This is a genomic window from Actinomadura fibrosa, assembly GCF_900659615.1.
GTDB lineage: Bacteria > Actinomycetota > Actinomycetes > Streptosporangiales > Streptosporangiaceae > Spirillospora > Spirillospora fibrosa.
The window spans coordinates 1-55848 of record NZ_CAACUY010000003.1 but is presented as its reverse complement, the minus strand read 5'-3'; the positions used below and the strand labels follow the sequence as shown (position 1 = coordinate 55848).

Below are 55848 nucleotides of genomic sequence, written 5' to 3'. Positions count from 1 at the left end.
CATGCCGTCGGACGAGCGCGACAGGATCTGGTCGGCGCCGCCGAGGATCCCGGCCCTGCGCAGGAGCGGGGCCAGCGGCGCGCCCAGCCAGCGGGCGTTGCCCGCCAGGTCGCCGCCGACCTGGTTGGACACGCATGCCAGCGTGATGTCGCGTTCGACCAGCGCCTGCCGCAGCAGGTCGTCGAACGACAGCTCGACGGGACGGGCGACCATGCCGTGGATGCGCAGCGTCCACGCGCGCGGATCGACCCGCGGCAGCACCAGCGCGGTGTCGACCCGGTAGAAGTCCTTGCTGGACGTGCGGAACGGCGTCATCCCCGGTGCCTGCACCTGCGCGCCCGCCGGCACCGGACGCGCCGGGCCGGCCGGGCGCGGCAGCCGTAGGCCGGCGCGAACGGAGGAGACGTCGCCGCGGCGCAGCAGCAGCCGCCCCGCCACACCGCCGACCGCGGCGACGCCCGCCACGCCGGCACCGGTCAGCAACACCTGGCGCCGAGCGGTCGGCAGCCCCGTCCGCTCGTCCTGGGGACGGCGTTTGGGTCCACCCGGGAGCTCCGGATCGAGCCCTTCGGCTTCGAGTTGCGGGCCGCGGACGGCCTTTCGTTCGGCGGATCGGGCGCTGCGGATCAGCAGGGTCAGGGCGGCCATGCCGACGAGCGCGCCGACCGCGGACGGTACCGCGTCGGCGAGCCGCGCCGTCGGCCTGGTCAGTGCCGCCGCGATCCCCACGGCGCCGAAGGCCGCCAGCCCGGCCAGGCTCCACGCCGGTCGCCGCCGGCTCACCAGCCCGAGCACCAGCGCGGCGATCGTGACACCGGCTGCGAGGCCGATCAGCAGGACGGTCTTGTCGTCGTCGCCGAAACGGCGGATCGCGAGATCCTTGAGCCACATCGGAGTGAGGTCGATGAAGCCCGCCCCGACCGCGAGCAGCGGTGAAGCGGTGGCGCGGCCCAGCACGCCGGCCGCCAGTTCCGCGGCGCCCAGCGCCGCCGCGGCGGCCAGCACTCCACCGGCCGCGGCGGCGACCCGCCGCAGCGCCCCGGCCCGCGCCGTTCGCCGCGGCGTGTCCCGCCGCGGCGGCCCGGTCGCTCGTTCGCCTGTCACAACCGGTGTTCGGGGCCGGACGGTCGGTGGATGGGTCCGGATTTCGTCGCGTTCGAAACCCATCCTTCAGGCCGTCCGCACCGAACAGTCGGTGTGGAGACGAACCAACGGCGCAGCAGCCCGCCGCACGGGACACGGCCGGCCGACGATGGGTCGCCCGACCTGTCCGAGCTACTGGGCCGCGTCGCGCGCGGCGACCGGGACGCCTTCGCGCAGGTGTACGAGCGGCTGTCGGGCCCGGTGTACGGGCTGGCGCTGCGGGTCGTCCGCGACCCGGCCCAGGCCGAGGAGATCGCCCAGGACGTGCTGGTCGAGATATGGCGCAAGGCCTCGCACTACCGCCCGGACCGGGGCAGCGCCATCTCGTGGGCGCTCACCGTCGCGCACCGCCGCGCCGTCGACCGCGTCCGCTCCGCCCAGGCCGACCGGGACCGCGAGCAGCGCGCCACCGCGCCCGCGCCCGACTACGACCAGGTCGCCGAGGAGGCCGGCACCCGGCTGGAGCACCAGCAGGTGCGCCGCTGCCTGCGAGGCCTGACCGAACGGCAGCGCGAATCGATCACCCTCGCCTACTACGGCGGCTACACCTACCGCGAGGTCGCCGAACTGCTCGGCATCGGCCTGACCGCCGTCAAGACCCGGATGCGCGACGGGCTCATCCGCCTGCGCGACTGCCTGGGAGTCCAGCCATGAGCCACGACCCGCACCACCTCGCCGGCGCCTACGCGCTCGACGCGCTCACCGGCACCGAGCGCCGCCGCTTCGAACGCCACCTGCCCGGCTGCCCCACCTGCGCCGACGAGACCAGCGGACTCCGCGAGACGGCGACCCGGCTGGCATTGGCCGCCGCGCGCCGCCCACCGGACGCGCTGCGCGACCGCGTCCTGGCCGAGATCACCCGCACCCGGCAGGCGCCGCCCCCGCTCCCCCGCCGCCTGCCCTCCCCCCGCGCCGCCCGCGGACTGAGCCGGCTCGCCGCCGCGGCCTGCCTGGTGCTCGCCCTCACCGGCGGCGGCATCGCCGTGCACCTCCACGACCGAGCCGGACGAGCGCAGGCCCTCGACCGGCAGGTCGGCGTCGTCCTGACCGCACCGGACGCCCACGCCTCCACCATCCACGCGCAAGGCACCGCCACCGTCACGGTCGTTTCGTCCCGCGCACTGAACAGAGCCGTCGTCACCACGGCCCGCCTGCGGCGCCTCCCGGCCGCCAAGACCTACCAGATGTGGTGGCTCGGGCCCGCGGCACCGCGCTCAGCGGGCACCCTGGACCCGCGCGGGACGTCCAAGCCGGTCATCACCACCGGACTCGGCGACGCCCGGACGTTCGGCATCACCATCGAACCGACCGGCGGCTCCCCCGCCCCCACCGGCCCGCCGGTCCTCACCATCCCTCTCGCCTAGTTCCTTATGACGAAGTGGGGCGATCAACCGGTCAGGCCGTTCTGGGGTAGCCGCAGTGTGAATGTCGCGCCTTGCCGCGGCTCGCTGCGCACCGCCGCGGATCCGCTGTGCGCTTCGGCGAGCTGCCGGACGATGGCCAGGCCCAGTCCGCTGCCACCGGTCTGCCTGCTGCGCGACTTCTCGGCCCGCCAGAACCGGTCGAAGACGTACGGCAGGTGCTCGGGCGCGATGCCCGGCCCGGTGTCGGCCACCTCGATCAGCACGTCGCCGCCGTCGGCGTACGCGCGCAGACCGACCCGCCCGCCGGACGGGGTGTAGCGGAGCGCGTTGGTGAGCAGGTTGCCGACCGCCTGCCTCAGCCGCACCGGATCGGCGTCCAGGTGCGGACGGCCGGTCACCTCGACGGTCAGCACCAGCCCGGCGGCCGCGGCCGCGGCGCGATGGACGGTCGCCGTCTGTTCGAGCAGGTCGGCCACGTCGACCGGCTCGGGGTTCAGCCGCAGCTTGCCCGCGTCGGCGAGGGCGAGCTGCTGCAGGTCGTCGACGATGTGCTGCAGCAGCACGGCCTCCTCGACCAGCGAGGCGGTGAGCGCCGGGTCCAGCTCGGCCACGCCGTCCTGGGCGGCCTCCAGCCAGCCGCGGATGTTGCTCAGCGGCGTGCGCAGCTCGTGCGAGACGTCGCTGACCATCGCCTTGCGCTGCCGCTCCATGCGGTCCAGGTGCTCGGACATCTCGTTGAACGCGGCGCCGAGCTCGCCGGCCTCGCCCTTGGCGCGCACCATGACCCGCGCGGAGCCGTCGCCCGCCCGCATCCGCCGGGCCGCCGCGGTCACCGCCCGCATCGGCCGCGTCAGCCGGGTGGCGACGAGCACGCTGAACCCGACCGCCAGGACGAGGATCACCGCGGTGACCCCCGCGATGCCGTACGGGTCGATGGTCGGCGCACGGTCCTCCGGCGAGCCGATGTAGAGCAGCGCGGCCGGTGCGACGTACGGTCTCAGCTGGGCACGGCGCGCGGTGGCCAGGCACTCGGCGGCCGAGGCCGGAGCGGCCGGCTTGCCGGTCTCGTCCAGCCATACCCCGACCCGGCTTCCGTGGCACTCGCGGACCAGGGCGGCGAGCTGGTCGAGCGCGCGCCTCTCGGTGGCGGTCGGTCCGGGCGCGTTCGGCGAGCACGGCGGTGAGCCGGGCGCCGCCGGCGGGGGCGGCGCGCCGCGTGTGCCGGTCGACCTGCTGGGGGTGCCGCGTGGTTCGCCGGACGTGCCGGGCGGCTTTCCGGGGGTGCTGCTCGTCTGCTGCGGCTCGTCCACCCGCTCGGTCGGCGAAGCGGGCTTCAACGTCGTCGCGACCGCGGCCAACCGCGTACCGGTGCGTCCGGAAAGCGCCGTTCGCGGTGCCGCAGGGCCGTGTCCGGACGGCGCACCGGCGGCCGGACGGTCCGTGCCCGGTGCCGGGGTGACCGGGACGCCCTCGCGGCGCAGGTACGGGCGGCCGCCGGGCCCGACGACGACCGTGGCGCGCTGGTGCTCGCGGCGCAGGCACGCCGCCTGCGCGCCGACCAGCTCGCGCAGCCGTATCCGCTCGGACTCCGGCAGCCGGAACGGCCCGACCACGCGCGCGTCGATCCGGTCGGTGACCGTGCCGGGCGTGAGCGAGACGTCCACAGCGAGCGGATCGACGACGGCCGAGGCGCGTGCCGGCAGCGGCGCCCGGCCGGCCGCCGAGTCCGCGATCCGGATGCCGCTCTCGGTCGCCAGCGCGACCCGCTGGCCGCTCTGCCGGGCCAGCCCGCGCACGGTCTCCCCGACGCCGTCCCAGCGCGGATGGCTCGCCGCGTAGCCGAGCAATGCGTCGTTGATGCGGGCGTCCCGGGCGAGCGTCCGGTCCTGCCGATGCCGGATCTCGCCGGACGTGCCGCGCGCCGCCAGCCACGCGGTCGCCACGATCGAGCACACCGCGATCAGCACCGAGCCGGCGGCCAGCCGCACGAGCAGGCTATGGCGCACGGTCGCCGACCAGCTTGTACCCGACGCCGTACACCGTCCGCAGCCGGACCGGCCGCCGCGGCTGCGGTTCGATCTTCTTGCGCAGGTTCTTCACGTGCACGTCGACCGTGCGCTCGGTGATGAAGCGGTCGAAACCGTGCAGGTGCTCCAGCAGCTGCGCCCGGGTGAGGACCCGCTCCGGCCGCGCGGCCAGCGCCTCCAGGATGCGGAACTCCGCGGGCGTGCACTCGACCTCGCGCCCGTCCGCGAGCACCGTGTGCCGCTCGGGGTCCACCGTGATGGCACCGACCCGGTGCACCCGCTCGCCGCCGTCCCGGCCGGTCCTCCTCAGCAGCGCGCGCACCCTGGCCATCAGCTCCCGCGGGCTGTACGGCTTGGTGACGTAGTCGTCGGCGCCGAGATCGAGGCCGAGCAGCAGGTCGTCCTCGGTCGAACGGGCGGTCAGCATCAGCACCGGCACGTCGGACTCGGCGCGCAGCACGCGGCACACATCGAGGCCGTCGACGCTCGGCATCATCACGTCGAGCAGCACGAGGTCGGGACGCCGCGCGCGGGCCTCGTCGATCGCGGCCCGCCCGTCCTGGGCGACGAGAACCGTGTGCCCCTCGCGCTGGAGGTAGCGGCGCAGCAGCTCCGCATGTTTGGCGTCATCCTCCGCGACCAGGACATTCGCGCACATGGCTGTCGAGCGTAGGCGACCGGGGACCCGCACCACGAGATCACCACAGCGGCCTCACAGGTTCTTCACTTTTCTTGGCCAGCATCTCGCGGCATGCGCCAGATCAAGGTTCACACCGGCGCCGTGCTCGCCGCCGGGCTGATCGCCGGACTGGCCGGCTGCGGCTCGTCGAGCGGGGGCGATTCCGGGAACGGCCCGCCCAAGACGGACCGTCCGACGGCCGCCGCGGCTCGGCAACGGCAGGGCGGTGCGGAGATAGCGACCGTACGCGGCAGCCGGATCGCCGTGCACAAGCAGAAGGGCGACGGCGCGGCCTGGAAGACGCTGTCCAGTCCCAACGAGATGGGCGCCACCCGGGTCTTCCTCGTCGACGTCCGAGACGGCGGCTGGCTGAAGGTGCTGCTGCCGATCCGGCCCAACGGCAGCACCGGCTGGGTCAAGGCGTCCGACGTCACCCTGTCGTCGACGACCCGCCGGGTGGAGATCGACCCGAAGGCGTTCAGCTTCACCGTCTTCGACGGCGACAAGGTGCTGCGGACCGGCAAGGTCGCCACCGGCGAGGGCGGCACCCCCACCCCGCCCGGTCGCTTCTATTTCACCGAGCTGGTCAGACCACCGGACCCCGACGGCGCCTACGGCGCGTACGCCTTCGGGCTGAGCGGCTTCTCACCGACGCTGAAGACCTTCGCGGGCGGCCCCGGGCAGCTCGCCGTGCACGGCACGAACAAGGCGTCGGCGCTGGGCGGCAAGGCCAGCCACGGCTGCGTGCGGGTCAGCAACGACGACATCACCTGGATGGCCGAGAACCTGGCGATCGGCACGCCGGTCGTCGTCACGAAATGAAACACCACCGGAAGGAACCATCATGCGCTTGAAGTCCCTGATCACGGCCGCCGCGCTGGGCGTCGGCCTGACCGGCACCGGTCTGGTCGCCGCCGAGGCCGCCGCCGCCACACCCACGCCGGTCACCACGTCGCCCGGCCACCTGCCGCCGAACCACCCCGGCGGCAAGCCGTCCGGCCCCGGCGACCCGTCGAACCCCGGTCAGCCCCCGGCCGCCGCGCCGCCCGGCAAGGCCATCCCCGGAACCCCGAACTACACCGGCTGACCCCGTCCCGAGGAAGGAGGAGCCTATGCCTGATCACGGAGGATGGAACCGGCGCTCCCTGCTGAAGGGGGCGGCCGTGGTGGCCGGTGCCGCCGCGGCCACGCCACTGCTGGGCAAGGCGACCAGGGCGCACGCCGACGGCAGTGACGCGGACGCGTTGTTCCGGGCCGGAAAGTTTGAGCAGGCCGCCCGCGCCTATGAGGAGATCCTCAGGACAGATCCCACGAATCTGCACGCGGCGCGCCAGCGCGGCTATATCGGGCTCCTTGCCAACAGGTTCCCCGATGCCGAGAAGTACCTCAACATGGCCCTCAAGCTGGCGCCCGACGACAAGGAGACCAACCAGCTGCTAGGCGACTGCTATATCCGGCAGGACAAATTCGCCCTGTCCGTACCGCGCTGGCGAGCGGGCGGCGAGGAGGGCTATGCCCAATGGTTCGCGGCGATCCGCGGCAAGCCGTACGAGATCCACGGGGACGTCGGCCGGGTGGAATGGCAGCAGCAGGATCCGCAACCGCTGGTGGAGGCCTCGCTCAACGGCGGACCGCCGAAGCGTCTCACCTTCTACACCGGCGCCCCGAACCTGAGCCTGACCGCGTCGGCGGCCAAGGAAGCCGGGCTGGACCCCGTCTACAAGGAGAAGACCGACTTCGAAGGCCTCGACATCTGGGTGTACTACGGGGTACTGGACTCCTTCAAGCTGGGCGACCTCGAACTGCGCAACGTCCCCGTGGGCTGGTCGTCGACGGAGTCGGGCGCGGACGTCAGCACCGACAGCGACGGCCTGATCGGCACCTGGGTGTTCTACCACCTGCTGACCACCTTCGACTACGCGGGCCAATCGCTGATCCTGCGCCGCCCGACCCCAGCGGCGGCCAGGAAGGTCCACGCCGACGCCGCACGGGCGGGCACCAAGCCCCTCCCAATCTGGATCTCCCGTGACCACGACATCGGCAGCATCGGCAGCATCGCCGGCTCGGGCCCGCGGATGATGGGCGTGAACTTCGGCGGAAACGGCGGCGAAAGTGCCGTGGGCACGTCCCTGGAGATGGCCGAACGGCTGGGCATCCGCACCGACACCGACCGCCCGATCGAGACCTTCGGCCACAGCCACGAGGCCGTCGTCTACCCCTGCTATCCCAAGGAGATCCGCATCGGCGACGCCGTCGCCAACGACATCTACTGCACAGCGGACAAGAACGGCCAGATCAACACACCCTGGCCCTACGGGAACGGCATCGACGCGACCGGCTACTTCGGCCACTGCTTCTGGAAGCCCTACAACATCACCCTCGACTTCACGAACATGAACCTCTACATCATCCGAGGCAAAGCCACCTGACCACAATCTGAGACCCACCTGAAGCCGCCGACGCGAACGGATCGGGGGGAGGGCGAACCAGGCGCCCTCCCCCGTCCCAGCGCCGGGGGTGAGCACGCGATCACTTCGCGAGCACTTCTATGATCACCGTTTCGAGGGCGAAGATGACGGTCATTGATCCGCCGAACGCTCTGGCGCCCTCCATCACCGCCTCCGGCAGGCTGCGGCCACATGCACGACGCCGAACGGGGAAAACGAAGAAGCCCAGCGCTGGTACGAAACCGCCACCCACTACGGCAACACCGAGGCGACGTACTACCTCGCGCGACTTCGGAAGAACTCGGAAACGTAAGAGACGCGGACGCATTGCGCTGCGGTGGCCATGCAAGGCAATTGCTCAAGCGCACGTTCGCCGCAACGGATCGACGTGTTCAAGTCGGCCCTCCTGCGGTAACAGGAGGGCCGCACGTGTGCTGGTGCCTCGTCTCACGCCGATGATGCGAGTGCCAGCCTGCAGGATCCACCTCTAGCCGATAGTTCCTACGTCTGTGAGACGCGACGGCCGAAGCGGAGGAACCATGGGTAAGACGTATCTAGCGAACCAGTAAGGCAATCTTCGGATCGTTGCGCCCGGTCGTGGGCGCTTTGTGGGGCGGTGGGACGCAGACGGATCTGATCAGGGCTGCGGACGCCTCGATGCCCGGATCGGTCGCGGAACCCGAACACGGTCGAACAACCGGGATCGATTTACGGCGTGGTGTCGACGGTGGAAAGTAAAAGCGGGAGGCGTTCACCGATCACCAGGCGGCGGTAACCGGCTGGCGGTCCGGCACCTCCACAGTCCTCGTCTCACGCCGATGGTCGACGAAAGGTGCTGGTACATGTCCATGCCGAGAAACGCGCTCGCGCGTCTGCGCTCGCGGGTCGAGCGCCGCCCGGCCGGAACTCAGCCGCCGGGATCCGCGCCGCGCCGCACTCCGCTGGGTGGAGCGATCGTCATCCTGATAGTGGTACTCGTCGCGGTCTTGTGGTTGTTGGCGCGGGGGTGGTCGACGCAGGCCGCGCTGGCAGCCGTCGCCGGCACCGCGGTGATCGCCGTCGAGCTTGTCGTGCGGCTGCGCGTCGAATGCCCGCATCAGGCCTGAGAAGCCCGCATGGCTGAGGCCGGGCGGCCAGAGCAGCCCATCGCCACGTCCGCCGGCGCACTGTACGAGCTCGCCTCAGAGCTACGGCAGTTGCGCCGGCGCCGTGGGCTGACCTATCGGGAATTGGCCCGGGCAACCGGCCTGGCGCCCTCGACCCTGTCAGGAGCGGCCGCCGGTCAGCACGTGCCGACCTGGAAAGTGGTCCGCGCGATAACCCGCGCCTGTAACGGTGACCTGCGGCATCTGCGCCGCCTGCATGACCGGGCGCTCACCGCCACCGGCCACGGCCCGGCCAAAGGCGTCGCAGCGCACACCGTCCAACCGCCCGATCCGAGTGCGGCCGAAACACCTGAGCAGTTCGTCTCGATGATGCGCCGGCTACGCGAGTGGGCGGGTAACCCATCGCTGCGCGAACTCAACAGGAGAACACCCGGCGGCCTGTTACTGCCTCCCGGAACGGTGAGCGAGACCTTGTCCAGGTCCAGCCTCCCGCGACGCATTGATTCGTCGCCGATTACGCCCGGGCCTGTGGCTTGAGCCCCCGCCAGGTGCGGGCATGGGAGCGACAGTGGCGCCACCTCAGAACTGCCGCGGCAAATCTCTCGGTTACAGAAGATTCATCGGCGAGCTCGGCGAACGGTCAGGCAACGCGACCGGTGGCGGGAACGCGCGTGCTGACCATCAGCCAGACGGTCGGTGACGATGATGATCTGGTCGGCGTCAACGACAAGGAACTGCTGGCCAAGCATGCACGAGGCCACCCGGACGCCTTCGCCGAGTTGGTCAAGCGCCACCGCAGCCGGATGTGGGCGGTCGCCAACCGCACCATGGGCGATCCCGAGGAGGCCGCCGAGGCTTTGCAGGAGGCGCTACTGCAAGTATTCCGGGCCGCTCCCAGATTCCGAGGCGACGGAGCCGTGACCACTTGGCTGCACCGTATCGTCGTCAACGCCTGCATGGACCGGCTCCGCCGCCAATCAGTACGCCCGGCAGTTCCCGTCGGCGATGACATCCTCGAAGCCATCGCCGCCCCCGACGTCGCCGACGCCCATGACGTGTCCCTCGACATCACTGAGGTGCTGGAAGTACTGCCCTTCGGACAACGGGCCGCGCTCGTCCTGGTCGACATGATGGGCTATACCGTTCATGAGGCCGCTCAGGTCCTCGACGTCCCTCCAGGAACGATCAAAAGCCGCTGCCAACGCGGCCGCAGCCGGCTTGCCATCCTGCTGAAGCACTACACCCCTCGCCAGCAGTCGGCGACTTCGGCATAGCGGCTGTTCGCCAGCGGATCTGGGCGGGAGCGCATCGCCGGGTTATCGCTCAGGTGCTTTGGGGCTCCTTAGTACGGAGGGCTCAGTTGCGGGGCCGGCACGGTGATCGGTGCGTGTGGGCAGAGTGGGTCTCCGGCGAAGGCGCACGGGTTGGTTCCGGATGGCGGCTCCTCCGTCGGCCCCGGGTCGGTCTCGTAGGGCGGCTCGTCCGTGAGGCCCGGGTCGGTCTCGTAGGGCGGGTCGGTCTCGGGCACTGTCTCCGTGCCAGGGACCGGTGTGTACGAAGTGTCCGAGGTCGTTCCCCCGGAGTTCGCGCCTGGGGCATCGGCGGAGTCGCCGTTGCACGCGGTGGCTCCGAACAGGAGCACCGATGTGGCGGCGATGCCGAACATGAGGTGTCTGGCGGCTTTCATCACGTCCCCCGTAGCTGCTCTGTTGACTCCTTTCATTGAGCGCCCGGGGACAGGGCGGCGCATCAGGGGCGGACCCTAGTCGTGAGCCAGTGCGACGCCGAGACCGGCGCGGGAGGCTATCCCGAGCTTCCGGTACACGTGACTGAGGTGGTACTCGACTGTCTTGACGCTGATGAACAACCGCTCGGCGGCCTCGCGGTTACTCGCCCCGGCCGCGACCTGGAGTGCGACCTGGACTTCCTGCGGTGTGAGCAGGTCGGCTCCCGTGACGGCCCGGGGTGACACCTTCACCCCGGTGGCCTCCAGTTCGGCGCGTGCTCGCTCGGTCCAGCAGTCGGCTTCGAGGGTGCTGAACGTCCGCCAGGCCGCTTGAAGCTGCTCGCGGGCCTGCGACCGTTTCCGGCGCCGGCGCAGGCGCTCTCCGAAGCAGAGCTGGGTGCGGGCGGTCTCGAAGGGCCGCTCCGCGCGCTCGTGCAGTTCCAGCGCGAGCCGGAAGTGCTCCTCGAAGTCGTCGCTGAGCAGGCCCCGGCAGCGCTGGGACAGGGCGAGGACGAGGGGCTTCCCGCTCCGCTCACCGGCGGCGGCGAGCAGGTCGACGATCGGCTGCGCGTCGGAGCCGCGGCCGCGGCGGGCGTACGCCTCGGCGAGTTCCGGTGCCCATTGGTAGTGGGTCAGGTTGCCGAAGCGGAAGGCCGCCGCCATCTCGCGTGCCCGCTCCAGCACCTCAGCGGCCTGCTCCGCGTGCCCGAGCCCCATTTCCAGGTGGCCGAGGACGCAGCAGGCCAGCAGGTCGAACACCCGCGCGCCCGACGAGGCCGCCTGCTCCAGCACCTGGTCGACGTAGCGACGGCATTCGGCGGCCCTCCCGCGCGAGGCGGTGATCCAGCCGAGGAGCTGGCGGTTGTTGGCGGTCTCGTTGTCCAGCCCGCAGTCCAGGGCCAACCGCTCGGCCTCCAGCGCGCCCGCGTAGGCGGCCTGCCACCGGCCCAGCCGGTAGTCGACCAGCGCCTGCTCGCCGACAGGCCAGATCATGAGCCCGGCGGCGGCCCGCCGTGTCGCCGCGCGCGCCAGCAGCCGGTGGATGCGCTGGGCCTCCTCGAAGCGTTCGAAGAGCACGTAAGCGAAGGCGATGTCCCCCATCAGCGGGAGGATCCGCGGCGGCAGGTCGTCGAGCGGCAGGAGCGCGAACGCCTCGTCCAGCAGGCGCTCCCCGCCCGGCTCCCCGAGCAGTGCCAGGACACCGCCCAGCATGCATCGGCTGTAGAGGGCGTAGGGGCCGCCGATCGTCCCGCCGAGCTCCGCGGCCTGGCGCGCGGACGCCAGTGCGTCACCGCCGCGGCCGGCGAACACCGCGGCCGACGTCGCGTTCGCCGACAGCATCAGCGCCAGGTCGGGCCGCTGCTCTCGGAGACGGTGCGCTTCGGCCATCAGGCCGGTGTAGGCGCTCAGCGGATCACCGCGCCGCGATTGCAGCCGTCCACGCAGCGCCTCGGCCTCGCAGCGGACGTCCTCCTGCCCCGGCGGGAAGGTCCGGATCCTGTCCAGGAGCGTGGCCGCCCGCGCGGTCTGCCCCGCGTGGAAAGCGGCGGAGGCGGCGCCGAGCAGCCTCGTCGCCTGCTTGTCCCGCTGGACGGACAGCTGGGCCGCCCGCTCGTAGGCCGCCGCGGCGGAAGCGTAGCCCGAGATGCCGACCGCCCGCTGCGCGCACTCCTCAAGGGCCGCCGCGATGTCCTCGGCGGGGCCGTACGAGGCGGCGGCCAGATGCCAGGCCCGCTGCTCCCTCGCCGTGAGACCGGGCTCCTCCGCCAGCGCCGCGGCGATCACCCGGTGCGCCGCGCGACGATCGCTCGCCCGCGCCAGCTGCGCCACCGCGGACCTGATCAGGGGGTGGCGGAACTCCGCCGTTCCGGACGACAGCGTGACGAGCCGCGCGTCCTCGGCGGGGCCGAGCGCGGCCAGGGCGAGCCCGTCGCGCGCCAGCGCCGCGTGCAGGACCTGGCCGTCGTCCTCCTTGAGCAGGGCGGCCACCAGCAGCGCACGGCGCGTACCCGGCGGCAGCCGGTCGATCCGCTCCCGGTACGCCCCCTCCAGCACCGAGCCGATCGGCGGCGGCTCCGGACCGCGGTCCGGGCGGGTCAGCCGCCGGACGTCCTCGGCGGTCAGGTCCGTCATCGCCAGCGGATTGCCCTGGACGAGTTCGACCAGTCTCTCCGCCTCCGCCCGCCGCATCCGGATGCCCCGGTCGGCGAGCAGGCGGGCGGCGGCCGCCACGTCCAGCCCGGACAGCGGCAGCCGGGGCAGGTCGGGCGGTCGCGTCCGGTCGTCGTCGTCGCGGTAGGCGAACAGGAAGCCGACCGAGTCGCGCTGGAGGCGGCGGGCGGCGAACACGAGCGCGTCCCGGGACGCCGCGTCCACCCACTGCGCGTCGTCGACCACCACCAGCACGGGCCGCTCGCCGGCGACCGCCGACAGCAGGTTCATCACGCCCAGCCCGGTCGCCAGACGGTCGAGGCCCGCGGCGGGGGCCTCGCCCAGGGCCAGTGCGGCTCGCAACGCCTCGTGCTGCGGCGCGGACAACTCGGCCGAGCCCAACGGGACCGAGCCGAGCAACTGTGTCAGGGCCGCGAACGGCAGGTCGCCCTCGGCGCGGATCCCTTCGGCGTGCAGCACCCGCATCCGCCCGGCGGCCGCCCGCACGGCGTGAGCGAGGAGCGCCGACTTCCCGACCCCCGCCTCGCCGGTCAGGACCAGGGAAGCACTGGCCCCGGCCTGGACGCCGGCGAGCAGTCGGTCGATCGCGTCGCACTCAGCATCCCGGCCGTACAGCGCCATGGCGGACACCGCCTCGAATCCGACCTGACCCACACCGAGCCTAACCGTCCGACGGCAGACCGGAGAAAGTCACCTGGTCGAGGCGTTGGGACGGGTCGGTCAGGTCTTGGGGCGCTGTTGTTTGAGGCGGAGTTCCTGTTTGCGGACTTCGGCCTGGGTGGCCCGCTCGCGTTCCAGCCAGTCGGGGTTCTCGGCTTTCAGGTCCTCGATCTCGGCCGTGGTGAGGGGGCCCGTGATGCCGGCGCGGGCCAGGCCTGAGATGGAGACGCGGAGCTTGGCGGCGACGACCTGGCGGGGGTGGGGGCCGTTCCGGCGGAGTTCGGCGAGCCACGGCGGCGGGTCGGCCTGGAGCGCGTTCAGTTCGGTCCGGGAGACGGGGCCTTCCTGAAACTCGGCGGGCGCCGCCGACAGCAGGATGCCCAGCTTCTTGGCGGCGGTCGCGGGCTTCATGGTCTGCGGCGTCTTCGCCTTGGACGTGCTCATGATCTCAAGGGTAGCCAGCGGGAGGGGGCCGGCCGGGCGTGACTAGGCTGAACCGGTGACCGATGGTGAGTTCCGGCTGGCCTACGTGCCAGGGGTGACGCCCGGGAAGTGGGCCGGGGTCTGGGCCGAGCGGGTGCGGGAGGTGCCGCTCCGGCTGGTGCAGACGCCCGCCGCCGAGATCGTCCCCCTGCTGCGGGACGGCGGTGTGGACGCGGCGTTCGTGCGCCTGCCCGTCGACCGGACGGCCCTCCATGTGATCCCGCTGTACCTGGAGACGACCGTGGTGGTGGTGCCGAAGGACCACGCGGTGGCCGCGGTCGACGAGGTGGAGCTCAGTGATCTCGCGGACGAGGACGTGTTCGAGCCGCTCGACGACGTCCTGACCTGGGACGAGCGCCCCGGGCAGCCCGCCTTCACCCGTCCTGGGAGCACCGCTGACGCGATCGGGCTGGTGGCGTCGGGGGCCGGTGTCCTGCTGCTCCCGCAGTCTCTGGCCCGCCTCCACCACCGCAAGGACCTCACCTACCGCGCCGTGACCGACGCCCCCCAGTCCCAGATCGGGCTGGCTTGGCTTGAGGTTGAGACGACCGATCTCATGGAGGAACTGATCGGCATCGTCCGCGGCCGCACTCCCAACAGCACCCGCGGCCGCAATCCGCAACCGCAGCCCGCGAAGAAGAAGCCGCCGCCGAAGCGCCCCAGCCCCAAGCGTCACCGCCGCCGGAGGTGACGGCGGTCCGGCGGCCTTCTCCCGCCGGACCGACGTCCCGCGCCGCGGCCGTCAGCCGGGCGCCCGGTGCGCGTCCACGTAGCCGAGCTGGATCGCCGCCATCGCGGCCGTGGTGCGGTTCGGGCAGTTGAGCTTCGCGAGGATGCTCGCCACGATGCGCTTGGCGTTGTGGTCGGACATGCTCAGGCGGCGGGCGATCTGCTTGTTGCTCAGCCCCTCGACGATCAGTTCGAGGACCTGGCGCTCGCGCGCGGTGAGGGCGGCGGACGTGCCGCCGCGGGGGGCCGGGCGGCGGTCCAGCAGGTCGTCGGCCAGCCGGGCCGGGAGGTAGAACCCGCCGCCGCCGATCTGGACCAGGGCGTCCCGGAGGGTCCGGGACGTCAGCTCGGCCCCGTAGAGGAATCCGTCGGCCCGGACGCGGGTCGCGCCCGTCACCGCCTGCTCGTCGCCGTCCTCCAGCAGGACGAGCACCTTGGCGCCGGCGGCCCGGATGGCGGCGACGAGGTCCCGGCCGCCGTCGTCGGCGACCTCCGCGGCCTCCAGGACGACGACGTCGACCCGGTCGAGGCCCGCGCGGTCGAGCATGCCGGCCGCCGACTCGTGGCTGCGGACGCCGGCGACCACGTCCGAGCCGCTCAGCATCCGCTCGATCCCGAACCGCTTCAGTTCGCTGCGCAGGACCAGCGCGACACCGATCGGCGCGGCGCGGTCGCCCATGGCCTCAGCCGCCATCGCGCACCCGCCGCGCGGCGATCCGGTCGAACGCGCGGACGACGAGCGTCCTGACCAGGTGCGCCCGGTAGTCCGCGGAGGCCGCCCCGTCGGTCGCGAAGCCCGCGGCGGACACGAACTCGGCGCACCTGCCGCGCACCGTGTCCGGCGAGGCGTCCCCGCCCCGCTCCAGGCTCCGCTCCAGCAGGGTCGGCCGCTGCGCGGGGCCGCCCGCGGACACCCCGATCCGGCACGCGCCGAGGCGGTCCCCGGCGAACGTCGCCCGGACGGCGACCGCGCACAGCGGCGGCCGGGCCGGACGGTCGGCGAACCGGGCGACGGCGCAGCCGTCGGCGGGGCCCGGCACCGGCACGTCGACCGCGCTCAGCACCCCCGCGGGCGACCGCGCGAGGTACTCCTCGGCCGGCAGCGTGACGGCGGAGTCCGCGCCGGTGACGTGCACGGTGGCGCCGAGCGCCAGCAGCGCGGGCGCCAGGTCGGAGGCGCGGCCGGACGGCCGCAGGCTCCCGCCGACGGTCGCGCGGTTGCGGACCAGCGGGTCGGGGACGTTGCGGGCGGCGGTGGCGAGGACGGGCGGCACGGCGCGGTGCGCGGCGAGCTCCGCGAGCGTGGTCATCGCGCCGATCCGCACCGACCCGCCGCGGGGCTCGATGCCGCGCAGCGACTCGATCCTGCCGAGGTCCACCAGGAAGGGCGGCGCGGCCTCCCCGGTCGCCAGCTCCGCGACCAGCGTCTGGCCGCCGGCGAGCGCCATGCCGCCGTGGCGGGCGAGCAGCGCCGCGGCCTCCCGCGCCGTGCGGGGCGCCGCGAACCCGTACGAGGACGTGATCATGACCGGGTCGCCTCCTTCCCGGTGGAGGCGCCGCGGTCCGCCGCGAGCGCCCGCCACACCTTCTCGGGCGTGTAGGGCATGTCGAGGTGCGCGACGCCGAGGGCGTCGCAGACGGCGTTGCCGATCGCGGCGGCCGCCGGGACGGTGGCGACCTCCCCCGCGCCCTTGGCGCCGAGCTCGTTGTGCGGGGTCGGCGTCACCGTCTGGTCCAGCTGGAAGAACGGGACGTCGGCGGCGTGCGGGAGCCGGTAGCTCCGCAGGTCGGGGTCGAGGAGGCGGCCGTCGTCGCCGTACCGCGCCTCCTCCATCAGCGCCTGCGAGACGCCGTGCAGGATGCTCCCCTCGAACTGCCCGCGGACGACGAGGGGGTTGCCGATCCGGCCGACGTCGTTGACCGCGGTGTACCGGGTGACCTCGACCGCGCCGGTCTCCTCGTCGATCTCGACCTCGGCGATGTGGACGCCGAACGGGTAGTTGAAGTCGGGCGGGTCGAAGTAGGACGTGGCGTCGAGCGTCGCCTCGACGTCGCGGGGCAGGTCCCAGTCGTACCAGAGGACCATCGCCATCTCGGCGAAGGTCTTGGTCCGCTCCGGGTCGCCGGGGACGCCCACGGCGCCGTCCGCGTAGACGACGTCGTCCTCGGCGACGCCGAACATCGCGGCGGCCGTCCGCACGATCTTCGCCTTGAGGGTCCGGGCGGCGGCGAGCGCGGCCGGTCCGCCGACGCTGAACGACCGGCTGCCGTAGGTGCCCTGCCCGTAGGGCGACCCGCCGGTGTCGGAGTGCGCGACCTCGACGGTGGCCGGGTCGACGCCGAACTCGTCCGCGATGATCTGCGCGAACACCGTCTCGTGGCTCTGCCCCGTGGACGAGGAGCCGATGGTGAGCGTCATCTCGCCCGTCGGGTGGACGCGCAGGTTCGCGCTCTCCCAGGTCCCGCCGAGCATCCCCTCCTTCGACATGCGGGTGGACGGGCCGACGCCGCAGACGGCGACGTATCCGGCGATGCCCACGCCGAGCCGGCGGCCGCGGGCGCGGGCCTCGGCCCTCCGCTCCGCGGTGCCGGCGCCGTGCCCGGCGATCTCCAGCGCCCGGTCGAGCGCCGCGGCGTAGTCGCCGGAGTCGTAGGTCCAGCCGAGCCCGTTGTCGTAGGGGAACGCGTCGGCGGGCACCAGGTTGCGGCGCCGGACCTCCGCGCGGTCCATCCCGATCTCGTCGGCGAAGCGGTCGACGAGCCGCTCCAGCATGAACATCGCCTCGGCCCGGCCGGACCCCCGCTGCGCGCCGAGCGGGACGGTGTTGGTGAACGCGGCGGTGACCTCGCAGAAGCCCGCCTGGAAGTCGTACATGCCGGTGATGCTGCGGCCCATGAGGGCGGTGGCGACGCCGGGCCCGATGGTGGACGGGTAGGCGCCGAGGTTGGCGTGGGCGACGCACTTGACCGCGGTCATCCGGCCGTCGCGGGTGCCGGCGAGCGTGGCGTGCTGGCGCTGGTCGCGGCCCTGCACGGTGGAGGTCATCAGCCCGCGGCGGCTGTCGGACCACTTGACGGGCCGGCCGGTGACCTTCGCCAGGTGCAGCACCAGCGCCATGTCCGGGTAGAGGTAGCCCTTGGTGCCGAAGCTGCCGCCGACGGTCGGCGCGATGACCCGCAGCTTGGTGAACGGGATGCCGAGCACGAGGGCGGCGAGGAGGAAGCGGTGGTTGTGCGGCGACTGCGTCGACGCCCACAGCGTGTACTCCTCCGTCCTCGGGTCGTAGGCGCCGACGCAGCCGCGCGGCTCGATGGGGCTGTTGACGGTGCGCTGGTTGACGATGTCCAGCTCCACCACGACCTCGGCGGCCTCGATGGCCGCGTCGGCGGCCTCCCGGTCCCCGCAGGTCCAGCGGGCGTTGAGGTTGCCGGGGACGGTGTCGTGCAGCTGCGGCGCGCCGTCCCGCACGGCCTCGTCGGCCCGCAGCACGACGGGCAGCGGCTCGTACTCCACGCGCAGCGCCGCCGCGGCCCGCGCCGCCTGCTCCGGGGTCTCGGCGACGACCGCCGCGACCGGGTCGCCGACGTAGCGGACCCGGTCGCCGGCGAGCACCGGCCGCGCGCCGGGCACCCCGTAGGGGTGCGGGGGGAAGTGGCTCTCGGTGCCGCCCGGCACCCAGATGCAGGGCAGCGGCATGAGCACGCCGTCCAGGTCGGCGGCGGTCACGACGGCGAGGACGCCTTGCATGGCCTCGGCGGCCGAGGTGTCGATCCCGCGGATCAGCGCGTGGGCCTGCTCGCTGCCCGCGATGGCCATGTGCGCGGCGCCGGGCGGGGCCAGGTCGGCGACGTAGGTGGCCTGGCCGCGGAGCTGGCCGACGTCCTCGCGGGCCTTGAGCGCGGCGCCCAGAACACGGTCAGGCATCGCTCGCCGCCTCCTCCGCCGGGGCGTCCGCGGTGCCCTGCGACGCGGCGGCGAGCACGGCGCGGACGATGCTCTGGTAGCCGGTGCACCGGCACAGGTTGCCGGAGAGCCCGGCCCGGATCTCGGCCTCGCCGGGGTCCGGGTCGGTGGCGAGGAGGTCGGTCATCGCCATCACGACGCCGGGGGTGCAGAACCCGCACTGGGTGCCGTGCTCGTCGTGCAGGGCCTGCTGGAGCGGGGTGAGCGCGCCGTCCGGCGCGAGGCCCTCGACGGTCTCGACGATGCCACCGTCGAGCTGGACGACCAGCGCCAGGCAGCCCTTGACCGCGCGGCCGTCCACGCTGACCGCGCAGGCGCCGCACTGGCCCGTCTCGCAGCCGACCTTCGCTCCGGTCAGGCCCAGCTCGGACCGCAGGTAGTCGACCAGCACGACGGTGGGCTCCACGTCGTCGTCCACGGCCCTGCCGTTGACCTTCATCGATATCTCCATGTCACCTTCCCGTTCCGGGTAGGGCCGGCGCCGGGCGCCGGTCTCGGTCCATCCGTGCTGCGCGGTCCTGGACGGCCGCGCGGTAGACGTCCTCGACCCGGGCCGCGACCCGCTCCCAGGAGAACTCGTCCTGGACGCGGCGCCGGCCCGCCGCCCCCATCGCGCGCGCGGCGCCGGGGTCGGCCAGCAGGGCGTTGACGCGGTCCGCGAGATCGGCCGTGTAGGCGGCGTCCGGGCCGTCCTGGGCGACCAGGTGGCCGTGGACGCCGTCGGCGACGACCTCGGGGATCCCGCCGGTGGCGGTCGCCACGACGGGCGTCCCGCAGGCCAGGGCCTCCAGGTTGACGATGCCGAGGGGCTCGTAGCGGGACGGGCAGACGAACACCTCGGCGCGGGTCAGGAGCTGCCGCAGGGCCGCCGGCGGGACCTGCCCGTCCAGCCAGACGACGCCGGCGCCGGCGGCGTTCAGCCCGGCGACCAGGTCCGCGAACTCCGCCCCGATCTCGGGGGTGTCGGGGGCGGACGCGCACACCACCAGCCGCGTGCCCGGCCGCAGCGCCGGCACCGCGCGCAGCAGCCGGGGAAGCCCCTTCTGCCGGGTGATGCGCGCGACGCACGCGACGATGGGCCGGTCCAGCGGGATCCCGAGCCGCTCCAGCTCGCCGGTGCCGTGGTCGGGGGCGTACTCGGCGGTGTCGACGCCGTTGTGCACGACGTCGATCCGGGCTGGGTCGATGTCGGGGTGGCAGGCGAGGATGTCGTCGCGCATCGCGTGCGACACCGCGATGATCCGGTCCGCGCCGGCCAGGCCCGTGCGCTCGCAGAACGAGGAGACCGCGTAGCCGCCGCCGAGCTGCTCGGCCTTCCAGGGCCGCATCGGTTCGAGGCTGTGCGCGGTCACCACGTGCGGGACGCCGTGCACCAGGGCGGCGATGTGCCCGGCGGCGTTGGTGTACCAGGTGTGGCTGTGCACGACCGCGGTCCCCCGCACGGCCGCCGCCATGGCCATGTCGACGGCCATGGCCTGGATCGCCGCGTTGGCGGTCTCCAGCCCGGCCGGGACGGGGTGCGCGCGGACGCCGCGCTCGTCCCGGGCGGCGCCGAAGCAGTGCACCCGCAGGTCCACGCGCTCGCGCAGCCGCGGCACGAGCCGGGCGACGTGGACTCCGACCCCGCCGTAGACGTCCGGCGGGTACTCCCTGGTCAGCAGGTCGACGCGCATGGCCGTCACCCCCTGCGCACCAGGTCGCGGACGCCGGTGAGGCGCCCCCCGGGCGGGATCGCGAAGGTGTCGCGGACCTCCATCCGCGGGTAGACGAGCACGCCGCGCAGCCGCACGCCCGGCCCGACCCGGACCTCGTCGCCGAGGGCGCAGAAGTCCTCCAGGACGACGGGGCGGCGCCGGTCGGACCGGATGTCGACCATCGAGCCGAGGTAGGTGTCCGACAGCCGCGCGCCGGGGCCGACCATGCTGGAGTCGCCGCAGGCCACCCCCCGGATGACGGCGCCGCCGCCGATGTCCACGCCGTCGCCGACGTCGCAGTCCGCGAGGCTGGCCCCGGGGCCGATCTCGGCGTCCCGGCCGATCCGCACGTTCGGGCCGATCCGGATGTCGCCCGCGGCGATGGACGCGGCGAGGGTCCGGCCGGTGGCGCGGCTCTTGGCGTGCAGGCTGGACTCGTGCACGCGCACGCCCGGCGCGACCTGGACCATGTCCGGGTGCTCCTCGCTGAACAGCGGGTACCGTCCGGCGAGGACGTCGCGGACGGTCCGCAGGTAGTCGCGCGGGTTGCCGAGGTCCCCGAACCCGCCGATCGCGTGGGCGAGGACGGGCTCGCCGCGGCGCACCAGCCAGGGCAGCAAGTCCCCGCCCCAGTCCAGCCGCCGGGCGGCGAGGTCGGCCAGGTCCCGGGAGGCGGCCAGCAGCCGCAGCCGGTCGCAGTCGACCAGGTAGATGCCGGCGTTGGTGTGCACCGTGCCGCCGGCCGCCAGGAACTCGGCGTCCTCGCGGGACGGCTTCTCGACGAACCGGGTCACGCGGCCGTCCGGCCGGGCGGCCAGGACGCCGTACTTGCCGGCGGCCTCGGCGGGGGTGCGCCGCACGGAGGCGACCGTCACCACTGCGTCGGCGGCGCGGTGGGCGCGCACCATCCCGGCGAGGTCGAGGTCGAACACCGAGTCGGTGGGGACGACCAGGGCGAGCCCGGTCAGGTCCCAGTGGTCCAGCGCCCGCAGCGTCGCCTCGCCCGAACCGGTGTTGCGGAGGTCGAAGCGGGCGCGGGAGTAGCGGATCTGGACGCCGTCCCCGTCGCCGTGGCCGAGCAGTGCCTTGGTCTGGAGCCGGTTCTCCCTCCCCTTGGCGACGATGTAGAAGCGCGAGACCCGCTGCGCGCGCAGGCTGCGCACCACCCACTCGATGACCGTCCTGCCGGTGAGGGCGATCGCGGCCTTGCTCCGCTGGTAGTCGCCCGAGCTGAGGGACAGCGGCCGGGCGCGGACCCCGTCGCCGCCGACGAGCGCGATCACGCTGACGTCCTCCCCGGGGCCCGGCGCGTCCAGGGCCCACGCCGCCGGCCTCATCGCCCGCCTCCGGTACCGGCGGGCTCGGCGATGCCTCCAGTGCCGGCAGCCTCGGTGATGCCTCCGGTGCCGACGGCCTCGGCGATCCGCCGGTAGCCGGCGGTGGACCGGTGGCCGGGGTCCTCCCGGACCAGCAGGCCGCCGCCGCCCAGGGCGGCGATGTCGGGGCAGTACGGGATGACGGAGACGACCGGTGCTCCGAAGGCCGCCTCGGCCTCCCGCCGGACGGGCCCCGGGGGCGTGCCCGCGGGCAGCATGTTCACCGCGACCGCCCGCCGCGACCGCGCGAACCGGCTCGCGAGCGCCACGGCGTCCCGCACGCCGCAGTCCATGTAGTCGGCGCGGGTGATGGCGAGGGCCAGGTCGGCGCCCGCCAGCGCGCTGATGGTCTCGTTGCTCATCCCGGTCCGGGTGTCGAGGACGAGCAGGTCGAGGCGGAGCCGGTCCATGAGCCGGTCGAAGCCCTCCCGGAGCAGGCCGACGTCGTAGCCGTGCGTCATGAGCTCGTTGTTCTCGTCCGGCCCGCCGCGGGCGGGCACCAGGTACAGCGCGCCGGGCGCCGACCCCGCGACGGGCGCGGCGGCGTCCTCGATCTCGCAGCGCCCCACGAGGTAGTCGGTCAGGGACCGGTGCGCCGCGGACTCGTCCATGCCGAAGAGGGCGTGCGCGCACGGCGCCTGGAGGTCGGTGTCGACGAGCGCGGCGCGCCGGCCGCCGGCCGCGGCCAGCAGCGCGAGGGAGGCGGCGGTGCTCGACTTGCCCGTGCCGCCCCGGTAGGAGTGCACGGCGACGACGGTGCCCATCAGGCCGCCTCCCCGGCGAGCCCGGTCCCGCCGGGCTCCTCCGGCCGGTGCACGGCGACCATGGTGATGTCGTCGAACTGCTCGGCCTCGCCCACGTGGACGCGCAGGCTCCGCTCCAGGCCGTCCAGCAGCTCGGCGCCGGACCCGCTGCTGCCGCGGACCACCTCCATGAGGCGCTCCTCGCCGAAGAACTCGTGCCCGGCGCTGCGCGCCTCGGTCACCCCGTCGGTGTAGATGAGCAGCGTCTGGCCGGGCCCGATCTCGGCGTGCCCGACCGCGTACCCGCAGTCGGGCACCACGCCCACCGCGGGCCCGGTCAGCTCCAGGGTGACCGGTTCGGCCGCGCCGGCGCCGAAGATGACCGGGGGGTTGTGGCCGCCGTTGATGTAGACGAGCGTGCCCGTCCCGGGGTCCAGGACGCCGAAGAACAGCGTCGCGAAGTAGCCCTGGCTCAGGTGGTTGCGGGTGAGGTACCCGTTGGTGCCGCGCACCGCGTTGATCAGCGGGGTCGCGCCGACGACCGTCAGCTCCGCGGCCTGCTCCTCGTCGCCGAGGATGAGGCTCTGCAGCCCGCTGTGCTCGGCGGTGTGCCGCAGCAGGCTGCGGATCAGCGCCATGAACAGGGCCGCGCCGACGCCCTTGTCGCACACGTCGGCGACGACGATGGCGATGCGCCGGCCGTTGACCAGCTCGAACGCGTCGTAGAAGTCGCCGGCCACCATGCGGGCCGGGTGGAACCGCACGTCGATCTCCCAGCCGTCCGGCTGCGGGATCCGGTCCGGCAGGAAGCCGCTCTGGATCTCGCGGCCGATCTGGAGCTCCCGGTCGTAGGCGTGCAGCCGCAGCCGCGCCTGCGACTCGTCCAGGCTCTGGTTGAGCCGGGCCCGCTGGAGGCAGGTCTGGAAGCGGGCGCGCAGCAGCCACGGCCGGAACGGCGGGACGACGTAGTCCCGGCCGAGCAGGACGTGCCGGTCGAGGGCCTCGAAGCCGGAGTCGGCGTAGACCACGGTGGCGGGCCCCGCGCCGTCGCCGGAGCCCGGGTTCAGCTCCCGCAGCAGGCGCTCGGGCGCCGCCGCCGGGACGAGGAGGAAGTCCGGCGGGGCGGCGGGCGGCCCGAGAGGCGGGCCGGCGCCGCCGGCCACGATCTCCACGTCCGCGTTGATCTCGTGCAGGGCGGCGAGCAGCTCCGGGGGCGTCTCGCCCGGCTCGGTCTCGATCACGGCGACTCGGTAGGACATCCTCACCACGCCTTCGGTCGTGAGCGGCGGATCAGCAGGGTGTTGCGGTTGCGCCCGTCGACGAACTCGTAGCGCAGGTCGTCGAGGGAGCGGGCGGCGAGCAGCAGGCCCAGCCCGCCGATCTCGCGGTCCGCGAGCGGGAGGTCGGGCGGCACGGCCGCCGCGAGGCGCTCGCCGGGGTCGAACGGGGGCGCCTGGTCCTCGACGCGCACCCCGATCACGGCGCGGTCCGCGCAGGCGCGCAGCTCGATGTCGCCGCCGCGCTCCCGGTAGCCGTGCATGATGATGTTGGTGACGATCTCGTCGGTGGCCAGCCGCAGCCGGTAGACGCTGTCGGACGGCAGGTCCTCGTCGCGGCCCAGCGACAGCACGAACTCCGCCACCCGCTCCAGGCACGTCAGGGACGCGGGGATCCGGATCTCGCGCGCGGGACGGACGCGGCTCCTCATGCGTCCACCACCTGGATGCTGCGGTCCAGTCCCGCCATCCGGATGGTGTGCACCACGGTCCCGGGCGCGCCGATCAGCGCGATGGTGCCGCCCTCGCCCATCTTCTGCTGGGCGAACAGCAGCGAGCGCAGGCCCGCGCTGGAGATGTAGCTCAGCTTCCCGGCCAGCAGTTCGAGCCGGGCCACGCCCGAGCCGACCGCGTCCTCGATCTTCTCGTGGAACGCGGGCGCGGTGGAGGCGTCCAGTTCGCCGGTGAGCTCGATCAGCGCCGTGCCGGAGCTGATCGTCAGTGACGCGTTGAACATCGCGGTCTGCCCTTTCTCGGTTTCCTCGATGAAGATGACGGCCGAGCGCGGGCGCACCCGGTACCGGCGCGGATCGGGCGGGAGCCGCTCCCGGCCGGGCTCGGCGATGTCGTGCGGCGGGAGCTCGGCGGTGTCGGCGACGAGCCGCCACCGCTGCCCGCCGGGGAGCTCGGGGAGCTCGATGTCGTGGCCCTCCCAGTGCGCGTTGGCCAGCACGTAGACGTGCCGGTCCCGCGCCCGGCCGCCGCGGGCGTGCCGTCCGCACCACAGGACGGCGAGCAGCCGGGAGTCGGCGGCGAAGTCCTGCCGCCAGGCCCGGGACCCGTGCCAGCTCACGTCGGGCAGCCCGCTGCCGGCGGTGTCGGCGCCGCTGGGGTGGTCCGTGCCGCGCAGCACCGGGTGCGCGTGCCGGAAGGCGATCAGGTGGCGGGTGAAGCGGAGCAGCTCGGCGTTCTCCTCGGCGAGCCGCCAGTCGGTCCAGGAGATCTCGTTGTCCTGGCAGTAGGCGTTGTTGTTGCCCTGCTGGGTGCGCCCGAACTCGTCGCCGGCCAGCAGCATCGGGACGCCCTGGCTGGTGAGCAGCAGCACCAGCGCGTTCTTCATCTGGCTCAGCCGCAGCCGCCGGACGTCCGCCGCGGCGGCCGGGCCCTCGACGCCGCAGTTCCAGCTCGCGTTGTCGCGCTCGCCGTCGGCGTTGTCCTCGCCGTTGGCGTGGTTGTGCTTGTCGTTGTAGGAGACGAGGTCGTTGAGGGTGAACCCGTCGTGGCTGGTCACGAAGTTCACCGAGGCCGCGCAGCCCCTGCCGAGGTACAGGTCGGGCGAGCCGGCGATCCGCGTGGCGAGCTCGCCGGTCACGCCCGGGTCGCCCTTGATGAACCGGCGCACCGTGTCGCGGAACTTGCCGTTCCACTCCGCCCAGCGGCCGTAGTCGGGGAAGCTGCCGACCTCGTAGAGGCCCGCCGCGTCCCACGCCTCCGCGATGAGCTTGCAGTCCCGCAGGACGGGGTCGTGGGCGAGCTGCTCCAGCAGCGGGGGGTTCGGCAGCGGGGTGCCGTCCTCGGCGCGGCCGAGGATCGCCGCCAGGTCGAAGCGGAAGCCGTCGATGTGGTACTCGGCGACCCAGTGGCGCAGGCAGGTGACGACGAAGTCGCGGACCGTCGGGTGGTTGCAGTTGACGGTGTTCCCGGTGCCGCTGAAGTTGTAGTAGCGGCCCTCCGGCGTGAGCATGTAGTACGTCTTGTTGTCCAGGCCGCGGAAGGAGATGGTGGGGCCCCGCTCGTCGCCCTCGGCGGTGTGGTTGAAGACGACGTCGAGGATGACCTCGATGCCGGCGGCGTGCAGCGCCTTGACGAGCGTCTTCAGCTCGTCGGCCTGCATGCCGAGCGCTCCCGTCGCGGCGTATCCGGCCTTCGGCGCGAAGAACCCGACGGTGTTGTAGCCCCAGTAGTTGTGCAGGGGCTCGCCGGTGCCCGGGCTGTGGTGGACGTTGTCGTACTCGTCGAACTCGAAGACGGGCAGCAGCTCGACGCAGTTGATCCCGAGGTCCCGCAGGTAGGGGATCTTCTCCCGGAGCCCGGCGAAGGTGCCCGGCGCCCGGACGCCGGCGGACGGGTGCCGGGTGTAGCCGCGCACGTGCAGCTCGTAGACGACGAGGTCCTCGGCGGGGATGCGGGGCGGCCGGTCCCCGCCCCAGTCGAAGTCGTCCAGCATCAGCCGGGCCCGGTACGGGTACGCGGCGGACGGGTCCAGCCCGCCGCGCCACCGGTCGCGTCCCGACACCAGCCGGGCGTACGGGTCGAGCAGCACCCGGCCGGAGTCGAACCGGTGGCCGCGCACGGGGTCGTACGGCCCGAACGCCCGGAACCCGTACTCGATCTCCTCGTGGTCCAGGCCGAACACGACCATGGAGTGGACGCTGCCGATGCGGAACTCCGGCGGGAACTCCAGCTCCGCCATCGGCTCCTCGGCGCCGCGCCGGAACAGCACCAGCCGCATCGCCGTCGCCGAGGACGAGTAGACCGAGAAGTTCACCCCGCCGGGCACGAGCGTCGCCCCGTAGGGGAAGGGGCGGCCCGCGCGCACCCCGTAGCCGCCGATCCGGTGCGTCGGGTAGGCGTCGATGCGGTCCTGGACGCGGTCGCTCATGGCCGCCCGCCCTCGCGCGGCGGCGGCGCCGCCGGCCGCTGCGGCGCCGGCGGCCGCTCCTCGATGTCGAACAGGTCGAGGAAGCCGGTCGCCGCCATCACGAACTCCACGTCCGGCTGGATGCCGGTCAGCGTGATCCGCGCGCCGAGCAGCCTGGCCCGCCGGTAGGCGAGCAGCAGGGCCCGCAGTCCGGCGCTGGACACGAACCCGACCCGCGCGAGGTCGAGCCGCGTCGGCCGCTCCGCGGTGATCTGCGGCAGGATCTCCGCCAGCAGCTCCGGCGCGGAGTTCGCGTCGAGCTCGCCGGCGACCGCGAGGACCAGCGCGCCGGCCTCCTCCCGGGGGCTGACCCGGGCGCTCACCGGCCCGCTCCGTCCCCGGCGGCGGGCGCGAGCCGCACCCGGACGCGGAGCCGCCCGGCCGACCGCGGGAGGCGGACGGTGAGGGCGCCGGCGTCGTAGGCGTCGTAGGCGGACCCGTCGACCTCGACGCCGTCGATCCGCACCGCGCCGGGCGGCATCAGGTCGGGCGCGACCCGCAGGAGCCCGTCGGGCAGGCCCGCCGGGTCGGGCGCGAACCAGAACGTCATCGGGCGCCGCTCGATCAGCAGGTTGCCGTAGACGGCGGCCAGGTAGCACAGCTCGGCCGTGTGGTAGAAGCTCATCGCGTGGCTGCCCTTGAGCCGCTCGTCGCCGAGCAGGTACGGCATCCCGTCGGCGAGGACGTTGAAGTAGACCGCGCCCTCGTCGTGGTCGAGGAAGAACGCGTTGTAGAACGCCGCGGCGGCGCGGGCCTCCTCCCGGAACTCCTCCCGGCCGGTCTCGGCGTGCAGGACGAGGTAGGCGAGGACGGCCTGCTCCTGCTGCCACCACGCCTTGCGGTCGTGCCAGGCGAACCGGTGGAAGGGCTCCCCGTCCCGCGCCACCCGCTCCACCACGTCGTACCAGCCGCCGCGGAGCCGGTCGCTGCCGACGGCCGGCATCGTCTCGCCGATCCGGACGGCGAGCCGGGCGTACTCGGGCTTCGGCGCGAGCCGGTGGATCCGCAGCAGGTTCCAGGCGATCTTCAGGTTGTGGCCGACGACGGCGCGGTCGCGCTGCCAGGCCTGGCCGGTGTCGGGCGTCCAGTCCTCGTGGAACCGCTCCCGGACGAACGGGCTGCCCGCCGGGTCGGGGAACCGCTCCACGATGGTGTCGGCCGTGTCCTCCAGCATCCGGGCGTACCGCGCGCCGCCGGTCGCCAGGTAGAGGTTGACGAGGTAGGCGGGCGCGTGGTCGCCGACGGAGTTCCAGTTCTTGCGCGCCCGCTTCGAGCCCAGCGACGGATGGTGCGGGCTCAGCAGGATCGGGTCGATGTGCGCGAAGTACCCGCCGCGCGACCGGTCGGCGAAGAACGTGTCGATGAGCCGCAGCGTCGCGTCGATGTCCCGCCGGATCCGCCGGTCCGCGGTCAGCCGGTAGAGCTGGACCGGCCCGGCCAGCGCGTAGATCTGCTCGTACAGCGGGATCGCGTCGAAGTCGTCGCTGAACTCCGAGGTGTAGAGCTTGCGCTCCTTGTCCCGGTCGACCTCGATGCCGTGGTACCAGTAGGTGATGTCCTCGTCGACGTCGACGAAGCGCATGTGGTCGCGCAGGTAGCCGGTCCCCTTCTCGGCGACGTCGAGGTACTCCTCCTCGCCGGTCAGCAGGAACGCCGTCGCCATCCCGTAGACGAGCCGGGAGATGGTGTCGGTCTCCTGCACGTGGCCGCCGGTCTTGCGCCCGTCCAGGCGCAGCACGGTGCGGTAGTCGGCGAAGTCGACGGGCCCGTCCCCGAACTGCGCGTGCCGGTAGAAGCGCGCGAGGCCGCCGAGCTGGTCCAGCCACCAGCCCGGCTCCTCGAACCGGTACTCCCCCGGCCCCCGGCCGACGAGGAGCAGGCGCTTGGCCTCGAACCCGGCGCCGGGGTAGCGGATGCCGTGCGCGAACAGGTACCGGCCGGGCACGATCAGGTCGGCGGCGTGCGGGGTGACGTCGGTGTACGGCTCGCCGAGGTTGCGCAGCAGCTCCGCGCCGGTGCCCGGGCCGAACTCGACCTCGACGCGCGCGCCGCCCGGGGTGGCGATGGTGAACACCCCGTCCCGCAGCCCGCCGCCGTCGGTGACCCGGCCCGCGACCGTGTCGGACCGGGGGTGCCCGGCGAAGGCGTCCAGCTCAGCCATGTCCGCCCCCCGATGCGGAACGCGGCGCGGAATGCGATGCGGCGTGCGGTGCGGCGTGCGGGACGGCGCAGGCGACCGGGACATCCCCGTCGTCCCGGTAGCCCTGGCTGACCTCGACGATCACGCCGTCCGGGTCGCGGAGCCACGCCGTCCGCCAGCCCGGGATGTAGGCGTCGAAGTCCACCGGCCCGAGCGTCACGTCCGCGGCCTCCCCCATCTCCGCGAGGAACGCGTCGACGTCGTCGGTCTGGAACGCGATGTGGCGGACCAGCCCGCGCACGTTCGGCCCGTCGCCGTCGGCGCAGTGCGCCTCCTGCTCCTCCGGCGCCTCCTGCGGCGAGGGCGGGAACAGCTCCAGGTAGGCGCCGTCCTTGCGGATGAAGATGATCTCTTGGCCGTCGTACGGCACGACCCGGGCGATCGCGAACCCGAACCAGCGGGCGTAGAAGTCCGCGGTGCGGCGCGGGTCGGCGCACGTCAGGCCGACATGGGACCAGCGCATCAGAGGGACCTCCGCTGCTTGAGGGCGTCGATGACGGTGCGGGCGAACAGGTGGCAGTGCTCCCCGGTGCGGGCCGTGACGAGGTCGCCGTCGACGACGACGTCCTCGTCGGCGTAGGAGGCGCCCATGTTGGTCACGTCGCCGACCAGGTTGTTGTGGCAGGTGACCTTCCGGCCGGCCACCGCGGACGGGATGGTGGACGCCAGCCACATGCCGTGGCAGATGATGCCCTTCACGACGTAGGGGCGGGCGAGCGCGCGGGCGAGCAGCTCGGTGGCCGGCGCCCGCCGGGTCACGTCCTCGGAGTAGCGGAGCCGGTCGGAGACCATGCCGGACGGGACGATCAGGGCCCCGTAGGCGTCCAGGCCGTTGCCGGCGAGCTCGTCCAGGTCCCGGCTGACGGTGAACGGCGCCCGGTGCTCGTGGCCGGTGAAGGTGAGGCTCGGCCGCCCCCACAGGCGCGTGATGAAGTCGACCCGCGCGCCCTCCTCGGCGAAGCGCCGCTGGTAGTAGTACACCTCGGGCTCGAAGAAGTCGCTCTCCATCAGCACCGCGATGCGGGTGCCGTCCAGGTCGCCGGACCTCAGCGGCGCGTCACTCATGTCCCTCCCTCGCGAGGATGTCCGCCAGCCGTTCGGCGATCATCACGACGGCGGCGTGGCAGTTGCCCGACGGCACGGACGGCATCACCGAGGCGTCGGCGACGCGGAGCCGCTCGACGCCGCGGACGGCCAGCCCGGGGTCGACGACCGCCAGGTCGTCGGTGCCCATCCGGCAGGAGCCCGCCTGGTGGTGGTAGCTGTCGGCGGTGGCCCGCACGAACGCGGCCAGTTCGGCGGGCTCCGCGACGCCCGGGCCCGGCGAGATCTCGCGGGCGCCCCACTTCTGGAACGCCCCGGTGGCGAAGATCTCCCGGGCCAGCCCGACCCCCTGGACCAGCCGGTCCAGGTCGGACCGGTCCGCCAGGTAGTTGGGGTCGACCAGCGGGTGGGCGAGCGGATCGGCGCCGGCCAGCCGCACCCGGCCCCGCGAGGCGGGCCGGACCACGCCCGGCAGGACGCTGACCGTGTTCGGGTGGTCGCGGCCGACGATGATGTCGAACGGCGCGTGCACGAACGCGATCTGGAGGTCCGGGGCGGGCAGCCCCGGCCGCGAGCCGGTGAACAGCGCGCTCTCCGACAGGTTCTGCCGCGGGGGCGGCACCGGCTCGGTGAGCTCCGCCATGACCCCGGTCAGCACGTGGTTGTGGAAGTTGCGGCCGACGCCGGGCAGGTGCACCTTCGGCTCGATGCCGAGTTCCCGCGCATCCGCGGCGTCGCCGATCCCCGACAGCATCAGAAGCTTGGGCGACTCGATGGCGCCGCCGCACAGGATCACCTCGCGGGCGGCCCGCACGCGGCGGAGCTCGCCGTCCGCCGCGTACTCGACGCCGGTGCAGACGGCGCCGTCCAGCAGCAGCCGGGTCGCGAGCGCGCCCGTGCGGACCGTCAGCCCGGGGCGGCCGAGCGCCGGCTCCAGGTAGGAGGCGTAGGCGCCCTGCCGCCGTCCGTCGGCGATGTCCAGGTGGTGCCACCCCGCGCCCCACATGTCGCCGGCGTTGAAGTCGGCGACCTCGCGGTGACCGAGCTCGACGCAGGCGTCGATGAAGGCCCGCGACGTCGGGTTCGGGTCGTGCCGCCCGGCGTTGGTGATCCGCTGCGGCCCGGACGTCCCGGTGCCGGGCCCCGTGGCGTCCTCCTGCGCCTCCATTTTGGTGAAGTAGGGCAGGACGTCCCGGTAGGACCAGCCGGCGGCGCCCTGGTAGGCCCAGGCGTCGAAGTCCGCGGGATGCCCGCGGACGTGCATCATCAGGTACAGGTTGCTGCTGCCGCCGAGGCCGCGGCCGCGCGGCTCCCGGGTCCGCCGCCCGTCCAGGCCCGGCTGCGCGGTGCTCCGGTACCCCCAGTCGATGGGGCTGCCGAGCAGCCGCACCCACGCGGTCGGGTCGTCCACCTCCGGCGGCGGGGGCCCGCCGCCGGCCTCCAGGACGAGGACCGAGGTCCCCGGATCGGCGGTCAGCCGGTTCGCCAGCACCGAGCCGGCGGTCCCGCCGCCCACGACGACGTAGTCGTACTCCTCCATCGCGTCCTCCCTTCGAGTGTTCCGGCGCGCTCCGGCGCGCTCCCGCGGTGCTCAGACCTGCGTGATGACCTGGAACGGGACGGTGTCGTGGTAGTTCGCCATGTAGGCGATCTCGCCGCCGCGGAACCGGAAGTAGTTGACGACGCCCGCGTCCACCGGCTTGCCCGAGGCGCTGACCGCCTCGATCCGGGACACCACGGCGGCCTGGTCGCCGTCGACGACGACGTGCAGCGGGGTGTTCCGGAACCGCGCGTACATCGAGGTGAAGCCGGTCATCATCTCCCGCAGCACCTCCCGGCCCTCCACGCGGCCGGCGAGCTGCTCGTCCAGGACGGTGTCCGCGGCGAACAGGTCGCACCAGCGGTCCCATTCGCCCGCGTTCGCGAGTTCGTAGTAGCGGTCGAGCACGGCTCGGTTGTCCATGGCTGGTCCTCTCGGGCCGGTCCGCACGGGACCGGCCGCCTCAGAGCTCGGCGGACCCCGGCATGGGGGTGAGCGCGTTGACGATGTACGTGCGGATCCGCAGGCCGGAGCCGTCCTCGCCGGGGACGACGACCCAGGTCTGGTCGGCGTCGAAGCCGAGCCAGGTGCTCGTGGCCGCCGGCGGGTCCCAGACCTTGGCCTGCCAGTTGACGAGCACGGTGACCATCGCCTCGTCGTCCTTGACGGTCGCGTCGACCTTCGTCACCTCGTGCCGCTCGTCGAAGAACCGGTGGGTGACCGCGTCGTACCACTCGGTGAAGCCGGTGTGGCCGTACGCGGTGGTCTCGGGGAACCGCATCTCCAGCCCCTCGTCCACCAGCATCGGCAGCACGTCGCGCAGCGGGACGTGCCGGTCGAGGGCGACGTACCAGTCCACGGCGAACTTCCTGATCGCCTCGATGTCGAAACTCATCTGCTCTCTCCTCGGGTCGTGGTCAGGCCAGTCCGGTGGCGATGTCGACGACGAAGGGGCCCGAAGCCGCGAGCGCCCGCTCGACCGCGCCCGCCACCTCCCGCGGCTTCTGCACGCGGACGCCCCCGGCGCCCAGTGAGCGGGCCAGCCCGGCGAAGTCGATCTCGGGGCGGCGCAGGTCGAAGAACGAGGGCGCCGGACGGGGCGCCGCGCCCTGGTCCCGCCAGTAGGCCTCGATGTTGTCGTCCAGCAGGCGGTACCGGCCGTTGTTGCAGACGACGACGGTGACGTCGACGCCGTACCGGGCCGCCGTCCAGAGCGCCTGGTAGGTGTACATGGCGGCGCCGTCCCCGACGAAGGCGACGACCCGCCGGCCCGGCCGGGCCAGCTTGATGCCGACCGCCCCGGGGCCGCCGACGCCGAGGGAGCCCCCGCGCGTCGCGAAGTAGGAGCCGGGCCGGTCGGGCGGGATCGCGGCGGTGAGCGTCGGCGAGGCCGTCAGCGCCTCGTCGAAGACGATCAGGTCGTCCCCCGCGCGCCGGGCCAGCTCCCGGCAGAACTCGTCCAGCAGCGGGTCGGGCGCCGGGCCCGCCGGAGCCGCCGGGGAGGCGAGCCGCCGCCGGGCCGCGGCCCGGCGGTCGGGGGCGAGGCGGTCCGCCAGGACGTCGCCGATGGCCGCCAGCGCCCGCTTCGGGTCCGCGACGACGCCCACGTCCACGGGGAAGTTCTTGGCGATCTCGTAGGGGTCCAGGCTGATGTGGACGGTGCGCGCGCCGTCGGCGAACGGGTCGTCCAGCTCCGGGAACACCTCCGGGAAGACGTAGGTCCCGGCGATGAGGACCGCGTCCGCGCCGGCGACGACCGCCCGGCTCCGCGCGCCGAACATGTGCCCGAGCTGCCCCCGCGACAGCGGGTGCGAGGCGGGCATGTTCACCTCGGAGGAGTCCACCGACCAGACGTCGGCGCCCAGCGTCTCGGCCACCCGGACGAGCTCCGGCTGCGCGCCGGCGAGCGCGATCTCGTCGCCGGTGAGGATCAGCGGGCGCTCCGCCGCGGCCAGCAGCGCCGCGGCCCGCGCGGCCGTCGCCGGCGCGGGCGCCATATCGGTGGACGGCACCGACGTGGCGACCACCGGCTCGTCGTTGGGCTCGTCCAGCACGTCCATCGGCAGCGCCACGAACACCGGGCCGCGCGGCGGCGTCATCGCGATCTTCAGCGCGCGGCGGACGATCCGCAGCACCGACCGCGGGTCGGTGACCCGGGTGGCGTACTTGGTCACCGGCCGGGCCATGGCGACCAGGTCGGCGGCCATCTGGCCGTCCAGCGCCTCGTACCGGACGCCGGCCTCGCCGGCGACCACGAGCAGCGGGGTGTGGCCGCGCATCGACTGGTAGAGCATGCCGATGCCGTTCCCGAGGCCCACCCCCGTGTGGAGCTGGAGCAGCGCGGGCCCGCCCGTCGCGCGGGCGTAGCCGTCGGCCATCCCGGCCGCGACGGTCTCCTGGAGCGCCAGGACGTAGTCGAGTCCGGCGGACCGCTCGACGACGTCGAGGAAGCCCTGCTCCACGGTGCCCGGGTTGCCGAACATGTACCGCAGGCCGTCGACGGCGAACTGCTCGATGAGCTTGACCTTGCCCGGCACGGCGCCCACGGGGGTCACCAGCCGTACCGGACGAGGCCGTGGTCGAGCATCTCCACGAGCTTGCGGCCGGTGAGGAAGGAGTCGGGCGTGGAGCGGCCCGTGACGAACGGGTGGTCCACGATCACCGACAGGGGCTTGCCGACGTTGCCGTGGTAGGCGCCGTTCGGCCCGGTCGCGTCCCGCAGGATGTACTCCAGCGGGTAGGGCGGCGGGCCCATGTTGAAGTCGGTGCCGAGGAACCCGGTGCCGTCCTTGTAGTCGTACTCCTTCGGGTGGCCGGTGACGTGCTTGCCGGCGATGATGCTCGCGCGGTCGCCGAGCTCGCGGGCGAACGCCAGGCACGCCACGCCGTAGCACTCGGCGGCGATGGGCTTGCCGGCCCGCAGGAACGCCAGGATGAGCTCGTGGACGCGCTCGTTGTTGGCCAGGTCCACGATGGGGCCGCTGCCGCCGACGATGAGGATCGCGTCGTAGCGCTCGATGTCGGAGGCGAGCAGCTCGATCCGCCGGTGGTAGGACTCCAGCCGGGCCAGGTACCCGGGGTCGCTCATGTAGGGCCGCTCCGGCACCCACTGCTCCAGGTCGAGGGGGCTGTCGAGCCGGTTCGACTCGTCCAGCGCGCGGGCCAGCCGCGCGACCTCCTCGGTGGTGACCGAGCGGCCCAGCGGCGGGTCGACATAGGACGGGTCGAGGCTGGGCGGCAGCGCCCGCGGCCGTTTTCCGGTCGGTGTCACGAAAGTGACGTCGTATCCGCTGGCGTCGAACTCGGTCAGCGGACCGAGCAACTCCTCTCCCCAATACCCGTGCTCGGACAGAACGACGAGGACAGTTCTGGACATTGGCGCACTCCCCGGTTCGCCGATCCCTGTCACTCAACCGCGGCGGCGGTTGGCGATGGATCGATGGTCATAGGGCGGGCGCCGATTCGTCCAGGCGAATGCCGCTACTGCGTCACTTCCGGGAAACTCCATCAAGTTCGCGGGACCCGTCCGGCCGCATCCGGCAAACGGCCGAATTCGTTCCCGTACTTCGTCATCTCGGCGCGCCGGGAAAACGCCGGACTCCTAATATGTGCCTTTCGCCGCGCATCCGGGAGGCCGCGACGGCCGCCGGGGAGGCGCGGGAGACGGAGGGATGCCGATGAAGCCGGTGATCCTGGTCGTGGACGACGACCCGCAGGTGCTGCGGGCCGTCCGCCGCGACCTGCTCGACCGGTACACCGCCGACTACCGGGTCCTCGCCGCCGCGTCCGGCCGGGACGCGCTGGCGACCCTGGACGGGCTGGCGGCCAAGGACCACGAGCCGGCCCTGTTCCTGGTCGACCAGCGGATGCCCGGCATGACCGGGCTGGAGTTCCTGCTGGAGGCCGCGGGCCGCTTCCCCGACGCCAAGCGGGTCCTGCTCACCGGCTACGCCGACGCCGACGCGGCCGTGACCGCCATCAACCGCGTCCGGCTCGACCACTACCTGACCAAGCCGTGGGACCCGCCGCAGGAGCGCCTGTACCCCGTCCTGGACGACCTGCTGTCGGACTGGCGGGCCGGCCGCCCGGCCGGCGACTACGGCGGCGTCACCGTCGTCGACGTGTTCCCCTCCCCGGCCGCGCACGCGCTCCGCGACTTCCTCGCCCGCACCTCCCGGCCGTTCCGCTTCCTCAACGTGGAGACCAGCGCCGAGGGGGCCCGGCTGGCCGACGAGCACGCCGACGCCGAGCTGCCGCTGGTGCTGTTCCCGGACGGCGAGGCGCTCAGCGCGCCGACGAGCGGCGAGCTGGCCGCGCGGCTCGGGATCGGCGCGGCGGCGAACCGGCCGCACTACGACCTGGTGGTCGTCGGCGCCGGCCCGGCGGGCCTCGCCGCCGGCGTCTACGGGGCCTCGGAGGGCCTGTCCACCCTGCTCCTGGACGCCGACGTGCCCGGCGGGCAGGCCGGCACGTCCAGCCTCATCGAGAACTACCTGGGGTTCCCCGCGGGCCTGTCGGGCACCGACCTCGCGCGGCGCGCGGTGATCCAGGCCCGCCGGTTCGGCGCCGAGCTGCTGTACCCCGTGCGCGCCGTGGCGCTGCGCGGCGAGGGCTCGGCGCGGATCGTCACGCTGGCGGACGGGGCGGAGGTCAGCGCGGAGGCGGTGCTGCTGGCGACCGGCGTCTCCTACAACAAGCTGGACGTGCCGGGCGCGGACCGCTTCGACGGCTCCGGGCTCTACTACGGCGCGGCCGTCGCCGAGTCCGAGTCGTGCGTGGCGCAGGAGGTGCTCGTCGTCGGCGGCGCGAACTCCGCCGGGCAGGCCGCGGTCCACTTCGCGAAGTACGCCGCGAAGGTGACCCTCGTGGTGCGGGCGGACTCGCTGGAGGCGGGCATGTCCCGCTACCTGGTCAACGAGATCCGCCGCACCCCCGTGATCGAGGTGCGGACGCGCACCCGCATCGTGCGGTTCCGCGGCGGCCGCCGGCTGGAGCAGGTCCTGCTGCGCGACGACCGCACCGGCCGGGTCGCCGCCGAGCCCGCCGGGTTCGTCTTCGCCTTCATCGGGGCGCGGCCCCGCACCGGCTGGCTCGACGGCGTCGTGGCCCGCGACCCGAACGGGTTCGTGCGCACCGGCCCCGACGTGCCGGACGCGCCGGGCGCGCGGCGCCCGGCCCTGCTGGAGACGAGCGTCCCCGGCGTCTTCGCCGCGGGGGACGTGCGGTCCCGCTCGGTGAAGCGCGTCGCCGCGAGCGTCGGGGAGGGCGCGATGTCGGTCTCGCTGATCCACGGCTACCTCACGGGCACGCCCGCGCCCGCGTCCGCGCCGCCGTCCCCGCCCGGCGGCCGGGGGCGGCGGGCCGTCCGCTGAGCGAGCGGGCCGTCCGCCGAGCAAGCGGGGTGTCGGCTGAGCCAAGCGGGCCGGCCGCTGAGCAAGCGGACCGGCCGCCGAGCAAAGCGGGCCGCTGAGCCAAGCGGGCCGGCGAGTGCGCCCTCGCACTCGCCGGCCCTGATCCCCCCTGGCCCAGTCCCTCCCCCTGGGCGCGCTCCCTCCGCCCGGCCCTCTGCCCTCCCTGACCCGGGCCCGGCGGAAACCGGGCCCGTCAGACCTGCACGCCCGCGGTCTGCCGCCAGATGAGCCCGTCCCGCAGGACCAGCGTCCCGAAGGTGGTCTCGACCTGCCCGCCGAGCCTCATGGTCGCGCGGTAGAAGATGACGTCGTCGGACTCCACGAAGTCCAGCACCTCGATGACCTCCGGGGTCAGGGCCAGGTACGCCTCGAAGCCCTCCCGGATCGCCTCGATCCCCTCCTCGGTCTGGTCGAAGCGGACGAGGACCGCGTCGCTCCTGTAGTTCTTCATCAGCTCGTCGAGGTCGCCCGACGACAGCGCGTCGATCTGCCGGGTCCAGACGGTGTGCGCGGAACCGGTGGTCGGTGAGGCCATGTCACTCTCCTTGGGATCGGGCTTCGGACGAAGCCGTGGAAGGCCCGGGGGCGTCGGGGACGCTCCGGGGCGGGTGGCGCAGCGCCGGAAGGCGGATCGACGCCCTCAGGCCGTCCGGTGCCGAGGCGATCGACACCGTCCCGCCGTGGCGCCTGGTCACGATCTGGTGGGCCAGTTGCAGCCCGAACCCGGAGCCGTCGCCGATCTGCCGGGTGGTGAAGTACGGCTCGGGGGCCCGGCGCGCCGCGCGCGGCGGGTCCCCGGGGCCCGCGCCGCCGGTGCCGCGGATCTCGACGGCGACCCGGCCGTCCTCCCGGCCGACCTCCAGGGTCAGCGTGCCGGCCGGGCCGGCGGCGTCGGCCGCCGCGCCGATCAGCTCGCTCCACACCTGGTTCAGCTCCGAGGGATACCCCCACACCCGCGGCACGCCGGTCGCGTAGCGGCGGTCGACGCCGATCCCGGCGAGCCGCGGCCGCAGCATCGCGAGCGCCGCCTCGATGCCCTCGGTCACGTCGAGGTCCTGCTCGGGGGCGCGGTCCAGGTGCGTGTAGGAGCGCACCTGGCCGACGAGCGCGGAGATGCGGGGCGCGGCGGCGCGGAGCTCGGCGACGAGCTCCCGGACGTCCAGCAGCACGCACAGGTGGTCGAGCGCGGCGGCGCCGCCGACCCGTCCGAGGCCGTCCGCCAGCCGGTCCGGGCGGACGCCGCGCTCGGCGAGGGCGGTGGACAGCGCGACCGCGGCGGGAGCGCCCTGCCCGCTCATCCAGTCCAGCAGCTCGTCGGCGAGCTCCGCCGTCTCCAGCGGGTCGGCGCCCGGCGCTCCGCCGAACGCTCCACCGGACGCCGCGGCGGGTGCTGTGTCGAACGCCGCGGCGGGCGCTGTGTCGGGCGCTGTGTCGGGCGCTGCGGCGAGCTCCAGGTCCGCCAGCAGACCGTCGAGCGCCGCGCGCTCCGCCGGACCGGTGGACTCCGCCCACCGGTACGCGGTGCGGGTCAGCCGGTCCAGGCGGTGGCCGAGCTCGGCGGCGATCCGCGCCACCACCGCCGTAGGGTTGTTCAGCTCGTGCGCGATGCCCGCCGCCAGGTCGCTGAGCGCGGCCGCGGTCACCTGGCTCCGCGCGCGCACCTCCGACTCGCGGATGCGCCAGGCCATCACCGGCAGCATCACCCGCGCCACGGACGGGCAGCGGGCGACGAGCTCGAAGAACGCGTCCCTGCCGAGCGCGAGGACCCGGGCCCCGCCCACGACGGTGACGGCGGCGATGTTGACGCCGTCGGTCAGGAGCTGGAGCTCGCCGGTGAACTGGTGCGCGGCGGCGGGCTTGCCGCCCTCGGGCTCGGCGGGCGCGGGAACCGTGTGGCGGGTGAAGACCACCTCGTGCCCGTCGATGCGCTTGGTGACGGCGAGCTCCCCGGCGAGCAGCACGTACAGGTGCGTCGTCACCGCGCCGTCCTCGATGAGGACGGTCCCGTCCGCGAGCTCGCGGACCTCGGCGACCTCGGCGATCCAGTCCAGCTGCCCGGCCGGGAGGTGGGCGAACAGCTCCACCTCGCGCAGCTCCCGCACCAGCTCCGCCGCGCCCGTTGACGGTTCCACCTGTCCTCCAGCGCTCTCAGCCGAGGTAGACCCCGGGCCGCGGCTCCGTGGTGACGGACGCGAACTCCCCGTGGTAGGACACCAGCGGCCGGTCGTCGATCCCGGCCGTGTGGATCGCGTGGACCCGGCCGAGGAAGATGACGTGGTCGCCGCCGACGTACCGGGTCTCCAGCGTGCACTCCAGGCCCGCGACCGCGCCGGGCACGAGCGCCCCGCCGGCGGGCCCGGTGAGCCGGCCGATCCGGCGCAGCGCCGCCTCGCCCTCCGGCCGGTCCCTGCGCGCGAACTCCCGGGCGAGATGCTCCTGGCCGGCGTTGAGGATGTTCACGGTGAACGCCTCGGCCTTCTCGATCTCGTGCCGGATCTTCCCGTCCGAGCGGATGCTGATGAGCACCAGCAGCGGGTCCAGCGAGACGGAGGTGAGCGAGCTCGCGGTCACCGCGTGGGTGTCCGCCCCCGTCCCGCTGGTGATGACGGCGACACCCGTCGGGAAACTGCCCATCGCGGCGCGCAGCGCGTCCGCGTCCGCCGTGGTGAAGGTCTCGGTGCGCTCCTGCGGCATGGCGCCTCCCCTCGCCCGGCTGGACACGCCTCGCCGGGGCGATCTCCGAAATGAACCGCTTCCACGCACAGACTGCCCGCGGGCGCGGCGCCCGGTAAGCGCCTTCGGGGGAGGCCGTCCGGCCGTTCACGCCGGCGATCGGCGTGCCCGGACGGGCAGTCCGATCACCGTGCCCGGACGGCCTCGTCGCCACCGGAGCGGACTCCGTAGCGTGCGGGGAAAGCGGCGGCCACCGACCCTGTTGGATGGTGAGTACGAGTGAGCACGCAGACGAGCGCGCAGAGCCCTCCGGTGCGGCCGGGCACGGCGTCGGATCCGCGCAGGGTCGAGATGTTCAGCGACGGCGTCTTCGCCATCGCCGCGACCCTGCTCGTCCTGGACATCGAGGTGCCGGACGCGCGCGACGGCGCGTCGCTGTGGTCCGCCCTGGCCGGCCTGTGGCCGTCCTACGCGGCGCACGTGGTCACCTTCCTGGTGATCGGGATCATCTGGGCGAACCACCACACCGTCTTCGGCTACATCGCCCGGGTCGACCGCCTCCTGATCTGCCTGAACCTGCTGCTGCTCCTGGTCGTCTCCGCGCTGCCGTGGCCCACGGCGCTGGTGGCCGAGCATCTCGGCGGCGGCGGCGCCGACGCGCACGCCGCGGCCGCCGTGTTCAGCGGCTTCATGATGGCGCAGGCGGTCGTCTTCATGCTGTTCTGGCTCTACGTCACCCGGACCGGGCACCTCTTCCACGCCCATGTCGACAACGCCCACGCCCGCGCCATGCGGCTGAAGTTCGGGCTCGGCCTCGCCGTCTACCCGCTGGCGGTGGCCCTGGCGTTCGTCTCCGCGCCGGCCACCCTGGCGCTGCACGGGCTGCTCGCCGTCTACTACGCCGCGAACCCGATCTGGATCCCCAGCATCGACGAGGCGTGAGACCGCCGGAACGCCGAGACCGCCGGAACGCCGAGACCGCCGGAACGCCGAGACCGCCGCCGGAACGCGTCCGGCGGCGGTCTCGGCGCTCCGCTACCGGACGGGCCGCGCCGCGTCGAAGTCGGTGGAGTACGTGACCTCCCGCCACGCGTCCATCTCCGCGGTCTGCCGCGACAGCTTCCCCTGGATCAGTTCGAGGGCGTCACCGCCGAGCACCAGGCGCAGCGGCGGATCGGGGGCGTCCAGCAGACCGACGATCACCTCGGCGGCCCGGGCCGGGTCGCCGGGCTGCGCGCCGTCCAGCCCGGCGAACAGCTCCCGGACCGGGTCGATGGACGGGGCGTAGTCCGCGATCGGCGCCGCGGCCGTCGCCATCGAGGCGCCCGCCCAGTGGGTCCGGAAGTTGCCCGGCTCGATGATCGTCACCTTGACGCCGATCGGCGCGACCTCCGCCGCCAGCGCCTCCGAGAACCCCTCCACCGCGAACTTGCTCGCGTCGTACCAGGCCAGGCCCGGCGCCCCGAGCTGCCCCGCGACGGACGAGATCATGAAGATGTGCCCCGACCGCTGGGCGCGCAGCACGGGCAGCACGGCCCGTGTCACGTCGAAGACGCCGAAGGTGTTCACCTCCAGCTGCGCCCTGATCTGCTCGTCGGTGACCTCCTCGACCCCGCCGAGCAGGCCGAAGCCCGCGTTGTTCACCACGGCGTCGATCCGGCCGAACTCCCGCGTCGCGACGCGGACGGCCGCCCGCACGTCCTCCGGCCGGGTCACGTCGGCCCGCACGACCCGGACCCGGTCCGGGGCGCGGGCCGCCAGGTCGTCGTTGCTCTCCGGCCGCCGCACGGCCGCCACCAGCCGGTCGCCCCGGGCCACCACGGCCTCGGCCAGCGCCCGCCCGAACCCGCTGGAGGTGCCGGTGACCAGCCACACCCGGCCCTCGCTCGTCTCCGCCATCATCAGGTCCTCTCGGCGCTCAGGCGTCGGTGAAGTTGACGTCCAGGGACAGTTCCTCCCAGGCGTCCTGCTCGGCGCGCTGGCCTTCGAGCTTCGCGCGGATGTAGCCGAGCGCGTCCGCGCCCAGCACCAGCCGCAGCGGCGGATCGTCGGCCTCGACCACCCGGATGATCGCCTGCGCGGCCTTCGCCGGGTCGCCCTCCTGCTTGCCGTCGAGCTGGGTGAACAGGTCGCGCCAGTACTCGATCGACGGCGCGTAGTCGGCGATCGGCTCGGACCGCACCATCGAGCGGCCGGTCCAGTCGGTGCGGAAGTTGCCCGGCTCGATGATCGTCACCTTGACGTCGATCGCCGCGACCTCGGCCGCCAGCGCCTCCGAGAACCCCTCCACCGCGAACTTGGTGGCGTCGTACCAGGCCAGCCCGGGCGCGCCCACCATGCCCGCGATCGACGACATCGTGATGATGTGGCCGCTGCGCTGGCGGCGCAGCACCGGCAGCACCGCCCGCGTCACGTCGAACACCCCGAAGACGTTCACGTCGAACTGGTCGCGGATCTGCTCGTCGGTCGCCTCCTCCACGCCCCCCAGCAGCCCGAAGCCGGCGTTGTTGACGACCACGTCGATCCGGCCGAACGCCTCCACGGCGATCCGCACCGCCTCCCGCACCCGCTCCCGGTCGGTCACGTCGACCTCGACCACCCGCACCCGGCCGGGCGCGAGCGCCACCAGGTCCTTGTTGGTCTCCGGCCGGCGCACCGCCGCCACCAGCCGGTCGCCCCGCGCCACCACCGCCTCCGCCAGCGCCCGCCCGAACCCGCTCGACGTCCCGGTGATCAGCCACACCCGGCCACCACTCGCCTCTGCCACGACGTTCCCCTCTCTCCTGCGAATCGCCCGGCCGCCCCGCATCCGGATATGCGGACCGCAGGGAAACCATCCGCCGGGGCCCGGTGCGGGCACAACCAAGAGGCGCGCACTTCGTCACGTTCCCCAATCATGAGCCGGGCGGCGAATTCCCGGCCGCCGCGAATGACAATGATTTGATGTGAAACCATCCCGGTTCGGTGTCATACGAATGGCTCGAAAGGCTCCGCGGCACCATTAGCTTGGGAAATCACCGACCGAGGGACCATCATGAACGAAGGCAACCCCGCGGGCGACGGGGCCCGGACCGCCTCCACCGGGGCGCGGACGTCCCTGGTGCTGCTCGTGGTGAGCACCGCGATCCTGCTCGACGCGCTGGACCTGTCCATCACCCAGGTCGCCCTGCCCGACATCCGGCGCGGCATGGACCTGTCGGCGTCCGGCGTGCAGTGGACGGTCAACGCCTACGTGCTCACCTACGCCGGCTTCCTGCTGTTCGGCGGCCGGGCCGCCGACCTGCTCGGGCCGCGCCGCGTGCTGCTCGCGGGCCTCGCCGTCTTCGGCGGCATGTCGCTCGTCGCGGGGCTGGCGCCGCACCCGGCCGTGATCGTCGCGGCCCGCGGGCTGCAAGGCGTCGGCGCCGCGCTCACCGTGCCCGCCGGCGTCGCCATCATCGCGCGGACGTTCGCCGAGGGCCCCGAGCGGAACCGGGCCTTCGGCGTGTTCTCCGCGGCGGCGGCCTCCGGCTTCTCCGCGGGGCTCATCCTCGGCGGCGTGCTCACCGAGCTGCTGGACTGGCGCTGGATCTTCTTCGTGAAGGTGCCGATCGTCGCCGTCACCCTCCTGCTGGCCGTCCGCACCGTCGCCCCCGACACCGGCGCGCGCGACCGGTCGCGCGGCTTCGACCCGCTCGGCGGGGTGCTCGGCACCGCGGGACTGCTCCTCCTCGCGTTCGCCGTCACGCAGATCGCCGGCCGGACCGTGCCCGTGCCCCTCACCGCGGCGGCCGCGGCGGCGGCCCTGGCCCTGCTGGCGGGCTTCGTCGTCAACGAGGCCCGGCACCCCGACCCGCTCCTGCCGCTGCGGATCTTCCGGCTCCCGGTGCTGCGGACGTCCGACATCGCGTCGCTGACCGTCCTCGCCGCGCCGTTCGGGTACGCGTACATCGTGACGCTCTACACCCAGGAGGTCCTCGGCTACTCGCCGCTGGAGACGGGGCTGGCGCTGCTGCCGGCCGCCGCGGCGTCCGCCGCCGTCTCCCGCTACCTGGCGCCCGTCGCCGTCCAGCGCCTGGGGCTGCGCGCCACCGGCGGCGCCGGGATGCTCCTGGTCGCGATCGGCATGGTCATGCTGGTCCGCGTCGACGCGGGCACCGCCTACGCGGCCGTCCTGCTGCCCTCCTCGCTGATCTGCCTCGGGCTGGGCATGGGCAACGCCTACCCGGCGTACGCGATCGGCGGCGTGACCGGGGTCGGCGGCGCCGAGCAGGGCGTCGCGGCGGGCATCCAGCAGACCGCGCTGCAGATCGGCGGCGGGCTCGGCCTGGCCCTGGTCGCGACCGGCGTCGGCGCCTCCCTCGGCAGCGGCGGCTCCCCGGGCGACTACGTCACCGCCCTGCACGTCGGCGCGGTCATCGGCGCCGCCCTCCCGCTCCTCGGCGCGCTCGTCACCGTCACGGGCCGCATGGCGCCGGCCCCCGCGGCCCCGGCCGCGGACCCCGTTCCCGCATCGGCGCCCACGACCGGAACGGAGCCCACCGACCGGGACGCGTGAGCCGCCCGGCACGGACGCCGCTCCCGCCCGGCGCCAGTCCGACCGGACGTCAGAAGCGGCCATATCCGCTGTCAAGGCCGCCCGTAAAAGCCGCGCCATCGGGTCCGGAATGGGTCCCGCGCAGCGCGGAAGGCGAGGTCTTTCCACGAACTCCGGTGCCATAACGGTACGAGGAGGGATCGGTGGACTCGCTTCGCCCGCCCGGCTAGGATTGGCAACTGAAATGGGTCCGGAACTCAAACAACTTCGGTACTTCGTCGCCGTCGCGGAAGACCTGAGTTTCTCCGTCGCCGCGCGGCGGTCGCATGTGTCCCAGCAGGCGCTGAGCAGGATCATCCAGCAGCTCGAACAGCAGCTCGGCGTCCGGCTGTTCGAGCGGACCACCCGCACCGTGCGGCTGACCCCCGCGGGCGCCGCGATGCTCGGGCCCGCCCGGCAGTCGATCGCCGCCGCGGAGAACGCCGTCAACGCCGCCCGGCGCGCCGACGACGGCGACTACCAGCGCGCCCTGCGCATCGACATCTCCTCCAGCGGGCTCCAGACCGGCGCCGTCCTGCTGCGCCACTTCCGCCGGCGGCACCCGCAGATCCCGCTGTGGCAGGTCGAGGAGGGCGTCGACCGCGGCCTGACCGCGCTGCGCGAGGGCCGCCTCGACGTCCTGCTCGGCCTGGCCACGCACTGCCCGATCGACATCCCGGCCGAGGTCATCCGCCGGGAGCCGGTCGTCCTCGGCATGACCGCCACCCATCCGCTCGCCCAGCTCGACGCCGTCCCCGTCGCCCGCCTCGCCGACCAGGAGCTCCTGCTCCCCGCCGACGAGACCGCGATCGAGTGGGTCGAGTTCGTCGCGCAGTTCTGCCGGCGGGCGGGCATCGGCGTGCGGCGGTGGCCCGGCGTCACCCACGGCTCCAGCGGCGCGGCGGACGCGGTCCGCGAGGCGGGCTGCGTCGTGCCCACGAACCGCTGGAACGACCCGCCCGCCGACCTGGTGTTCCGCCCCCTGGTCGACCCGGTCCCGGTGTTCGACTGGGCCATCATGAGCGCCCCCGGCTCGGAGAACGCGGCGCGGGTGAAGTCGTTCGTGGAATGCGCCCGCGACGTCGCGGCGAAGAGCGACTGGCTGGGGTGACGCGGCGCCCGGCCCGGGGCCGGCCTCAGCCGTCGAACGCCGTGGCGCGGGCCAGGGACTCCCACGCCTCCAGCTCCTTGGCGGCGCCCTCGATCTCGTCGCGGACGCCGGCGACCGCGTCCTCGCCGAGCGGCAGGCGCAGCGGCGGGGCCTCCGATCCCAGCGCGGTCACGATCGCCGCGGCGGCCTTCGCGGGGTCGCCGGGCTGGGTGCCGTTGAGGCCGCCGAGCATCTCCCGGACGGGCCCCACGACCCCGTCGTACTCCGGCATGGCCGCCGAATGGTGGAAGGCGCCGTCGAGGATGCCGGTGCGGAACGCGCCGGGCTCGACCACCAGGACGTCGATGCCGAACGGCGCGACCTCCGCCGCGAGCGCCTGGCTCAGGCCCTCCAGGGCGAACTTGGTCGCGCTGTACGCCGACAGCCCCGGCGCCGAGTACCGGCCGAAGCTGCTGGACATCTGCACGATCGCGCCGCCGCCTTGCCGCCGCATCACCGGCAGCACCGCGCGGACCAGCGCCGCCGGGGCGAAGACGTGCACCTCGAACAGGCGGCGGAGTTCGGCGTCGGCGGTCTCCTCGACCGCGCCGAGCTGGCCCGACCCGGCGTTGTTGACCAGCACGTCGATGCCGCCGAACCGGTCGACGGCGGCGGCGACGGCCGCGTCGACCTGCTCCGGCACGGTCACGTCGAGCGGCTGCGCGACGGCCCGGTCCGGGTGGCGCTCCACGAGCGGGTCGAGCAGGTGGGTGCGCCGCGCTCCCAGCAGGGCCCTCCCCCCGCGTTCGAGCACGGCCGTGGCGATGGCCTGCCCGAATCCGGACGAGGCGCCGGTGATGAGCCAGTTCCCTGGTTGACGGTAGGGCATGGGCGTTCCCTTTTCTTCCCGCGGTTCGGACCATCGTCTTCCGCGCGCCGACCGGCGCGGCCAACGCAATGCTTTCCTTTTCAGGTCGACCGCGACAAGCGGATGACCTCGGCCAGCCGATGCTTTGTCAGGTCGCGTGCGAAACGGCCCGGTTTTGTCTTTTCTTCGTCATGTCGGCCGGACCGGCGCGGGGCCGGACAGGAACCGGTCAGGGGGTCAGGACCACTTTTCCCTTCATCCGGCCCGCCTCCAGGAATTCATGTCCCTTCGCCGCCTGCTCCAACGGCAGGCATCGCTCGACGTGGGCGCGCAGCCGCCCGTCCGCGGCCAGGCCGGCGAGCGCCGCCATGTCCGCGCTCGACGCCGTCACCCCCAGCGCCGCGAAGCGCGCGCCGTGCCGCCGCGCCTTCTCGGCCGTGACCCGCTGGTCCGGTGAGATCGCCACGAGGATGCCGTTCCCCCGCAGCGTGGCCAGCGACCGGACGCCGTAGTCGCCGCCGACCGGGTCGACGACGACGTCGATGTCGCGGGCGACCTCGGCGAAGTCCTGCGTCCGGTAGTCGATCGGCTCGTCGACGCCGAGCCCGGCGAGGAATTCGTGCCGGTCCGCGCGCGCGGTCGCCAGCACGTGGGCGCCCCTCGCCTTCGCCACCTGGACGGCGAAGTGGCCCACGCCGCCCGCCGCGCCGTGCACGAGGACGCGCTGGCCGGGCGCCACGTCCGCGGTCCGCACGAGGGCCTGCCAGGCGGTGAGCGCCGCCGCCGGCATGGCGGCCGCGGCCACGTGGTCCAGCGCCTCGGGTTTGGCGGTGATGTCGGCCTCGGGCGCGAGGGTGTACTCGGCGTGCGTGGCCGCGGGCGACCGCGGCATGCCGAAGACCGCGTCGCCCGGCCCGAACCGGGTCACCCCGGGGCCGGCCTCCTCCACCACCCCCGACAGGTCGAAACCGAGCGTGAACGGCGGCGGCCCGAAGAACTGGACCCGGCCGGACCGCAGATAGGTGTCGACCGGGTTGACGCTGGCGCCCTCGACCCGCACGAGCACCTCACCGCGCCGCGGTCTCGGCTTCGGCAGTTCGACGAATTCGAGCACTTCCGGGCCGCCGAAGGCCCGCTGACTGATCGCACGCATCAAACGCCCACTCCACGTGACGGCAATTCGACCTATTGCAGCAGGCTCCAGCAGGCCCGCGGCCCGTGACAAGGGCGCGGTGACACGGATCAGGGCGGCATTGACATCTTGTCCGGGTAAATGTGGATCCGGCCTGCTCGCACGGGTACGTTCCGAACGATGGGTCTGGAACTCAAACATCTCCGGAACTTCGTCGCCGTGGCGGACGCCCTCAGTTTCTCCGTCGCCGCACGGCGTTCCTTCGTGTCGCAGCAGGCGCTGAGCAGGATCATCCAGCAGCTCGAACAGGAACTCGGCGTCAAGCTCTTCGAGCGGACCACCCGCAGCGTGCGGCTGACCCCCGCGGGCGCCGCGATGCTCGGCCCCGCCCGGCAGTCCATCGCCGCCGCCGACGACGCCGTCAGCGCCGCCCGCCGGGCCGGCAGCGGCGACTACCGGCGCTCCCTGCGCATCGACATCTCCTCCAGCGACCTCCAGACCGGCGCCGTCCTGCTGCGCGCCTTCCGGCGGCGGCATCCGCAGATCTCCACGTGGCAGGTCGAGGAGGGCGTGGACCGCGGCCTGGCCGCGCTGCGCGAGGGCCGCCTCGACGTCCTGCTCGGGCTGGCCGCGCACTGCCCGCTCGACGTCCCCGCGGAGGTGATCCGCCGGGAGCCCGTCGTGCTCGGCCTGAGCGCCGCCCACCCGCTCTCCCGGCTGGACGCGGTGCCGGTGGCGCGGCTCGCCGGCGAGCCGCTGCTGATGCCCGCCGACGAGGTCGCCGGCGAGTGGATCGAGTTCATCGCGCAGTTCTGCCGGCAGGCGGGGGTGCGGCCGCGCCGGTGGCCCGGCGCGACGCACGGCGCGCACGGGGCGGCGGACGTGCTGCGGGAGGGGAACTGCGTCGTGCCCACGGTCCGGTGGGACGATCCGCCCGCCGATCTGGTCTTCCGTCCTCTCGTCGAGCCGGTCCCGGTGTTCGACTGGGCCATCATGACCGCGCCCTGCACCGAGGACCTCTCCCCCGTGCCGCATGTGGAGGCGTTCGTCGACTCCGCCCGGCAGGTCGCGGCGCGCTGCGGCTGGCTTCCGCCGCCCGGTACGGTGCCGTCCCTCGCCGGAACGGGCGGGTTCCTCGACGACGTGCCCGGGGGCGGCGCGCTCCGCTGAGGTTCGCGCGCCGCCACCGCTCACGCTCCGCCGCCGGCCGGGCGCCGGTCAGGGGCCGGCGGCGTCGGGGACGCCGGCGACACCCGGATCGGGACGCGGATCGGGACGCGGATCAGGGCGCGGCTCGGTGCCGGCGAGTCCGGTGCCGGCGAGCTCGCGCCGGTCCGCCGCGCCACCGCCGTGCGGCCGCCGCGCCGACCTCGGCTTGGACCACCTGCGCATGACCGGATCCTCGACGAGGGTGAACAGCAGCCACGACGCCACCAGCGTCACCGCGAGGAGCCCGGCGATCACCCCGAGGCCCGCCGGCACGGACAGGTCGTGCTGGCGCCCGGCCGAGGTGCGCAGCTTGATCCACAGCCCGAGGGACCAGTGCAGCAGGTAGAACGCGAACGACCACTCGCCCAGCCGCCGCATCACCGGCGACCGCAGGGCCGACCGGCGGCCCTGGACGTCGGCGGTGGCGATGGCCGCGATGAGCAGCGCCAGCGGAAGGACGTTGGCCGCGTTGACCTGGTACAGCCACGGCTCGGCCAGGCTCGCCGCGTAACTGGCGACCAGGATTCCCACCGCCGGGACCGTGCGCAGGCCGATCCAGCGTCCGGCGAGCACGATCCGGGCGGCGAGGATGCCGAGGACGAAGTCCAGCAGCCGCACCGGCGGGAAGATGCCGGCGAACCAGAACTGCGTCGCGGAGTGGCCTCCGTACGGCGTGCCGACGTTGGCCGGGCTGAACATGGGGTCGGCGGGCAGCGCCCTGGCGATCAGCGGGACCACCAGGATCAGCGCCGCGACCCCGCCGGCGTACCACCACAGGTGCTCCGGCCGGATCTTCCGCACCGCCCACAGCAGCAGCGGGAAGAGCAGGTAGAAGAAGAGCTCGCAGGACAGCGACCAGGCCGGGATGTTGATGCTGAAGAACACGACCTCCTTCGGCGACCACGCCTGGACCAGGAAGAAGTTCAGCACCGCCGACGAGTCCGGCCAGAACAGCGACGCGTAGAGCACCATCGCCAGCGCGAACGTCACGATGTGGTTGGGGAAGATCTTGACGACCCGGCGGCGGAGGAACCGCGCGGCCGTGTCGGAGTCGCGCGCCGACCAGGTCAGCACGAAACCGCTGAGGACGAAGAAGAACGTCACGCCGAGGAAACCGGCGTTGTGCACCAGCTTGTCGTAGGGGCCCTCGTCGGTGCCGTAGGCGGCGAACAGCTTCAGCAGCGACACATGGAAGAGGAACACCATGAACGCCGCGATGAAGCGGACTCCGGTGAGGGATTCGATGCGGGCGGGTCTTTGAGCGGCCGTCGACTCTGACATGTTGCCCCCTTGCGAGACGAGGTCACCCCACCCGGGCGAGTGGGGTGCCGGGCCGGACGTCGGGCCGGACGTCGGCGCGGGCGGGCCGCGGACCGCGTGGGCGCCGTGGTCGGCGGTGGACCGCGATCTGGCGCTGCTGAAGGCGGCGGCGACCGTCCAGGCGCAGGAGACGGTGTCGATGTGCCGGGTGCACTGCGGGGCGCCGGGCTTCGCCGCGGTGGAGCGGCTCAACGCCTACCGGGGCCTCGCCCACGCCTACCAGAACGCCGGCGGCGACAACGAGCTGATCCTCTACGACACGGCGCGGGCCATGGCGGACCTGGACCGCTACGCGCCGCCCGAGCCCGGTGCCGGGCCGCCCGACGAGGGCGATCTGCGGTCCCCGCGGGTGTGGCTGTTCCTGGCGCGGGACGTCGAGCGGCGGATGCGCGACCGGCTCGCCGGGCGGGTGGCGGACGCCCGCGCCGCCGGGCGGGACCCGTTCACCGCCTGGAACGGCAACCTCGTCCTGGCCGCGCGGACCGCCGTGGCGTGCGCCGACCGGACCATGCTGGAGATCCTCGTCACGTCGCTGGAGGAGGGTCCGGAGCTGCTGGGCCCGGTGCTGCGCCTGCACGCGCTGAACTGGCTCGACCGGCGGGCGGGCGACCTGCTGAACGAGGGCGTCGTCCCGGCCGGGGTGCTGGACGAGGTGTGGGCCCTGCGGGCGGAGGTCTGCGACGCGCTGGCGCCGCGCGCGGCGGACCTGGCGGCGGGGCTGGACCTGCCCGCGCCGATCACCGCGCCTGCCGCCGGGATCCTGCCCGGGGACGGCGGATGAGGGCGGCGCGTCCGGTGAAAGGCCACGCCACGCCGCGACTTCGCGAAGGACGTGGGGGAACCAGTGCCGGGTGGCTACCGTTCTCGTAACAGACCGCGCGGGTGACAGGCATCCGCATGGGCCGATTCGGAGGTAGACACAGTGGGAGTCAGTCTGAGCAAGGGCGGCAACGTCTCGTTGACGAAGGAGGCTCCCGGACTGACCGCCGTCGTGGTGGGTCTGGGCTGGGACGTGCGCACCACGACGGGGACCGACTTCGACCTCGACGCCAGCGCGCTGCTGTGCTCGGCGGAGAACAAGGTCCTGTCGGACCAGCACTTCGTGTTCTTCAACAACCTCAAGAGCCCGGACGGCTCGGTCGAGCACACGGGCGACAACCTCACCGGTGAGGGCGAGGGCGACGACGAGCAGATCAAGGTGAACCTGGCCGGTGTGCCCGCCGAGGTCGCCAAGATCGTGTTCCCGGTGTCGATCTACGACGCCGACGGCCGCCAGCAGAGCTTCGGCCAGGTCCGCAACGCGTTCATCCGCGTGGTGAACCAGGCGGACAACAGCGAGATCGCCCGGTACGACCTGTCCGAGGACGCCTCGACCGAGACGGCGATGGTGTTCGGCGAGCTCTACCGCAACGGCGCCGAGTGGAAGTTCCGCGCCGTGGGCCAGGGGTACGCCTCCGGCCTGGCCGGGATCGCCTCCGACTTCGGCGTCAACGTCTGAGCGGTACGACGGCGTGAGCGAGGCGCCCCGGGCCGTCCGGCCCGGGGCGCCTCGCATGTCGGGGCCGCCGTCACGGGCCGCCGTCACGGGCCGGTGTTAGGACCGACGCCCCCGGGCCGGTGTCACGGGCCCTCCAGCGGCCCGGGGAGATCAGGCGCCGGAGGGGACGACGGCCCAGGCCTCGATCTCGACGAGCAGGTCGTCGCGGACGAGGCCGGACACCTCGACGAGGGACGCGGCGGGCGAGACGCCCTCGGGCAGCATCTCGGTGCGGACGGCCCGCACGACGCCGACCTGGCGGGCGTCGCGCAGGAAGTAGCCGAGCCGGACCACGTGCTCCCAGCGGGCGCCGGCGGCGGTGAGCGCTGCCTCCAGGTTGGCGAACACCTGGCGGGTCTGGGCCTCCACGTCCCCGGCGCCGACGAGGTTCCCGTCGGCGTCCAGGGCGATCTGGCCGCTGAGGACGACCAGGCGCCCGGGGACGTCGACGGAGACGGCGTGGCTGTAGCCGGGGCCGGGCGGCAGGCCCGCGGCGTCGATCTCGCGGATGCCGGTCCCGGGGCGCGCGGTGCTGCGTTCTGTCACATGATCACGCTACCCGCATCCGCCGGGCCCGGGGCGGGCCGTCAGCCGATCAGCTCGGCGCGCAGCCGCGTCTTGAGCAGCTTGCCGCCGGGGTTGCGGGGCAGCTCGTCCGCGCGGAACCAGACGTGCGCGGGGATCTTGAACGCGGCGATCCGGTCGGCGAGGAACTCCTGGAGCTCGGCGGCGGTCGCGGACGCGCCGGGCCGCAGCCGCACGACGGCGCCGACCTCCTCGCCCAGCACCTCGTGGGGGACGCCGATGACGCCGCAGTCGGCGACGGCGGGGTGCTCGTAGAGGGCGGCCTCGACCTCGGCGCAGTAGATGTTCTCGCCGCCGCGGATCAGCATGTCCTTGGCGCGGTCGACGATGTAGACGAAGCCGTCGGCGTCCAGGCGGGCGAGGTCGCCGCTGTGGAACCAGCCGTCCACGATGGCCTGGGCGGTGGCCTCGGGCTTGTTCCAGTAGCCCTTGATGACGTTGGGGCCCTTGATGAGCAGCTCGCCGACCTCGCCGGTGGGCAGTTCGTCCCCCGCCGGGTCGACGACCTTGACGTCACAGACGGCCACGGGCGGGCCGACGCTGTCGGGGTGCTCCAGGTAGTTGACGCCGGCGTTGTAGGTGGTGACCGAGGAGGTCTCGGTCAGGCCGTAGCCGTTGCCGGGGACGCGCTGGGGCAGCCGGTTCTTGATCTTGTCGACGAGGGTGGGGGGCGCGGGCGCGCCGCCGTAGCTGACGCTGGTGAGGCTGGAGGTGTCGTACTTGTCGAAGTCGGGGGAGGTGAGCACCTGCCAGGCCATGGTGGGGACGCCGCCGAACCCGGTGACCCGCTCCCGCTCGATCAGCCGCAGCGCCTTGTCGACGTCCCACTTGTACATCAGGACGACGGTGCCGCCTTGCAGGGCGCTGCTCACCAGGACCGAGTGGCAGCCGGTGGCGTGGAAGAACGGCACGCTGAGCAGCGTGACGCGCCGCTGGGGCCGGCTCAGCTCCTCCAGCTCGCCGCCGGCGCGGACCCCGGCCGACAGCATCCCGTAGGCGAGGCTGACGGGGTTGGTGGTGATGTTGCGGTGGGTGCCGAGGGCGCCCTTGGAGCGTCCGGTGGTGCCGGAGGTGTAGAAGATGGTGGCCTCGTCCTCGGGGTCGAGGGCGAGGTCGGGCAGGGACGCGGCGGCCGGGTCGCCGGTGTCGCCGAGCACGTCCTCGAACGCCTCGGTGCCGGGCGGCGGCGGCCCGTCCGCGCGGACGACCAGGGCGGCGAGGTCCAGGGACGGCAGGACGCCGGCGAGGCGCTCGGCCCGCTGCCGGTCGGCGACCAGCACGGCGGCGCCGCTGTCGCGCAGCCCGTACTCCAGCTCGCCGGCGCTCCACCAGGCGTTGAGGGGGACGACGACGGCGCCCGCGGCGGCGGCGCCGAAGAAGGCCACCGACCACTCGGGGTAGTTGCGCATCGCGATGGCGACGCGGTCGCCCTTGCGGACCCCGTACCGGCCGATGAGCAGCCGCGCGAACGCGGCGGCCTCGGCGTAGTGCTCGGCGAAGCTGAGCCGGTCGTCCTCGTAGACGAGGAACGGCGCGTCGCCGTGCAGGCGCGAGATCTCCAGGACGTCGCGGAGGGTGGGCGGGGCGTTCTTCCACACGCGGGTCCGCACGCCGCGGATCTCGACCTCGTCCATCTCGAAGAGCTGCCCGGGGGCCGTCATGGCCGCCCGCACCTCAGCGATGCTCCGCATCCTCGCACCTCCGCGCCCGCGGCGTCCCGTCGCCCGGCCCGAACGCCGAACGCGGTTCGGGTACGCCGTCCCGAGAATCTATGAGCCACGTCACGTCCGGGTCAACGGTCCGCCGCAGGTCGGACGGCCGCACGCCCCGGCCGGACGCCCCCGCGCCACGTCCCGGACGGCCTTACGCCACCGCGCGGACGGCGCCGCGCCGCCGCCGGGTCCCGGATCCGCGGGCGGCGCGCCACGGCCCCGCCACGCCCCGTTCCCCGGGCGGGGTGGGGGTGCGCGCCGGTACCGGCGATGATCCTTACCTGCGACAATGGGGGGCATGACCGAGCGCAAGCCGATCGAGTACTGGCTGTCGGACATGGACGGGGTGCTGGTGCACGAGGGCCGTCCCGTCCCCGGTGCCGACGAGTTCATCCGCAGGCTGGCGGCCTCCGGCAAGCCCTTCCTCGTCCTCACCAACAACTCGATCTACACCCGGCGCGACCTGTCGGCCCGCCTCGGCTCGCTCGGGCTGGCGGTGCCGGCCGAGTCGATCTTCACGTCGGCGCTGGCGACGGCGCGGTTCCTGGCCGACCAGCGGCCGGAGGGGTCGGCGTACGTGATCGGCGAGGCGGGGCTGACGACGGCGCTGCACGAGGCGGAGTTCGTCCTCACCGACCTCGATCCCGACTACGTGGTGCTCGGCGAGACCCGCACCTACAGCTTCTCGCAGATCACCAAGGCGATCCGGCTGATCGAGAACGGCGCCCGGTTCGTGGCGACCAACCCCGACCCGATCGGCCCGTCCCCCGAGGGGTCCCTGCCGGCGTGCGGGGCGGTCGCGGCGATGATCACCCGGGCGACGGGGGTGGCGCCGTACTTCGTCGGCAAGCCGAACCCGCTGATGATGCGGACGGCGCTGAACGTGGTCGGCGGGCACAGCGAGTCCACCGCGATGGTCGGCGACCGGATGGACACCGACATCGTCGCGGGCGTGGAGGCCGGGCTGGAGACGATCCTGGTGCTGAGCGGGATGACGCGCAAGGAGGAGGTCGAGCGGTTCCCGTTCCGGCCGAACCGCGTGGTGTCCTCGATCGCGGACCTGATCGAGGTCGTCGACGCCTGACCACCGCACGGCTAGGGCGCGGTTCCCAGAGACGGGACGTGCGGTCCCTGCGCCAGCGTCCAGGCGAGGCGGACCTGCGCGGCCGTCGCACCGTGCGCGCGAGCGACCGCTTCGATCTCGCCGTCACCGGTGCCCGGGCCCGGTCCGTCGCCGCCTCCCTCTCCGGCGATGGCGAAGAACGGGACGAACGCGATGCCGCGTTCGCCACAGGCGCGCAGCAGGTCCCGCTGCTCGGCAGGCGCGCCGATGCCGAAGGGGTTCTGCACGCACACCACGGGCGCGATCTCCAGGGCCTCGGCAAGGTGCCGGGAGGTGGCGTTGGAGATGCCGAGGTGGCGGACGAGGCCGGCGTCGCGGAGGGCGGCCAGCGCGGCGAAGTGCTCGCCGATCGAGCCGTCCCGGCGGCTGGGCGGGACGCGCAGGGCGACCACGTCGAGGTGGTCGCGGCCGAGCTGGCGCAGGTTCTCCTCAACCTGGCCGCGGAGCCGCCCGGGCTCGGCCCACTGCCATTCACCCGAGGGGTCGCGTCCGGCCCAGACCTTGGTGGCGATGACGAGGTCCTCGGGGTAGGGGGCGAGCGCGGTGTTGATGAGCTCGTTGGCCGAGCGCAGCGGCGAGAAGTAGAACGCGGCGGTGTCGATGTGGTTCACGCCGAGCTCGACCGCACGGCGGAGGACGCCGAGGGCCTGGTCGCGGTCGCGGGGGGCGCCGAACCCGAACGCGGCGGTGCCCGGGAGCCGCATGGCGCCGAACCCGACGCGGTTGACGGTGCGGTCGCCGAGCGTCCAGGTCCCCGCAGCGGCGGCCGACACCGCACCGGACACGGGGCCGGACGTAGCACTGGGGGTCGGGGTGGCCATGGTCGACTCCGTCCTCTCGGCTGAGGGGCCCCGGAAAGCGGCCGGCTCGGGAAGCGGTTCGGTTCCGGGCACGAAAAAAGCCTCCCCGGCGGATGGTGCTCCGCGCCGGAAAGGCTCCTGTGTTCGCCCGGGATGCTAGCAGGCCAGACCCCGGTTGCGGGCGGGGAGCCGCCGCTGGCTACGATCTTGAAGGAGATCATTTCATCGCATCGGCGGTGCATCGGGGGGCGGGCGTACGCGGGCGGCGGCACGGGGGTGCCGCGGTCCGGGGGCGCGGGCGGCGGGGGCCGCCGGGGACGGCTTCCGGCGTGGTTCCGGTGCCCGACGCCGACCGGAGCGACGTGCAGAAGCTCAACGATCCCGCCGCCGTATCGCGTCCAGGGGGACGGGTCGCGCGGCTCCGCCGGCGGCGCGGCCGCCGGATGGTCCTGCTGGCCGTCGCCGGAGCCGTCGCCCTGACCGCGGCGAGCGCGGGCGCCGCGCTGATCCTGGCCCCGCGCGGGAAGGGCGGCGGACCG

53 protein-coding genes (1 of these 53 only partly in view) are annotated in these 55848 nt (G+C 73.7%); 18 read left to right on the top strand and 35 right to left on the bottom strand.

What is annotated here, in order from left to right:
• A protein-coding gene (locus E1300_RS02080) for a molybdopterin-dependent oxidoreductase (RefSeq protein ID WP_131755130.1) crosses the window boundary here: on the bottom strand, window positions 1-1104 show its 5' portion. The gene continues 564 nt to the left of window position 1, outside the view; 1104 of the gene's 1668 nt are visible here — the first part of the coding sequence; its start codon is at window positions 1102-1104; its stop codon lies beyond the left edge, outside the window.
• Window positions 1105-1197: 93 nt separating this feature from the next.
• Here E1300_RS02080 and sigK point away from each other — a divergent pair, with 93 nt between their 5' ends.
• Window positions 1198-1797 (top strand): ECF RNA polymerase sigma factor SigK, encoded by a 600-nt coding sequence (sigK, locus tag E1300_RS02075; RefSeq protein WP_370784327.1) that lies wholly within the window; start codon window positions 1198-1200, stop codon window positions 1795-1797.
• A complete protein-coding gene (locus tag E1300_RS02070) occupies window positions 1794-2507 on the top strand; it encodes an anti-sigma factor (RefSeq protein WP_131755128.1) in 714 nt (237 codons plus the stop codon). The genes sigK and E1300_RS02070 overlap by 4 nt, the downstream gene beginning before the upstream one ends.
• A 23-nt stretch (window positions 2508-2530) precedes the next feature.
• Here E1300_RS02070 and E1300_RS02065 read toward each other — a convergent pair whose 3' ends face one another.
• Both E1300_RS02065 and E1300_RS02060 read right to left on the bottom strand, forming a co-directional pair.
• Window positions 2531-4513 (bottom strand): sensor histidine kinase, encoded by a 1983-nt coding sequence (locus E1300_RS02065; protein ID WP_131755127.1) that lies wholly within the window; start codon window positions 4511-4513, stop codon window positions 2531-2533.
• Window positions 4503-5192, bottom strand: a complete 690-nt coding sequence (locus tag E1300_RS02060) for a response regulator transcription factor (RefSeq protein ID WP_131755126.1) — start codon at window positions 5190-5192, stop codon at window positions 4503-4505. Before E1300_RS02060 ends, E1300_RS02065 begins: the two co-directional genes overlap by 11 nt.
• 93 nt (window positions 5193-5285) lie before the next feature.
• Here E1300_RS02060 and E1300_RS02055 point away from each other — a divergent pair, with 93 nt between their 5' ends.
• From E1300_RS02055 to sigM, 6 genes are all read left to right on the top strand, one after another.
• The gene (locus tag E1300_RS02055; RefSeq protein ID WP_131755125.1) at window positions 5286-6035 is read left to right on the top strand and encodes a L,D-transpeptidase; all 750 of its coding nucleotides are present in this window, start codon (window positions 5286-5288) and stop codon (window positions 6033-6035) included.
• A gap of 22 nt (window positions 6036-6057) precedes the next feature.
• Window positions 6058-6300 carry a hypothetical protein gene (locus E1300_RS02050; RefSeq protein ID WP_131755124.1) on the top strand — a complete coding sequence of 81 codons (243 nt, stop codon included), beginning with the start codon at window positions 6058-6060 and terminating at the stop codon, window positions 6298-6300.
• Between the two features lie 25 nt (window positions 6301-6325).
• Entirely contained in the window at window positions 6326-7642 is a 1317-nt protein-coding gene (locus tag E1300_RS02045; RefSeq protein ID WP_131755123.1) for an aspartyl protease family protein, read from the top strand.
• A gap of 860 nt (window positions 7643-8502) precedes the next feature.
• Window positions 8503-8766: a hypothetical protein gene (locus E1300_RS02040; RefSeq protein WP_131755122.1), complete on the top strand. Its 264-nt coding sequence runs from the start codon at window positions 8503-8505 to the stop codon at window positions 8764-8766.
• A gap of 9 nt (window positions 8767-8775) precedes the next feature.
• Window positions 8776-9303 (top strand): helix-turn-helix domain-containing protein, encoded by a 528-nt coding sequence (locus tag E1300_RS02035; RefSeq protein ID WP_131755121.1) that lies wholly within the window; start codon window positions 8776-8778, stop codon window positions 9301-9303.
• Window positions 9304-9437: 134 nt separating this feature from the next.
• Window positions 9438-10040: an RNA polymerase sigma factor SigM gene (sigM, locus tag E1300_RS02030; protein ID WP_242618891.1), complete on the top strand. Its 603-nt coding sequence runs from the start codon at window positions 9438-9440 to the stop codon at window positions 10038-10040.
• Window positions 10041-10528: 488 nt separating this feature from the next.
• On the opposite strand, the gene E1300_RS02025 is transcribed toward sigM, so the two are convergent.
• On the bottom strand, window positions 10529-13318 hold the full coding sequence (locus tag E1300_RS02025) for a helix-turn-helix transcriptional regulator (protein WP_131755120.1): 2790 nt from the start codon (window positions 13316-13318) through the stop codon (window positions 10529-10531).
• 66 nt (window positions 13319-13384) lie between these two features.
• Window positions 13385-13768 carry a DUF5997 family protein gene (locus E1300_RS02020; protein ID WP_131755119.1) on the bottom strand — a complete coding sequence of 128 codons (384 nt, stop codon included), beginning with the start codon at window positions 13766-13768 and terminating at the stop codon, window positions 13385-13387.
• A gap of 55 nt (window positions 13769-13823) precedes the next feature.
• On the opposite strand from E1300_RS02020, the gene E1300_RS02015 reads away from it, so the two are divergent.
• Window positions 13824-14498 carry a LysR family substrate-binding domain-containing protein gene (locus E1300_RS02015; RefSeq protein ID WP_242618890.1) on the top strand — a complete coding sequence of 225 codons (675 nt, stop codon included), beginning with the start codon at window positions 13824-13826 and terminating at the stop codon, window positions 14496-14498.
• 51 nt (window positions 14499-14549) lie between these two features.
• Here the strand turns inward: E1300_RS02015 and E1300_RS02010 are convergent, their stop codons facing one another.
• From E1300_RS02010 to E1300_RS01920, 19 genes are read right to left on the bottom strand one after another with little or no spacing between them, the layout of a single operon-like run.
• Complete coding sequence (locus tag E1300_RS02010; RefSeq protein WP_131755118.1) at window positions 14550-15230, bottom strand: response regulator transcription factor; 681 nt, start codon at window positions 15228-15230, stop codon at window positions 14550-14552.
• Complete coding sequence (locus tag E1300_RS02005) at window positions 15220-16062, bottom strand: FAD binding domain-containing protein (protein WP_131755117.1); 843 nt, start codon at window positions 16060-16062, stop codon at window positions 15220-15222. Before E1300_RS02005 ends, E1300_RS02010 begins: the two co-directional genes overlap by 11 nt.
• Entirely contained in the window at window positions 16059-18461 is a 2403-nt protein-coding gene (locus E1300_RS02000) for a xanthine dehydrogenase family protein molybdopterin-binding subunit (protein WP_131755116.1), read from the bottom strand. Before E1300_RS02000 ends, E1300_RS02005 begins: the two co-directional genes overlap by 4 nt.
• Window positions 18454-18951, bottom strand: coding sequence for a (2Fe-2S)-binding protein (locus E1300_RS01995; protein WP_131755115.1), 498 nt, complete (start codon window positions 18949-18951; stop codon window positions 18454-18456). The genes E1300_RS02000 and E1300_RS01995 overlap by 8 nt, the downstream gene beginning before the upstream one ends.
• A gap of 1 nt (window position 18952) precedes the next feature.
• Complete coding sequence (gene glgA / locus E1300_RS01990; protein ID WP_165502632.1) at window positions 18953-20173, bottom strand: glycogen synthase; 1221 nt, start codon at window positions 20171-20173, stop codon at window positions 18953-18955.
• A 5-nt stretch (window positions 20174-20178) separates the two neighbouring features.
• Window positions 20179-21531: a nucleotidyltransferase family protein gene (locus E1300_RS01985; protein WP_131755113.1), complete on the bottom strand. Its 1353-nt coding sequence runs from the start codon at window positions 21529-21531 to the stop codon at window positions 20179-20181.
• On the bottom strand, window positions 21528-22334 hold the full coding sequence (locus E1300_RS01980) for a MinD/ParA family ATP-binding protein (RefSeq protein WP_131755112.1): 807 nt from the start codon (window positions 22332-22334) through the stop codon (window positions 21528-21530). Before E1300_RS01980 ends, E1300_RS01985 begins: the two co-directional genes overlap by 4 nt.
• Window positions 22334-23572, bottom strand: a complete 1239-nt coding sequence (locus tag E1300_RS01975; protein WP_131755111.1) for a PP2C family protein-serine/threonine phosphatase — start codon at window positions 23570-23572, stop codon at window positions 22334-22336. Before E1300_RS01975 ends, E1300_RS01980 begins: the two co-directional genes overlap by 1 nt.
• 2 nt (window positions 23573-23574) lie before the next feature.
• Window positions 23575-24021 carry an ATP-binding protein gene (locus tag E1300_RS01970; RefSeq protein WP_131755110.1) on the bottom strand — a complete coding sequence of 149 codons (447 nt, stop codon included), beginning with the start codon at window positions 24019-24021 and terminating at the stop codon, window positions 23575-23577.
• A complete protein-coding gene (glgX, locus tag E1300_RS01965; protein WP_131755109.1) occupies window positions 24018-26471 on the bottom strand; it encodes a glycogen debranching protein GlgX in 2454 nt (817 codons plus the stop codon). Before glgX ends, E1300_RS01970 begins: the two co-directional genes overlap by 4 nt.
• Entirely contained in the window at window positions 26468-26833 is a 366-nt protein-coding gene (locus E1300_RS01960; RefSeq protein ID WP_131755108.1) for an STAS domain-containing protein, read from the bottom strand. Before E1300_RS01960 ends, glgX begins: the two co-directional genes overlap by 4 nt.
• Window positions 26830-28671, bottom strand: coding sequence for an AGE family epimerase/isomerase (locus tag E1300_RS01955; protein ID WP_131755107.1), 1842 nt, complete (start codon window positions 28669-28671; stop codon window positions 26830-26832). Before E1300_RS01955 ends, E1300_RS01960 begins: the two co-directional genes overlap by 4 nt.
• Window positions 28664-29173, bottom strand: coding sequence for a VOC family protein (locus tag E1300_RS01950; protein ID WP_131755106.1), 510 nt, complete (start codon window positions 29171-29173; stop codon window positions 28664-28666). The genes E1300_RS01955 and E1300_RS01950 overlap by 8 nt, the downstream gene beginning before the upstream one ends.
• On the bottom strand, window positions 29173-29775 hold the full coding sequence (locus tag E1300_RS01945; protein WP_131755105.1) for a DJ-1/PfpI family protein: 603 nt from the start codon (window positions 29773-29775) through the stop codon (window positions 29173-29175). The genes E1300_RS01950 and E1300_RS01945 overlap by 1 nt, the downstream gene beginning before the upstream one ends.
• The gene (locus E1300_RS01940; protein WP_131755104.1) at window positions 29768-31294 is read right to left on the bottom strand and encodes a GMC family oxidoreductase; all 1527 of its coding nucleotides are present in this window, start codon (window positions 31292-31294) and stop codon (window positions 29768-29770) included. The genes E1300_RS01945 and E1300_RS01940 overlap by 8 nt, the downstream gene beginning before the upstream one ends.
• Before the next feature lie 51 nt (window positions 31295-31345).
• Window positions 31346-31717, bottom strand: a complete 372-nt coding sequence (locus tag E1300_RS01935; protein ID WP_131755103.1) for a nuclear transport factor 2 family protein — start codon at window positions 31715-31717, stop codon at window positions 31346-31348.
• Between the two features lie 40 nt (window positions 31718-31757).
• Window positions 31758-32189 carry a nuclear transport factor 2 family protein gene (locus tag E1300_RS01930; RefSeq protein ID WP_131755102.1) on the bottom strand — a complete coding sequence of 144 codons (432 nt, stop codon included), beginning with the start codon at window positions 32187-32189 and terminating at the stop codon, window positions 31758-31760.
• A gap of 22 nt (window positions 32190-32211) precedes the next feature.
• On the bottom strand, window positions 32212-33849 hold the full coding sequence (locus tag E1300_RS01925; RefSeq protein ID WP_207399428.1) for a thiamine pyrophosphate-binding protein: 1638 nt from the start codon (window positions 33847-33849) through the stop codon (window positions 32212-32214).
• Window positions 33846-34670, bottom strand: a complete 825-nt coding sequence (locus E1300_RS01920; protein ID WP_131755101.1) for a type 1 glutamine amidotransferase domain-containing protein — start codon at window positions 34668-34670, stop codon at window positions 33846-33848. The genes E1300_RS01925 and E1300_RS01920 overlap by 4 nt, the downstream gene beginning before the upstream one ends.
• Before the next feature lie 301 nt (window positions 34671-34971).
• On the opposite strand from E1300_RS01920, the gene E1300_RS01915 reads away from it, so the two are divergent.
• A complete protein-coding gene (locus E1300_RS01915; protein WP_242618889.1) occupies window positions 34972-36666 on the top strand; it encodes an NAD(P)/FAD-dependent oxidoreductase in 1695 nt (564 codons plus the stop codon).
• Window positions 36667-36898: 232 nt separating this feature from the next.
• On the opposite strand, the gene E1300_RS01910 is transcribed toward E1300_RS01915, so the two are convergent.
• Genes E1300_RS01910 through E1300_RS01900 form a run of 3 tightly spaced genes read right to left on the bottom strand, consistent with a single transcriptional unit; the run spans window position 36899 to window position 39399 of the window.
• Window positions 36899-37240, bottom strand: a complete 342-nt coding sequence (locus E1300_RS01910) for a nuclear transport factor 2 family protein (RefSeq protein ID WP_131755099.1) — start codon at window positions 37238-37240, stop codon at window positions 36899-36901.
• A 1-nt stretch (window position 37241) separates the two neighbouring features.
• Window positions 37242-38837: an ATP-binding protein gene (locus E1300_RS01905; protein ID WP_131755098.1), complete on the bottom strand. Its 1596-nt coding sequence runs from the start codon at window positions 38835-38837 to the stop codon at window positions 37242-37244.
• Window positions 38838-38853: 16 nt separating this feature from the next.
• Window positions 38854-39399: a flavin reductase family protein gene (locus E1300_RS01900; protein ID WP_131755097.1), complete on the bottom strand. Its 546-nt coding sequence runs from the start codon at window positions 39397-39399 to the stop codon at window positions 38854-38856.
• Between the two features lie 258 nt (window positions 39400-39657).
• On the opposite strand from E1300_RS01900, the gene E1300_RS01895 reads away from it, so the two are divergent.
• On the top strand, window positions 39658-40320 hold the full coding sequence (locus E1300_RS01895) for a TMEM175 family protein (RefSeq protein WP_207399427.1): 663 nt from the start codon (window positions 39658-39660) through the stop codon (window positions 40318-40320).
• 93 nt (window positions 40321-40413) lie between these two features.
• Here the strand turns inward: E1300_RS01895 and E1300_RS01890 are convergent, their stop codons facing one another.
• Window positions 40414-41277, bottom strand: a complete 864-nt coding sequence (locus E1300_RS01890) for an oxidoreductase (protein ID WP_207399426.1) — start codon at window positions 41275-41277, stop codon at window positions 40414-40416.
• A 19-nt stretch (window positions 41278-41296) separates the two neighbouring features.
• The gene (locus E1300_RS01885) at window positions 41297-42145 is read right to left on the bottom strand and encodes an oxidoreductase (RefSeq protein WP_242618888.1); all 849 of its coding nucleotides are present in this window, start codon (window positions 42143-42145) and stop codon (window positions 41297-41299) included.
• A 267-nt stretch (window positions 42146-42412) separates the two neighbouring features.
• On the opposite strand from E1300_RS01885, the gene E1300_RS01880 reads away from it, so the two are divergent.
• Window positions 42413-43915, top strand: coding sequence for an MFS transporter (locus E1300_RS01880; protein WP_131755094.1), 1503 nt, complete (start codon window positions 42413-42415; stop codon window positions 43913-43915).
• Window positions 43916-44138: 223 nt separating this feature from the next.
• A complete protein-coding gene (locus tag E1300_RS01875; RefSeq protein WP_165502631.1) occupies window positions 44139-45044 on the top strand; it encodes a LysR family transcriptional regulator in 906 nt (301 codons plus the stop codon).
• 25 nt (window positions 45045-45069) lie between these two features.
• Here E1300_RS01875 and E1300_RS01870 read toward each other — a convergent pair whose 3' ends face one another.
• Together E1300_RS01870 and E1300_RS01865 are read right to left on the bottom strand one after the other, a co-directional pair.
• Complete coding sequence (locus E1300_RS01870; protein ID WP_131755092.1) at window positions 45070-45912, bottom strand: SDR family NAD(P)-dependent oxidoreductase; 843 nt, start codon at window positions 45910-45912, stop codon at window positions 45070-45072.
• Window positions 45913-46120: 208 nt separating this feature from the next.
• Window positions 46121-47044: an NADP-dependent oxidoreductase gene (locus E1300_RS01865; protein WP_131755091.1), complete on the bottom strand. Its 924-nt coding sequence runs from the start codon at window positions 47042-47044 to the stop codon at window positions 46121-46123.
• A 159-nt stretch (window positions 47045-47203) separates the two neighbouring features.
• On the opposite strand from E1300_RS01865, the gene E1300_RS01860 reads away from it, so the two are divergent.
• Entirely contained in the window at window positions 47204-48193 is a 990-nt protein-coding gene (locus tag E1300_RS01860; protein WP_165502630.1) for a LysR family transcriptional regulator, read from the top strand.
• 48 nt (window positions 48194-48241) lie between these two features.
• Here the strand turns inward: E1300_RS01860 and E1300_RS01855 are convergent, their stop codons facing one another.
• Window positions 48242-49513: an acyltransferase family protein gene (locus tag E1300_RS01855; protein ID WP_131755089.1), complete on the bottom strand. Its 1272-nt coding sequence runs from the start codon at window positions 49511-49513 to the stop codon at window positions 48242-48244.
• Between E1300_RS01855 and E1300_RS01850 the strand changes: the two genes are divergently transcribed.
• On the top strand, window positions 49512-50333 hold the full coding sequence (locus E1300_RS01850) for an acyl-CoA dehydrogenase (protein WP_131755088.1): 822 nt from the start codon (window positions 49512-49514) through the stop codon (window positions 50331-50333). The two genes, E1300_RS01855 and E1300_RS01850, sit on opposite strands and share 2 nt — an antisense overlap.
• A 141-nt stretch (window positions 50334-50474) precedes the next feature.
• Window positions 50475-51050 carry a TerD family protein gene (locus E1300_RS01845; RefSeq protein WP_131755087.1) on the top strand — a complete coding sequence of 192 codons (576 nt, stop codon included), beginning with the start codon at window positions 50475-50477 and terminating at the stop codon, window positions 51048-51050.
• Between the two features lie 150 nt (window positions 51051-51200).
• On the opposite strand, the gene E1300_RS01840 is transcribed toward E1300_RS01845, so the two are convergent.
• Together E1300_RS01840 and E1300_RS01835 are read right to left on the bottom strand one after the other, a co-directional pair.
• Window positions 51201-51635, bottom strand: a complete 435-nt coding sequence (locus E1300_RS01840) for a RidA family protein (protein ID WP_242618887.1) — start codon at window positions 51633-51635, stop codon at window positions 51201-51203.
• Window positions 51636-51676: 41 nt separating this feature from the next.
• Entirely contained in the window at window positions 51677-53365 is a 1689-nt protein-coding gene (locus E1300_RS01835) for a class I adenylate-forming enzyme family protein (protein WP_131755086.1), read from the bottom strand.
• Window positions 53366-53684: 319 nt separating this feature from the next.
• Here E1300_RS01835 and E1300_RS01830 point away from each other — a divergent pair, with 319 nt between their 5' ends.
• Window positions 53685-54470, top strand: coding sequence for an HAD-IIA family hydrolase (locus E1300_RS01830; protein WP_131755085.1), 786 nt, complete (start codon window positions 53685-53687; stop codon window positions 54468-54470).
• 11 nt (window positions 54471-54481) lie between these two features.
• Here E1300_RS01830 and E1300_RS01825 read toward each other — a convergent pair whose 3' ends face one another.
• Entirely contained in the window at window positions 54482-55330 is an 849-nt protein-coding gene (locus E1300_RS01825; protein WP_131755084.1) for an aldo/keto reductase, read from the bottom strand.
• A 317-nt stretch (window positions 55331-55647) separates the two neighbouring features.
• On the opposite strand from E1300_RS01825, the gene E1300_RS01820 reads away from it, so the two are divergent.
• A partial coding sequence (locus E1300_RS01820; protein ID WP_131755083.1) for a hypothetical protein occupies window positions 55648-55848 on the top strand: 201 nt, incomplete at its 3' end.

Coding starts and splice junctions, on each gene's coding strand:
- E1300_RS02070 (WP_131755128.1), top strand. CDS start 1,794: ATGAGCCACGACCCGCACCACCTCGCCGGCGCCTACGCGCTCGACGCG.
- E1300_RS02060 (WP_131755126.1), bottom strand. CDS start 5,192: ATGTGCGCGAATGTCCTGGTCGCGGAGGATGACGCCAAACATGCGGAG.
- E1300_RS02055 (WP_131755125.1), top strand. CDS start 5,286: ATGCGCCAGATCAAGGTTCACACCGGCGCCGTGCTCGCCGCCGGGCTG.
- E1300_RS02050 (WP_131755124.1), top strand. CDS start 6,058: ATGCGCTTGAAGTCCCTGATCACGGCCGCCGCGCTGGGCGTCGGCCTG.
- E1300_RS02045 (WP_131755123.1), top strand. CDS start 6,326: ATGCCTGATCACGGAGGATGGAACCGGCGCTCCCTGCTGAAGGGGGCG.
- E1300_RS02040 (WP_131755122.1), top strand. CDS start 8,503: ATGTCCATGCCGAGAAACGCGCTCGCGCGTCTGCGCTCGCGGGTCGAG.
- E1300_RS02035 (WP_131755121.1), top strand. CDS start 8,776: ATGGCTGAGGCCGGGCGGCCAGAGCAGCCCATCGCCACGTCCGCCGGC.
- E1300_RS02020 (WP_131755119.1), bottom strand. CDS start 13,768: ATGAGCACGTCCAAGGCGAAGACGCCGCAGACCATGAAGCCCGCGACC.
- E1300_RS02010 (WP_131755118.1), bottom strand. CDS start 15,230: ATGGCGGCTGAGGCCATGGGCGACCGCGCCGCGCCGATCGGTGTCGCG.
- E1300_RS02005 (WP_131755117.1), bottom strand. CDS start 16,062: ATGATCACGTCCTCGTACGGGTTCGCGGCGCCCCGCACGGCGCGGGAG.
- E1300_RS02000 (WP_131755116.1), bottom strand. CDS start 18,461: ATGCCTGACCGTGTTCTGGGCGCCGCGCTCAAGGCCCGCGAGGACGTC.
- E1300_RS01995 (WP_131755115.1), bottom strand. CDS start 18,951: ATGGAGATATCGATGAAGGTCAACGGCAGGGCCGTGGACGACGACGTG.
- glgA (WP_165502632.1), bottom strand. CDS start 20,173: ATGCGCGTCGACCTGCTGACCAGGGAGTACCCGCCGGACGTCTACGGC.
- E1300_RS01985 (WP_131755113.1), bottom strand. CDS start 21,531: ATGAGGCCGGCGGCGTGGGCCCTGGACGCGCCGGGCCCCGGGGAGGAC.
- E1300_RS01980 (WP_131755112.1), bottom strand. CDS start 22,334: ATGGGCACCGTCGTCGCCGTGCACTCCTACCGGGGCGGCACGGGCAAG.
- E1300_RS01975 (WP_131755111.1), bottom strand. CDS start 23,572: ATGTCCTACCGAGTCGCCGTGATCGAGACCGAGCCGGGCGAGACGCCC.
- E1300_RS01970 (WP_131755110.1), bottom strand. CDS start 24,021: ATGAGGAGCCGCGTCCGTCCCGCGCGCGAGATCCGGATCCCCGCGTCC.
- glgX (WP_131755109.1), bottom strand. CDS start 26,471: ATGAGCGACCGCGTCCAGGACCGCATCGACGCCTACCCGACGCACCGG.
- E1300_RS01955 (WP_131755107.1), bottom strand. CDS start 28,671: ATGGCTGAGCTGGACGCCTTCGCCGGGCACCCCCGGTCCGACACGGTC.
- E1300_RS01950 (WP_131755106.1), bottom strand. CDS start 29,173: ATGCGCTGGTCCCATGTCGGCCTGACGTGCGCCGACCCGCGCCGCACC.
- E1300_RS01945 (WP_131755105.1), bottom strand. CDS start 29,775: ATGAGTGACGCGCCGCTGAGGTCCGGCGACCTGGACGGCACCCGCATC.
- E1300_RS01940 (WP_131755104.1), bottom strand. CDS start 31,294: ATGGAGGAGTACGACTACGTCGTCGTGGGCGGCGGGACCGCCGGCTCG.
- E1300_RS01935 (WP_131755103.1), bottom strand. CDS start 31,717: ATGGACAACCGAGCCGTGCTCGACCGCTACTACGAACTCGCGAACGCG.
- E1300_RS01930 (WP_131755102.1), bottom strand. CDS start 32,189: ATGAGTTTCGACATCGAGGCGATCAGGAAGTTCGCCGTGGACTGGTAC.
- E1300_RS01920 (WP_131755101.1), bottom strand. CDS start 34,670: ATGTCCAGAACTGTCCTCGTCGTTCTGTCCGAGCACGGGTATTGGGGA.
- E1300_RS01915 (WP_242618889.1), top strand. CDS start 34,972: ATGAAGCCGGTGATCCTGGTCGTGGACGACGACCCGCAGGTGCTGCGG.
- E1300_RS01910 (WP_131755099.1), bottom strand. CDS start 37,240: ATGGCCTCACCGACCACCGGTTCCGCGCACACCGTCTGGACCCGGCAG.
- E1300_RS01900 (WP_131755097.1), bottom strand. CDS start 39,399: ATGCCGCAGGAGCGCACCGAGACCTTCACCACGGCGGACGCGGACGCG.
- E1300_RS01890 (WP_207399426.1), bottom strand. CDS start 41,277: ATGGCGGAGACGAGCGAGGGCCGGGTGTGGCTGGTCACCGGCACCTCC.
- E1300_RS01880 (WP_131755094.1), top strand. CDS start 42,413: ATGAACGAAGGCAACCCCGCGGGCGACGGGGCCCGGACCGCCTCCACC.
- E1300_RS01875 (WP_165502631.1), top strand. CDS start 44,139: ATGGGTCCGGAACTCAAACAACTTCGGTACTTCGTCGCCGTCGCGGAA.
- E1300_RS01870 (WP_131755092.1), bottom strand. CDS start 45,912: ATGCCCTACCGTCAACCAGGGAACTGGCTCATCACCGGCGCCTCGTCC.
- E1300_RS01865 (WP_131755091.1), bottom strand. CDS start 47,044: ATGCGTGCGATCAGTCAGCGGGCCTTCGGCGGCCCGGAAGTGCTCGAA.
- E1300_RS01860 (WP_165502630.1), top strand. CDS start 47,204: ATGGGTCTGGAACTCAAACATCTCCGGAACTTCGTCGCCGTGGCGGAC.
- E1300_RS01850 (WP_131755088.1), top strand. CDS start 49,512: ATGTTGCCCCCTTGCGAGACGAGGTCACCCCACCCGGGCGAGTGGGGT.
- E1300_RS01855 (WP_131755089.1), bottom strand. CDS start 49,513: ATGTCAGAGTCGACGGCCGCTCAAAGACCCGCCCGCATCGAATCCCTC.
- E1300_RS01835 (WP_131755086.1), bottom strand. CDS start 53,365: ATGCGGAGCATCGCTGAGGTGCGGGCGGCCATGACGGCCCCCGGGCAG.
- E1300_RS01830 (WP_131755085.1), top strand. CDS start 53,685: ATGACCGAGCGCAAGCCGATCGAGTACTGGCTGTCGGACATGGACGGG.
- E1300_RS01825 (WP_131755084.1), bottom strand. CDS start 55,330: ATGGCCACCCCGACCCCCAGTGCTACGTCCGGCCCCGTGTCCGGTGCG.